This window comes from Ciceribacter sp. T2.26MG-112.2, from assembly GCF_900492205.1.
Classification (GTDB): domain Bacteria; phylum Pseudomonadota; class Alphaproteobacteria; order Rhizobiales; family Rhizobiaceae; genus Allorhizobium; species Allorhizobium naphthalenivorans_A.
In genome coordinates this window covers 1-41,275 of the sequence record NZ_UEYQ01000027.1, presented here as the reverse complement: position 1 = coordinate 41,275, position 41,275 = coordinate 1, and the positions used below count along the sequence as shown (strand labels likewise).

Annotated in this window: 46 protein-coding genes; 24 read left to right on the top strand and 22 right to left on the bottom strand. The window is 63.6% G+C overall.

What is annotated here, in order from left to right; genetic code table 11:
- Positions 1 to 341: 341 nt before the first annotated feature.
- Positions 342 to 686, bottom strand: coding sequence for an antibiotic biosynthesis monooxygenase family protein (locus DYZ14_RS21330; protein ID WP_154722564.1), 345 nt, complete (start codon positions 684 to 686; stop codon positions 342 to 344).
- Entirely contained in the window at positions 683 to 1,012 is a 330-nt protein-coding gene (locus DYZ14_RS21325; protein ID WP_154722563.1) for an NIPSNAP family protein, read from the bottom strand. Before DYZ14_RS21325 ends, DYZ14_RS21330 begins: the two co-directional genes overlap by 4 nt.
- Positions 1,013 to 1,095: 83 nt before the next feature.
- Between DYZ14_RS21325 and DYZ14_RS21320 the strand changes: the two genes are divergently transcribed.
- From DYZ14_RS21320 to DYZ14_RS21305, 4 genes are all read left to right on the top strand, one after another.
- Positions 1,096 to 1,779 carry an ArsR/SmtB family transcription factor gene (locus tag DYZ14_RS21320; RefSeq protein ID WP_154722562.1) on the top strand — a complete coding sequence of 228 codons (684 nt, stop codon included), beginning with the start codon at positions 1,096 to 1,098 and terminating at the stop codon, positions 1,777 to 1,779.
- Positions 1,780 to 1,947: 168 nt separating this feature from the next.
- A complete protein-coding gene (locus DYZ14_RS21315) occupies positions 1,948 to 2,295 on the top strand; it encodes a DMT family transporter (RefSeq protein WP_154722561.1) in 348 nt (115 codons plus the stop codon).
- Positions 2,292 to 2,873: a TetR/AcrR family transcriptional regulator gene (locus DYZ14_RS21310; RefSeq protein ID WP_154722560.1), complete on the top strand. Its 582-nt coding sequence runs from the start codon at positions 2,292 to 2,294 to the stop codon at positions 2,871 to 2,873. Before DYZ14_RS21315 ends, DYZ14_RS21310 begins: the two co-directional genes overlap by 4 nt.
- Before the next feature lie 79 nt (positions 2,874 to 2,952).
- Positions 2,953 to 3,642, top strand: a complete 690-nt coding sequence (locus tag DYZ14_RS21305) for an HAD family hydrolase (RefSeq protein ID WP_154722559.1) — start codon at positions 2,953 to 2,955, stop codon at positions 3,640 to 3,642.
- Between the two features lie 39 nt (positions 3,643 to 3,681).
- Here DYZ14_RS21305 and DYZ14_RS21300 read toward each other — a convergent pair whose 3' ends face one another.
- Positions 3,682 to 4,599, bottom strand: coding sequence for a diacylglycerol/lipid kinase family protein (locus DYZ14_RS21300; protein WP_154722558.1), 918 nt, complete (start codon positions 4,597 to 4,599; stop codon positions 3,682 to 3,684).
- A 105-nt stretch (positions 4,600 to 4,704) separates the two neighbouring features.
- Positions 4,705 to 5,262 (bottom strand): hypothetical protein, encoded by a 558-nt coding sequence (locus tag DYZ14_RS21295; RefSeq protein WP_154722557.1) that lies wholly within the window; start codon positions 5,260 to 5,262, stop codon positions 4,705 to 4,707.
- 65 nt (positions 5,263 to 5,327) lie between these two features.
- On the opposite strand from DYZ14_RS21295, the gene DYZ14_RS21290 reads away from it, so the two are divergent.
- From DYZ14_RS21290 to DYZ14_RS21270, 5 genes are all read left to right on the top strand, one after another.
- Positions 5,328 to 5,528 carry a hypothetical protein gene (locus DYZ14_RS21290; protein ID WP_154722556.1) on the top strand — a complete coding sequence of 67 codons (201 nt, stop codon included), beginning with the start codon at positions 5,328 to 5,330 and terminating at the stop codon, positions 5,526 to 5,528.
- A 51-nt stretch (positions 5,529 to 5,579) separates the two neighbouring features.
- Positions 5,580 to 6,977, top strand: coding sequence for a threonine synthase (thrC, locus tag DYZ14_RS21285; RefSeq protein WP_154722555.1), 1,398 nt, complete (start codon positions 5,580 to 5,582; stop codon positions 6,975 to 6,977).
- A 21-nt stretch (positions 6,978 to 6,998) separates the two neighbouring features.
- Positions 6,999 to 8,297 (top strand): M16 family metallopeptidase, encoded by a 1,299-nt coding sequence (locus tag DYZ14_RS21280; RefSeq protein WP_154722554.1) that lies wholly within the window; start codon positions 6,999 to 7,001, stop codon positions 8,295 to 8,297.
- 70 nt (positions 8,298 to 8,367) lie between these two features.
- Positions 8,368 to 8,982 (top strand): GNAT family N-acetyltransferase, encoded by a 615-nt coding sequence (locus tag DYZ14_RS21275; RefSeq protein ID WP_154722553.1) that lies wholly within the window; start codon positions 8,368 to 8,370, stop codon positions 8,980 to 8,982.
- A 62-nt stretch (positions 8,983 to 9,044) separates the two neighbouring features.
- Positions 9,045 to 11,891 carry an EAL domain-containing protein gene (locus tag DYZ14_RS21270; RefSeq protein ID WP_232365625.1) on the top strand — a complete coding sequence of 949 codons (2,847 nt, stop codon included), beginning with the start codon at positions 9,045 to 9,047 and terminating at the stop codon, positions 11,889 to 11,891.
- A gap of 51 nt (positions 11,892 to 11,942) precedes the next feature.
- Here the strand turns inward: DYZ14_RS21270 and DYZ14_RS21265 are convergent, their stop codons facing one another.
- Positions 11,943 to 12,548, bottom strand: coding sequence for a YqgE/AlgH family protein (locus DYZ14_RS21265; protein ID WP_154722551.1), 606 nt, complete (start codon positions 12,546 to 12,548; stop codon positions 11,943 to 11,945).
- Between the two features lie 174 nt (positions 12,549 to 12,722).
- Between DYZ14_RS21265 and DYZ14_RS21260 the strand changes: the two genes are divergently transcribed.
- Together DYZ14_RS21260 and DYZ14_RS21255 are read left to right on the top strand one after the other, a co-directional pair.
- Entirely contained in the window at positions 12,723 to 13,589 is an 867-nt protein-coding gene (locus tag DYZ14_RS21260; protein WP_154722568.1) for a protein-disulfide reductase DsbD domain-containing protein, read from the top strand.
- Positions 13,590 to 13,658: 69 nt separating this feature from the next.
- Positions 13,659 to 14,144 (top strand): peroxiredoxin, encoded by a 486-nt coding sequence (locus DYZ14_RS21255; RefSeq protein ID WP_115670947.1) that lies wholly within the window; start codon positions 13,659 to 13,661, stop codon positions 14,142 to 14,144.
- 291 nt (positions 14,145 to 14,435) lie between these two features.
- On the opposite strand, the gene DYZ14_RS21250 is transcribed toward DYZ14_RS21255, so the two are convergent.
- From DYZ14_RS21250 to coxB, 14 genes are all read right to left on the bottom strand, one after another.
- Positions 14,436 to 14,744, bottom strand: coding sequence for a Dabb family protein (locus DYZ14_RS21250; protein WP_154722550.1), 309 nt, complete (start codon positions 14,742 to 14,744; stop codon positions 14,436 to 14,438).
- A gap of 114 nt (positions 14,745 to 14,858) precedes the next feature.
- Positions 14,859 to 15,329 (bottom strand): ribonuclease HI, encoded by a 471-nt coding sequence (gene rnhA / locus DYZ14_RS21245; RefSeq protein ID WP_154722549.1) that lies wholly within the window; start codon positions 15,327 to 15,329, stop codon positions 14,859 to 14,861.
- Complete coding sequence (locus DYZ14_RS21240) at positions 15,326 to 16,291, bottom strand: homoserine kinase (protein ID WP_154722548.1); 966 nt, start codon at positions 16,289 to 16,291, stop codon at positions 15,326 to 15,328. The genes rnhA and DYZ14_RS21240 overlap by 4 nt, the downstream gene beginning before the upstream one ends.
- Positions 16,292 to 16,459: 168 nt before the next feature.
- Positions 16,460 to 16,894, bottom strand: coding sequence for a DsrE family protein (locus tag DYZ14_RS21235; protein WP_115670940.1), 435 nt, complete (start codon positions 16,892 to 16,894; stop codon positions 16,460 to 16,462).
- Between the two features lie 429 nt (positions 16,895 to 17,323).
- Positions 17,324 to 18,328, bottom strand: coding sequence for a 4-hydroxy-3-methylbut-2-enyl diphosphate reductase (gene ispH / locus DYZ14_RS21230; protein ID WP_154722567.1), 1,005 nt, complete (start codon positions 18,326 to 18,328; stop codon positions 17,324 to 17,326).
- A 2-nt stretch (positions 18,329 to 18,330) separates the two neighbouring features.
- Positions 18,331 to 18,696, bottom strand: a complete 366-nt coding sequence (locus DYZ14_RS21225) for a DUF1304 domain-containing protein (protein WP_154722547.1) — start codon at positions 18,694 to 18,696, stop codon at positions 18,331 to 18,333.
- Between the two features lie 90 nt (positions 18,697 to 18,786).
- Positions 18,787 to 19,455, bottom strand: a complete 669-nt coding sequence (locus DYZ14_RS21220; protein WP_154722566.1) for an SURF1 family protein — start codon at positions 19,453 to 19,455, stop codon at positions 18,787 to 18,789.
- A 52-nt stretch (positions 19,456 to 19,507) separates the two neighbouring features.
- Positions 19,508 to 19,897 (bottom strand): DUF983 domain-containing protein, encoded by a 390-nt coding sequence (locus DYZ14_RS21215; protein ID WP_154722546.1) that lies wholly within the window; start codon positions 19,895 to 19,897, stop codon positions 19,508 to 19,510.
- A 181-nt stretch (positions 19,898 to 20,078) separates the two neighbouring features.
- The gene (locus tag DYZ14_RS21210; protein WP_154722545.1) at positions 20,079 to 20,954 is read right to left on the bottom strand and encodes a cytochrome c oxidase subunit 3; all 876 of its coding nucleotides are present in this window, start codon (positions 20,952 to 20,954) and stop codon (positions 20,079 to 20,081) included.
- A 57-nt stretch (positions 20,955 to 21,011) separates the two neighbouring features.
- Positions 21,012 to 21,620, bottom strand: a complete 609-nt coding sequence (locus tag DYZ14_RS21205) for a cytochrome c oxidase assembly protein (RefSeq protein ID WP_154722544.1) — start codon at positions 21,618 to 21,620, stop codon at positions 21,012 to 21,014.
- Positions 21,621 to 21,636: 16 nt separating this feature from the next.
- On the bottom strand, positions 21,637 to 21,774 hold the full coding sequence (locus DYZ14_RS21200; RefSeq protein WP_154722543.1) for a hypothetical protein: 138 nt from the start codon (positions 21,772 to 21,774) through the stop codon (positions 21,637 to 21,639).
- Positions 21,774 to 22,730: a heme o synthase gene (locus DYZ14_RS21195; RefSeq protein WP_154722542.1), complete on the bottom strand. Its 957-nt coding sequence runs from the start codon at positions 22,728 to 22,730 to the stop codon at positions 21,774 to 21,776. The genes DYZ14_RS21200 and DYZ14_RS21195 overlap by 1 nt, the downstream gene beginning before the upstream one ends.
- 96 nt (positions 22,731 to 22,826) lie before the next feature.
- Complete coding sequence (gene ctaD, locus DYZ14_RS21190) at positions 22,827 to 24,509, bottom strand: cytochrome c oxidase subunit I (RefSeq protein ID WP_154722541.1); 1,683 nt, start codon at positions 24,507 to 24,509, stop codon at positions 22,827 to 22,829.
- 16 nt (positions 24,510 to 24,525) lie between these two features.
- Positions 24,526 to 25,410, bottom strand: a complete 885-nt coding sequence (gene coxB, locus DYZ14_RS21185; protein WP_154722565.1) for a cytochrome c oxidase subunit II — start codon at positions 25,408 to 25,410, stop codon at positions 24,526 to 24,528.
- Between the two features lie 317 nt (positions 25,411 to 25,727).
- Here coxB and DYZ14_RS21180 point away from each other — a divergent pair, with 317 nt between their 5' ends.
- From DYZ14_RS21180 to DYZ14_RS21165, 4 genes are all read left to right on the top strand, one after another.
- Positions 25,728 to 26,252 carry an invasion associated locus B family protein gene (locus DYZ14_RS21180; RefSeq protein WP_154722540.1) on the top strand — a complete coding sequence of 175 codons (525 nt, stop codon included), beginning with the start codon at positions 25,728 to 25,730 and terminating at the stop codon, positions 26,250 to 26,252.
- Between the two features lie 132 nt (positions 26,253 to 26,384).
- Entirely contained in the window at positions 26,385 to 27,800 is a 1,416-nt protein-coding gene (tldD, locus tag DYZ14_RS21175) for a metalloprotease TldD (RefSeq protein WP_154722539.1), read from the top strand.
- 81 nt (positions 27,801 to 27,881) lie between these two features.
- Entirely contained in the window at positions 27,882 to 28,070 is a 189-nt protein-coding gene (locus tag DYZ14_RS21170) for a hypothetical protein (protein ID WP_154722538.1), read from the top strand.
- Entirely contained in the window at positions 28,063 to 28,350 is a 288-nt protein-coding gene (locus tag DYZ14_RS21165; protein ID WP_154722537.1) for a type II toxin-antitoxin system RelE/ParE family toxin, read from the top strand. The genes DYZ14_RS21170 and DYZ14_RS21165 overlap by 8 nt, the downstream gene beginning before the upstream one ends.
- A 62-nt stretch (positions 28,351 to 28,412) precedes the next feature.
- On the opposite strand, the gene DYZ14_RS21160 is transcribed toward DYZ14_RS21165, so the two are convergent.
- Complete coding sequence (locus DYZ14_RS21160) at positions 28,413 to 29,729, bottom strand: D-alanyl-D-alanine carboxypeptidase (RefSeq protein WP_154722536.1); 1,317 nt, start codon at positions 29,727 to 29,729, stop codon at positions 28,413 to 28,415.
- Between the two features lie 302 nt (positions 29,730 to 30,031).
- Here DYZ14_RS21160 and DYZ14_RS21155 point away from each other — a divergent pair, with 302 nt between their 5' ends.
- On the top strand, positions 30,032 to 31,075 hold the full coding sequence (locus DYZ14_RS21155; RefSeq protein ID WP_154722535.1) for a polysaccharide deacetylase family protein: 1,044 nt from the start codon (positions 30,032 to 30,034) through the stop codon (positions 31,073 to 31,075).
- 54 nt (positions 31,076 to 31,129) lie between these two features.
- Here DYZ14_RS21155 and pdxH read toward each other — a convergent pair whose 3' ends face one another.
- Positions 31,130 to 31,750, bottom strand: coding sequence for a pyridoxamine 5'-phosphate oxidase (pdxH, locus tag DYZ14_RS21150; RefSeq protein WP_154722534.1), 621 nt, complete (start codon positions 31,748 to 31,750; stop codon positions 31,130 to 31,132).
- 66 nt (positions 31,751 to 31,816) lie between these two features.
- On the opposite strand from pdxH, the gene DYZ14_RS21145 reads away from it, so the two are divergent.
- From DYZ14_RS21145 to DYZ14_RS21130, 4 genes are all read left to right on the top strand, one after another.
- Entirely contained in the window at positions 31,817 to 32,266 is a 450-nt protein-coding gene (locus DYZ14_RS21145) for an RT0821/Lpp0805 family surface protein (protein WP_269749463.1), read from the top strand.
- A 215-nt stretch (positions 32,267 to 32,481) separates the two neighbouring features.
- Complete coding sequence (locus DYZ14_RS21140; RefSeq protein WP_154722532.1) at positions 32,482 to 33,723, top strand: DnaJ C-terminal domain-containing protein; 1,242 nt, start codon at positions 32,482 to 32,484, stop codon at positions 33,721 to 33,723.
- 123 nt (positions 33,724 to 33,846) lie between these two features.
- Positions 33,847 to 34,665, top strand: coding sequence for an enoyl-ACP reductase FabI (fabI, locus tag DYZ14_RS21135; RefSeq protein WP_154722531.1), 819 nt, complete (start codon positions 33,847 to 33,849; stop codon positions 34,663 to 34,665).
- Between the two features lie 24 nt (positions 34,666 to 34,689).
- The gene (locus DYZ14_RS21130) at positions 34,690 to 35,280 is read left to right on the top strand and encodes a histidine phosphatase family protein (RefSeq protein WP_154722530.1); all 591 of its coding nucleotides are present in this window, start codon (positions 34,690 to 34,692) and stop codon (positions 35,278 to 35,280) included.
- 20 nt (positions 35,281 to 35,300) lie between these two features.
- Here DYZ14_RS21130 and DYZ14_RS21125 read toward each other — a convergent pair whose 3' ends face one another.
- Positions 35,301 to 35,561 carry a DUF1344 domain-containing protein gene (locus tag DYZ14_RS21125; protein ID WP_115671203.1) on the bottom strand — a complete coding sequence of 87 codons (261 nt, stop codon included), beginning with the start codon at positions 35,559 to 35,561 and terminating at the stop codon, positions 35,301 to 35,303.
- A 34-nt stretch (positions 35,562 to 35,595) separates the two neighbouring features.
- Here DYZ14_RS21125 and DYZ14_RS21120 point away from each other — a divergent pair, with 34 nt between their 5' ends.
- The 4 genes from DYZ14_RS21120 (at position 35,596) to ribB (ending at position 40,673) form a co-directional block, all read left to right on the top strand.
- Complete coding sequence (locus DYZ14_RS21120) at positions 35,596 to 35,778, top strand: hypothetical protein (RefSeq protein ID WP_195950069.1); 183 nt, start codon at positions 35,596 to 35,598, stop codon at positions 35,776 to 35,778.
- A 97-nt stretch (positions 35,779 to 35,875) separates the two neighbouring features.
- Entirely contained in the window at positions 35,876 to 38,326 is a 2,451-nt protein-coding gene (locus DYZ14_RS21115) for a sensor domain-containing protein (protein WP_232365623.1), read from the top strand.
- Between the two features lie 138 nt (positions 38,327 to 38,464).
- Positions 38,465 to 39,559, top strand: coding sequence for a chorismate synthase (gene aroC, locus DYZ14_RS21110; protein ID WP_154722527.1), 1,095 nt, complete (start codon positions 38,465 to 38,467; stop codon positions 39,557 to 39,559).
- Between the two features lie 13 nt (positions 39,560 to 39,572).
- Positions 39,573 to 40,673 (top strand): 3,4-dihydroxy-2-butanone-4-phosphate synthase, encoded by a 1,101-nt coding sequence (ribB, locus tag DYZ14_RS21105; RefSeq protein ID WP_154722526.1) that lies wholly within the window; start codon positions 39,573 to 39,575, stop codon positions 40,671 to 40,673.
- Positions 40,674 to 41,275 lie beyond the last annotated feature (602 nt).

The window sequence follows — 41,275 nt, the reverse complement described above, 5'->3', positions numbered from 1 at the left end:
GCGGGGCAGGCTGGGGTCGGGTCGATCAGGACGAAATCGTTGCCATCCTACGACAAAGATCCCCTACTGGTCGTCACGGGAAGTCTCCCCTCCTTCTCCGATAGGTCTCCCTTTCCCCACAGAGTCGGAGGATTCCCCTCCCCAACCCCTCCCAGCGGGAAGAGTCCCCTCCCCACAAGGGGGAGGGGCTTAGCCGCCCACCGCCGGCTTCACAGCATGAGCAAGGCGATGCCCCGGGTCTTCTCCCCCCTTGTGGGGGAGATGGCCGGCAGGCCAAAGGGGGTAGCTTCAGACGGACACCCTCCCCTCTGCCGCAGATATTCGACTTGGAGACAAGAGCCTCACCCATGAACCGCCCGACTATCCTCCGGCGCCTCCTCCCGCTCTTGAAGCCCGTAGTCCCTCAGCACATGGGCAACCCGCAGGCGATAGTCGGCGAAGACGCCGCCGCGGCCGGCCATTTGCGCCTGGCGGTGCTCCTCCGTCTCGCGCCAGCGGCGCACCGCGGCTTCGTCGCGCCAGAAGGACAGGGAGAGTAACTTGCCGCGCACGGTAAGGCTCTCGAAGCGCTCGACGGAGATGAAACCGTCCATCGTTTCGAGCCTGGCCCGCAGGTCACCGGCGAGGTCGAGATAGCGGTGCCGCTCGCCGAGATAAGGCGTCACCTCGAAGATGACCGCGATCATGGCTGCACCATGAGCGCAGGGAGCCCGGAGACGCACTTGAGGAAGAGCCGGTCCTCCTTCAGGATGAAGCGGGCATTGCGGGCGAATTCGTAATTGGCCTTGCCGAGCGGGTCGGCGGCCAGCCGGGCGCGATAGGCTTCGTAGGCTGCGAGATCCCTGACGTGGTAGATGCCGTAAGCCGTGGTGGCGGAGCCCTCATGCGGGGCGAAATAGCCGACGAGATCGGCGCCGCAGCGCGGGATCGCCTCGCCCCAGTTGCGGGCATAGGTGGTGAAGGCATCCTTGGCGAATGGGTCGATCTCGTAGCGGATGACGCAGGTGATCATGGAGTTTCCTTTCATGCTGTAACCCAGTTGATACCCCCTCCTCGCATATTGCCCGACGGCAATGCTTCGATTACGATCGAAGCATGAGCGAAGGACCCGACATTGCCCGCCTCGCCGCCCTGATCGGCGATCCCGCCCGCGCCAACATGCTGCTGGCGCTGATGGACGGGCGTGCGCTGACCGCCACCGAGCTTGCCGGCGCCGCCGGCATCGGCCTGCCGACGGCCAGCTCGCATCTCGCCAAGCTCGAGGAAGGCGGGCTTCTGGCCCAGCGCAAGCAGGGCCGGCACCGCTATTTCACGCTGGCCGACCCCGCTGTCGGGCGCATGATCGAGGGTCTGATGGGCTTTGCCGCCGCGCGCGGCCATGTGCGCCACAAGGCGGGGCCGAAGGAGCCGGCGCTGCGCAAGGCGAGGATCTGCTACGACCATCTCGCCGGCGATTACGGCGTGCGCATGCTCGACAGCCTGCGAAGGCTAGGTGCCATTGCCGGCGAGGAGGAGCACCCGCAGCTGACGCCCGTCGGCGAGGCGCTGGTCTGCGACAACGGCATCGACCTTGCGGGCATCAAGGCGCAGCGCCGGCCGCTCTGCCGCGCCTGCCTCGACTGGAGCGAGCGGCGCATCCATCTCTCCGGCGCACTCGGCAAGGCGCTGCTCGCCCACTTCCTCGACCACGGCCATGCGCGGCGCGCCGCCGGCAGCCGGGCGATCGTCTTTTCGCCGGAGGGCGAGCGGCGGTTTGCGGCGATGTTCCCGCTGCCGTGACAGGACCAGCCTGATCGATCCGGACGACTGTCGCAGGAATCAGGGACACCGTCCCGGTGTAGCGCCGCGTCAGCAGTGTCGGGCGGCCTCGGCCGATACGCCCCTTGCGAAGATACCGACCATACGGTATCTTTCTGAACAATTGTCCGTTTTCGGAAAGAAACCCTGATGAACCCCGTACTTCTCGCCTACGGCTCGCTGGCCGGCGCCATCGTCTGTGAAGTGGCCGGCACCGCCTTTCTCCAGCAATCGGCGCAGTTCACCCGGCCCTGGCCGACGGCTGCCATGGTCGGGCTCTATATCGTCTCGTTCTACCTTCTGTCGCAGGCCTTGAAAGGCATGCCGCTCGGGATTGCCTATGCCATGTGGGGCGGGCTCGGTATCATCCTGACCGCGATCATCAGCGTCACCCTGTTCAAGCAGACGCTCGACATGCCGGCCCTCATCGGCATCGGCATGATCGTCGCCGGCGTCGTGGTGATGAACACGTTTTCCAGTGCGGTCGCGCACGGATGAGCGACAATGCCTACAGCCGCAAGAAGCAGCCCGAACAGGTGCGCCGCGCCCTGCTCGACTGCGCAGCGACGCTGGCTGTCGAGAACGGCCTTTCCGCCGTCACACTGCAGGCCGTCGCGGACGCCGCGGGCGTGACCAAGGGCGGGCTGCTGCATCATTTCGCCAGCAAGCAGATCCTCATCGAGGCGGTATTTGCCGATCTGCTGGCGGAACTCGGCCGTGAGATCGACGGCTACATGACAGCGGATGAGGAAGCCTATGGCCGCTTCACGCGCGCCTATGTGCGCGCCGCCTTCGCCGATCACGAACTCGGCCTGCGAAGCCCCTGGGCCGCCTTGTCTGTTTCGCTGATTGCCGAGCCGGCGCTCCGCCAGCTGTGGTCGGACTGGCTGGAAGCCCGGCTTTCGGACCATCGCGGAACGGACGGCGCTCCGATGCTCGAAATCGTCCGGCTCGCGGCCGACGGAGTGTGGCTCGCCGACCTCTTGCAGCCGGACACCGGCCCGCGACGCGACCTGACCGGCCTCAGATCCCATTTGCTGTCGCTCGCCTCGGGAATGGCCGTGCCCGCCGTGTGAGCATCGACTTGGCGATTGTTCTTTGCCGCCGCCTCGTGTAGGGGAAGCGCCTTCCCAGGACGACAAGACGGATCTTTCCATGAGCGGTTTCGACCTCACCATCTTCGATTGCGACGGCGTGCTCGTCGATTCCGAAATCATTGCGGCCAAGGTCGAATCCAAGCTGCTCGCCGAGGCCGGCTATCCCATCTCGGTCGAGGAAATGGGCGAACGCTTCGCCGGCATGACCTGGAAGAACATCCTGCTTGCCGTCGAGCGGGAGGTCGACATTCCGCTTTCGGCAAGCCTGCTCGACAAGTCGGAAAAGCTGGTCGACCAGCGCCTCGCCCGCGAGGTGAAGATCATCGAGGGCATTCAGTTCGCACTCGCCCGGATCAAGGGACCGCGGTGCATCTGCTCCAATTCTTCGGCCGAGCGGCTCGACATGATGCTGACCAAGGTCGGCCTCAAGGACTTCTTTGCGCCGCACATCTTTTCGGCCAAGGATCTCGGCGCCGACCGGGTCAAGCCGAAGCCGGACATCTTCCTGCATGGCGCGGCCAAGTTCGGCGTTTCGCCGGACAAGGTCGTGGTCATCGAGGATTCGGTGCACGGGGTGCATGCGGCGCGCGCCGCCGGCATGCGGGTGATCGGCTTTACCGGCGCCTCGCACACCTATCCGTCGCATGCCGACCGGCTGACGGACGCCGGCGCCGAGACGGTAATCTCGCGCATGGTGGACCTGCCGGCGGTGATTGCCGCCATGGAGGAATGGGCCGGCGTATTCTGAAACGAATGGCAGCCCCGCGACCCCGGCGAGGCCGGGCGTTCAGATCTTCAGGCTGAGCGCCGAAGGCATGACCTCGACGCGCAGCCGGTCGAAGGCCAGCGCCTCGCCATCCGCCTCGATCGACACAGGCCGATCGCCGAGCGGCTCGATGTCGATGACCCGGCCGCGATGGAAACTGATTAGCGGGTGGCCGACATGCGAGGCGGAGTAGAGGCGCGCCAGTATGCCGAGCACCCCCATCTTGCTTGCGCCGCGCAGGATGCCGATGTCGAGCAGGCCGTCGGCCAGATCGGCGAAGGGCACGACATGCATGCCGCCGCCGAACCAGGCGCCGTTGGCGACCGCCGCAACCGTCACCGGCCCCTTGAATATTTCTTCCCCGTCGACAGTCACCCGCACCGTTTCGGGCCGGTAGCGCAGGATCTCACGCACCGAGCACAGAAAGAAACGCAGAGAGCCGCTCGCCACGCGCCGGCCACGACCGTTGACGGCCTGAACGATGCGGCCTGAAACGCCGACGCTGGCGATGTTGGCGAAGTGCCGCGCCTCCTCTTGCCCGCCGAGGGAAGGACCGGTCAGGCGCGCGACGTCGATCCGGCGCACCGGCGCCTCCGCGATCCGGCGGACCAGGGCCTCCGGATCGCGCGGCAGAGCGAAGTTGCGGGCGAAATCGCATCCCGTACCGGTGGGGATGAAGGAAAATGCCGTACCCGGCCTCGCCGATCGCATCAGGCCGTCGACCACGTCGCCGATCGTGCCGTCGCCACCGACGGCGATGATGAGGTCGCACCCCGCCTCGACCAGTTCGATCGCCAATCGTGCGGCGTCACCGCTGCGCGCGGTTTCGCGAACCTCGCGCTCGCCGAAATGCGTGGCCAATGCAATACTGATGCCCCGCCATCGCGCGCGGCCGGAACGGCCGCCCGAGACGGGATTCCTGATGACGCCGATTTTCACCCTTGCCCCCCGGCATTCGGGTGTCAGCGACGACGGAGACAGGCGCGTTTCACGGCGCTGTTCGCCTGATGAAACGCGGCGTCCGCGATCGCTTCCCCTTGCTGATTACTTCTTCTTCGTCGGTCCTTCGTCAAAACCGATGTGAACCTTGGTGAGACCGCCGATCTCGCCGGGCACGGTCACGTCCTTGGTGAAGACGAACTGGGTCGCCTGGGCGACATCGGTCATGGTGACCGGGAATTGGGTCAGTTCGGAAAAGACGACTTTCTCGCCTTCCGTCACGGCTACCCGGATCGGCAGATTGAACTGTCCCGGCTTGCCCTCGGGGCCGGCCACCAGCCTGCCCTGAACCATGGCGGTGATAGTCAGCGTGGTTTCCGAGCGCGTGCACGAACGTGTCGTATCGGCCAGCGAGGCCTGGTAGACGACCTTGGCCGGATCGTCCTTGGCGCCCTTGGCGTAGACCCGATGGTAGGCCGTGCCGTCGCGAAGCGTGATCGGCGGGCAGAAGCCCTGAACGGCTGCCGCCGCGTTGACTGCCGGCGTCGCTGCCGGCTTGTCGGCGGCCGAACCGAGAACGCCTCCCGGATTGCCGGCATTGCAGCCGGAAAGAAGCATCAACAAGGACGCGGCCAAGATCCCGCGCGATACGTTCACAGACACGATACTCCAACCTTCCGCAATGCAGGCTTCGATAAGCCAGAAGCCATTCGAATTGAGGCCTTTTCATGCCCCTTGTCGATGGTCTATACCAGCGGCGCTGTAAAAAATCGATTGGGTCGCCGGTGTTTTGGTTTAATTTTCAACGGCTGCGGGCCATCCATGCACCGGGCGAGCCCCTCGGCGGCGACCCGCTGCTGATGGGTTTGAATATCCCGCCCCCCATCGCCGGCATGAAAAGACCCGTAACCACGCCCGGAATGGCGTAAGCCTCCGGGCCCCGGACAGGCCTTCCTTCTTCAAGACCAAGGACAAGCATCGTGGACTACATCTCGACCCGCGGAGAGGCAAAAAGCCTCGGTTTCTGTGACGCACTTCTCGCCGGGCTTGCCCGCGACGGCGGCCTCTACGTGCCGCGCAAGTGGCCGCACATGACGAAGAAGGAAATCCGGGCGCTGCGCGGCAAGAGCTACCAGGAGATCGCCTTCGAGGTGCTCTACCGGTTTACCGGCGGCGAGATCGAGGCCGACCTGTTCCGCGCCATGATCGACGAGGCCTATGCCACCTTCCGCCATCCGGCCGTCGCCCCGCTCATCCAGACCGGACCGAATTCCTTCATCCTGGAACTGTTCCACGGCACGACGCTCGCCTTCAAGGACGTCGCCATGCAGTTGCTCGCACGGCTGATGGACCATGCGCTCGCCCAGCGCGGCGAACGGGCGACCATCGTCGGCGCCACCTCGGGTGATACCGGTGGCGCGGCCATCGACGCCTTTGCCGGCCGCGCCCGCACCGACGTGTTCATCCTTTTCCCGCATGAGAAGGTTTCGCCCGTCCAGCAGCGGCAGATGACCACCTCGAAGGCCGAGAACGTCCACGCGCTCGCCATCAAGGGTAATTTCGACGATTGCCAGAACCTGGTGAAGGCGATGTTCAACGACATCGACTTCCGCGATCGCCTGCAGATCTCCGGCGTCAACTCGATCAACTGGGCGCGCATCATGGCGCAGGTGGTATATTATTTCACCGCCGCGATCTCGCTCGGCAGCCCGGACCGCAAGGTCTCCTTCACCGTGCCGACCGGCAATTTCGGCGATATTTTCGCCGGCTACGTCGCCAAGAAGATGGGGCTTCCGATCGACAGGCTGGTGATCGCCACCAACGAGAACGACATTCTCGCCCGCACGCTGAAGACCGGCCGCTACGAGATGCGCGGCGTCTCGACCACCACCTCGCCGTCGATGGACATCCAGATCTCGTCGAACTTCGAACGCCTGCTGTTCGAGGCCTATGACCGCGACGACAGCGCCATCCGCGCGGCGATGGAAAGCCTCAAGCAGTCCGGCGGCTTCGAGATCAAGCCGGGCGCGCTGAAGGCGATCCGCAAGGAGTTCCGCGCCGGCCGCGCCAGCGAGAAGCAGGTGGCCTCGACCATTCGCGATACGCTGGCCGAGACCGGCTACCTGCTCGATCCGCACACCGCCGTCGGGGTCTTCGTCGCGCAGAAGTTCGAGAAGCCGTCGAGCCCGATGGTGACGCTTGCCACCGCCCATCCGGCGAAATTCCCGGCCGCGGTAAAATCGGCATGCGGTATTGACCCCGCGCTTCCGGCGTGGCTTGCTGACCTGATGAACAGGGAGGAGCGCTTCGACATCCTGGACGCCGAGCTCAAAGCCGTCGAAACCTTCGTCGGCGCGCATGCCCGACGGGAAAAATAAGAAGTGCAGAAAGACAGATCGATGAGTGTTGAGTGTACCCGGCTGCCCTCCGGGCTGACGGTCGTAACCGAGACCATGCCGCATCTCGAAAGCGTGGCGCTCGGAACCTGGATCAAATCGGGGGCCCGCGACGAGATGGAGGGCGAGCACGGCATCGCCCATCTGCTCGAACACATGGCCTTCAAGGGAACCCACAAGCGCAGCGCTCGGCAGATCGCCGAGGAAATCGAGAATGTCGGGGGCGAGCTCAATGCCGCGACCTCGACCGAGACGACGTCCTATTATGCGCGCATCTTGAAGGACGACGTTCCGCTCGCGGTCGACATCCTCGCCGACATTCTGACAGATTCCGTCTTCGACGAGGACGAACTCGGCCGCGAGAAGCACGTCATCCTGCAGGAGATCGGCGCGGCCAACGATACGCCGGACGACGTGGTGTTCGACCGCTTTTCCGAACTCGCCTATGCCGGCCAGCCGCTCGGCCGGCCGATCCTCGGAACGCCGGAAACCGTCCAGTCCTTCTCAAGCGCGGAAATCCGGGCCTATCTCGACCGCAACTACACGACCGACCGGATGTTCGTCGTGGCGGCCGGGGCCGTCGATCACGACGCCTTCGTCCGCCAGGTGGAAGACCGCTTCTCCTCGCTCAAGACCAAGCCGGAGGTCAGCCCGATCGCCGAGGCGGCCCGCTATACCGGCGGGGAAGCCCGCGAGGAGCGCGACCTGATGGACGCGCAGGTGCTGATCGGCTTCGAGGGCCGCGCCTATCACGCGCGCGACTTCTATGCCTCGCAGATCCTCGCCAACATCCTTGGCGGCGGCATGTCCTCGCGGCTGTTCCAGGAAGTGCGCGAGATCCGTGGCCTGTGCTATTCGATCTATGCCTTCCACTGGGGCTTTTCCGACAGCGGCATCTTCGGCATCCATGCGGCAACCGGCGGAGAGAACCTGCCCGAACTGGTGCCGGTGATCATCGACGAACTGCGCAAGGCTTCGCAGAGGATCGACGTGCAGGAAATCGACCGGTCGCGCGCCCAGGTGCGCGCCCAGCTCCTGATGGGCCAGGAAAGCCCGGCGGCCCGGGCCGGCCAGATCGCCCGCCAGATGATGCTCTACGGCCGCCCCATCTCCAACCAGGAAATGATGGAACGGCTCGCCGGCATCACGCCGGAACGCCTGACCGATCTTGCCGGGAGGCTGTTCTTCGAGACGACGCCGACGCTGTCGGCGATCGGACCGCTCGAGCACCTGGCCCCGATGCACGAGATTTCGGGCGCGCTTTCGGCCGGATCGACCGCTTCGCTTAAGGCCGCCGGCTGACGACGCGCCGGGATTGCATCAGATTCCGCCAGCGGGCAGCGCCCGCCGGCCGAGGCTTTCGGGGGGTTCGATGACACGTTCGGTCTTTCGGTTTCTGTCGCGGCAGCCGGAAACACCGGACCTGAACAGCGCATCGCACCGGCTGCGGCTGCCGCGCTATGACGACTTCGAGCAGTGGCACGCGCTTCGCCGCGACAGCCGCGCCTTCCTGCAACCCTGGGAGCCGACCTGGCGAAGCGACGAGTTGACCGAGCGCGCCTTTCGCGCCCGCGTCGTGCGCAACGGCCAGGAGTTCCAATCCGGGCTCGCCGTTCCCTTCCTGCTGTTTTCCCAGACAGACCAGGTCCTGCTCGGCGGGCTCACCATCGGCCTCATCCGGCGCGGCGCATCACAAAGCTGCATGATCGGATACTGGATGGGCGAACGACATGCCGGCAAAGGTCATATGTTTGCCGCACTTCAACTGGCAATTCCCTATATCTTCAGGGTGCTCGAGTTGCACCGGATCGAAGCAGCCTGTATTCCAGACAACGAAAAAAGCATCCGGCTCCTCGAGAAGGCCGGCTTTCAGCGGGAAGGTCTCTTGCGGGAATATCTGAAAATCGACGGGAAATGGCGCGACCATGCGATGCTATCGCGATTGAGCGACCGTGCCGCGGGGAACGGGAACAAAGAGAACTCATGACGTTTGACCGGAACAGGCAAGCGGTGGCCGGCCCCTGGCTGGCGGCTGCGCTGGCCACGGCGATGCTTGCGTTCGTCGCGCTTTTCTCCTCGGTGGCGCTGGCCGCGGAACCCGTGAAGATCGCCCGCGACGACACCGCGCTCGACCTGACCGCCACGACCGAGATCTACACCAACCAGGGCAATGCCTTCCAGGTATCGACCGCCGCCGGTGCCGACGGCATTCGCCGCCGCATCGAGGTGCGCGCCTCCTCGCCGGCGCATCAGGGCGACTGGGCGGTGTTCGCGCTCGCCAACGTCTCGGAGGAACAGCTGGAGCGCGTCATCGTCGCCCCGCATTTCCGCCTCGCCGGTTCGCGCATGTTCTGGCCCGACCTCGGCTCGCAGCGCATCATCTCGATCACGCCGTCGGAAGGCTTTGCGCTTGACCGCGTGCCGAGCCCGGATGCCGACGTGTTCCGAATCACCCTCAATCCCGGCTCCGTCATCACCTTCGTCGCCGAGCTTTCGACCCCCAGCCTGCCGCAGATCTATCTGTGGGAGCCGGACGCCTACAAGGACACGGTGAACGCCTTCACGCTCTATCGTGGAATCGTGCTCGGCATTGCCGGCCTGCTGGCGGTGTTCCTGACGATCCTGTTCGTGGTCAAGGGCACGTCGATGCTGCCGGCGGCGGCGGCGCTGGCCTGGGCGGTGCTCGCCTATATCTGCGTCGACTTCGGCTTCCTGGAAAAGCTGATCAGCATCACCGCCGGCGACCAGCGCATGTGGCGGGCGGGCGCGGAAGTGGTGCTGGCTTCGAGCCTCGTCATCTTCCTCTTCACCTATCTCAATCTCAATCGCTGGCACGTGCATCTCGGCTACGCCACCTTCGCCTGGATCCTCGGCCTGGCGCTCCTGTTCGGCGTGGCGATCTACGATCCTTCGATCGCCGCCGGCATTGCCCGCCTGTCGTTTGCGCTGACCGCGACGGCCGGCATCGTTCTGATCTTCTATCTCGGATTCAATCGTTACGACCGCGCCATCCTTTTGATCCCGACCTGGGCGCTGATCCTCGTCTGGCTGTTCGGTGGCTGGTTGACGGTGACGGGGCAGCTCGACAACGACATCATCCAGCCGGCGCTCGGCGGCGGGCTGGTGCTGATCGTGCTTCTGATCGGCTTCACCGTCATGCAGCACGCCTTTGCCGGCGGGGCCTACCAGCAGGGCCTGTTTTCCGACCTCGAGCGCCAGTCTCTGGCGCTGACCGGTTCCGGCGATACGGTCTGGGACTGGGACGTGGCCCGTGACCGGGTGGTAACCTCCCCCGACATTTCGCTACGTCTCGGCCTGTCGCCGGGCACCATGCACGGCCCGGCGCGCAACTGGCTGCCGAGGCTCCATCCCGACGACCGCGACCGCTTCCGCGCCACGCTCGACGTGCTGCTCGAACACCGCAAGGGTCGCCTCAACCACGAATTCCGCATCCGCGCCGAAGACGGCCACTTCCATTGGCTGAAGATCCGCGCCCGTCCCGTGCTCGGCTCGAACGGCGAGGTCATCCGCTGCGTCGGCACGATCATCGATGTCACCGAGCAGAAGAACTCGATCGACCGGCTGTTGGCCGACGCCATGCACGACAACTTGACCGGCCTGCCCAATCGCGAGGTCTTCCTTGACCGGCTGCAATCGGTGCTGACGCTGGCGAACGGCACGGAGACGGTGCGTCCGACCGTGATGGCGATCGACATCGACCGCTACAAGCAGGTGAACGACAGCCTCGGCATCGCCGCCGGCGACAACATCCTGATCGCACTGACGCGCCGCCTGCGCCGCCTGATGAAGCCGCAGGACACGCTGGCTCGGCTTTCCGGCGACGAGTTCGGCCTGATCCTCGTGTCGGAACGCGATCCTGCCAAGATCGCCGACTTTGCCGATGCCGTGTCGAAGGCAATCATGGTGCCGCTCAATTTCGCCAATCGCGAGATCATCCTGACCGCCTCGATCGGCCTCGTCTCCTGGGTCGACCAGCAGGAGAACGCGGCCGGACTTTTGTCCGACGCCGAACTTGCCATGTACCGCGCCAAGCGGGCGGGCGGAAACCGGGTAGAACCCTTCCGCCCCGCCTTCCGCGGTGCAGGCACCGACCGGCTTCAACTCGAGACCGACCTGCGCCGTGCCATCGAGCGCAAGGAACTGTCGATGGTCTACCAGCCGATCGTACGGCTGGGCGACGGCGAAGTCGCCGGCTTCGAGGCGCTGATGCGCTGGGACCATCCCAAGCGCGGCAATGTATCCCCTTCGGAATTCATCCCGATCGCCGAGACATCGGACCTGATCGAACCGCTCGGCATGTTCGCGCTCGAACGGGCGACCAGCGACCTGATGGAGTGGGAGCGACAGACGGGCGAGATCCCGGTCTTCGTCTCGGTCAACCTGTCGAGTGCCCAGCTCCTGTCGAGCGAACTCTACAACGACGTCCGCGCCCTGCTGACCAAGACACAGTGCGACCCGCACCGGATCAAGCTGGAACTGACCGAGAGCGTGGTGATGGAGAACCCGGAACAGGCGCGCCTGGTTCTGGCCAAGCTGAAGGAGACCGGCATCTCGCTGGCGCTCGACGACTTCGGCACCGGCTATTCCTCGCTCGCCTACCTAACCCGCTTCCCCTTCGACACGATCAAACTCGACAAGGCGCTGGTCAACGACCGGTCCGACAAGCGCGCCGTGCTGCTGAAATCGGTGATCGCCATGGCTTGCGGGCTGGAAATGCAGGTAGTCGCGGAAGGCATCGAAAGCGATGCGGATGCCGAGGAACTGGGCAAGCTCGGCTGCGATTTCGGCCAGAGCTATCTGTTCGGCGCACCGCTCGGCGCGGACTCGGTGCAGCGGCTGCTGAAGGAGCGCTTTCCGCTGACCAAGCGGGCTTGAGATCAAGGATCACCGGCGGGCACGGATGCGCCCGCCTATAATGACCTCTACTCAGGCGTGGCCGGCTTCCATCGACAGCATGGCGGGGCTGACGCCCATCAGGGCAAGCGCCCGGTCATATTTGTTGTCGAGCGCGCGGTCGAAGATCAGGTCCTCGGTTGCCGGGCAATTAAGCCAGCCATTATTGGCCAGTTCGAACTCGAGCTGGCCCGGCCCCCAGCCGGCATAGCCGAGCAGCATGGTGGCGCGGCGCGGGCTGCGACCCTCGGAAATGGCGCGGACGATATCGACGGTCGCCGTCAGCGAAATGTCATCGCTCACCGGAATGCTGCTGTCGCTGGTGTAGTCGTCGCTGTGCAGCACGAAACCGCGCCCGGTCTCGACCGGCCCGCCGCTCTGGATGGGGAAGTCCCGGGCATGCTGCGGCAGCATGATCGCATCGGTCTTGTCGATCAGGCCGAGATGCAGCAGCACGTCGGCGAACGTCACCGGCTGCTTGCGGTTGATGATGAAACCCATGGCACCGGCCGGCGAGTGGGCGCAGATATAGACGACCGCGCGAGCGAAATTGCCATCGGCCATTCCCGGCATGGCGATCAGAAGCTGACCGTCGAGGAAGCCCCGTTCACGATGCTTCTTCAGTGTCGAGAAAGCCATACTCCACCTCCACTGGCCCTGACGGGCGCCGGTTCCAGACCGGACGGCCGGGCGCTGATCCCGTATGCCTAAGAAAGATGGGGCAGGATCAGCAATCAATCAACTAAAAATGATCCCGGTCTCGCAAGCGTGACTGGTGAAGCGACAAGGCTTGCTCTAAACGGCTCGTCCATGATGTTCATCGTGCCCACCAGACTTTCCCGGCTGTGCCTCGCGCTGACCGCGCTGACGCTCGCCATATCCGGCGCCCTGCCCGGCGCGATTGGCGCGGCGCGTGCGGAAACGAGCGACTGGGCGGTAAACGAGGGCGGACGCATGCGGCTGGTGGTGCTGCCGGCCGATGAACATGGCAGGCGGGCCGGCGCCCTGCAGATCGAACCGGCGCCCGGCTGGATCACCTATTGGCGCGAGCCGGGCGATGCCGGCATACCGCCCTCGATCACACTTGCGCCGGACACCGGCTATACGCTGACCGAAGTTTCCTATCCGGTGCCGAAGTTGATCGACAGCGGCGATCTGCGCGACATCGGCTATGACGGCCCGGTGACCCTGCCCTTGACGCTTTCCGGGCCAGCCGATGGCCGCCCCTCCTCCGGCGAGCTGAAGGCCTCGGTGTTCATCGGCCTGTGCCGCAATATCTGCATCCCCTTCCAGGCCGAATTCCAGCTGTCGCTGACGCTCAGCGAAACGGCCGATGCGGCGGAAACCGCACTGGTTGCCGCAGCGCGCGAGAGCCTGCCGGAACCGCCGTCCCCGGACTTTGCGGTCCGCTCGCATGCCTTGTCCGCCGACGGCAAGGAACTCTCGCTCACCGTGACCGTGCCCGAGGCGACACGGCAGGACGAGGCCGAGATCTTCGTCACCGGACCGAGCGGCCATGTGTTCTTCAAGGAACGCGAGCGTCGGCTTGAGGGCAATGCGCTGTCCATCGTCCTGCCGATCAGCGGGTTGCCTCGCAAGTACGACATCCACGGCAAGAGCTGGGGCGTGCTGGTCAAGGCCGGCGGGCGCGCCATGGAAACCACCCTTGCCTTTGACTAGCGTCAATCTATATTCCGCGACTGACGGCGAGCCGAGCCCGGCACGACCGAAACCAGCGAGGAGGATTTGATGACCATCGCAATCGGCGAACGCCTGCCCCAGGCCACATTCAAGGAAAAGACGGCGGACGGCGCCGTCGAGCTTTCGACCGACGACCTGTTCAAGGGCAAGCGCGTCGTGCTGTTTGCCGTGCCGGGGGCGTTTACCCCGACCTGCACGCTGAACCACCTTCCCGGCTATCTGGAAAACCGCGACGCGATCCTTGGCCGCGGCGTCGACGACATTGCGGTGATTTCGGTCAACGACTGGCACGTCATGGGCGCGTGGGCCGAGCAGAGCGGCGGCATGGGCAAGATCCACTTCCTCGCCGACTGGAACGCGGCCTTCACCAAGGCGATCGGCCTCGATGCCGACCTGTCGGCCGGCGGCCTCGGCGTGCGCTCCAAGCGCTATTCCATGCTGGTCGAGGACGGCGTGGTGAAGTCGCTCAACGTCGAGGAGAACCCCGGCCAGGCAACCGTCTCGGCGGCCGCAGCGATGATCGAGCAGCTCTGAGGTCCGAACAGGTTCTACTAGATAGGACATTGGGACGAGGTCATTCCAGCCGGTTCGCGGCCGTCAGCGACGGCCGACTGGCTTGCGGGCAAAGCATTCGCGTACGTCTTCTCCCCAGCGGGGAGAAGGTGGCGCGCAGCGCCGGATGAGGGGAGCGAAGCTTACCAGGCTTGGCGCACTTGGCCCCCTCATCGCCTCGTCCTGAGCCTGTCGAAGGGCGCTCGGGACTTCTCCCCGCTGGGGAGAAGAGGCAGGCAGCCCGAAGCGGAGTGATCCGCCGCCTTCACCGTTTCAGATTTCCATGTCGAACACGAGCACGCCGGAAAGCCCCCCGTCGGTCGCCTTGACGATGCGGTCGCCGACCACGACGTGGTCGGGATGCTTGAGGTAATAGTCACGCACCATGGCGTCCTCGAAGGTGATGATGAAACCGTCGAGATAGCCGCCGTTCAGGCCCTCGGGCGAGATATTCGGCCCGAACTTGACCTCCAGCATGCCCGGGACCACGGCCTTCAGGGCGGCAATGCCTTCATAGATCGCCTGCTTTTCGGCCTCCGACGTCGCCGCCTTGAAGCGCAGGAATACGCAGTGCTGGATCATGACGTCTCTCTCCCTGTGTGGTCTTTTGCCGGCGCAGGATAGGGCCAACGGTCGAGATGGCAAGACGGGAAAGCGACGCAGGGCTTCACGCGCGGCGAAGTCTACGGGAAGCCCTCACCTGCCCTGCAGCAGCGCCTTGCCCAGATTGGGCTTCTTGAAGGGTTCCATGCCCTTGCGGGCGAGTTCGTCGGCGCGCTCGTTTTCCGGGTGGCCGGCATGGCCCTTGACCCAGTGCCACTTGACCTTGTGGCTCTGGTTGGCGGCGTCGAGTTGTTGCCAGAGTTCGCCATTCTTGACGGGCTTCTTGTCGGCCGTCCTCCAACCGTTCTTCTTCCAGCCGAAGATCCACTTCGAGATGCCGTCCATCACATATTTGCTGTCGGTGTAGAGGTCGATCTCGCACGGGGTCTTCAGCGCATTCAGTGCCGTGATCGCCGCCATCAGTTCCATGCGGTTGTTCGTCGTATCGGCCTCGCCGCCGAACAGTTCCTTTTCCGTCTCGCCATAGCGCAGGACGGCGCCCCAGCCGCCCGGACCGGGATTTCCCGAACAGGCGCCATCGGTGTAGATATCGACATGCTTCATGGTTTGAGCCCGTATTCGGCGCTGGTCGCCACCTTCTGGTGGAAGCGCAATTTCTTCAGATATTCGAGCGGGTCCTTCTTCACCACCAGGGCGCCTGCCGGCGTCGTCAGCCAGTCGTAGAGGCGGGTCAGGAAGAAGCGCAGCGCCGAACCGCGCGACAGGATGGGCAGGGCTTCGATCTCGGCCTTGGAAAGCGGACGCACCGACTGGTAGCCCTCGATCATCGCCATGCCCTTGGTGATGTTATAGGCGCCGTCCTTCTCGAAACACCAGGCATTGAGGCAGATCGACAGATCGTAGACGAGGAAGTCGTTGCAGGCGAAATAGAAGTCGATCAGGCCGGACAGCTCGTCGCCGAGAAAGAAGACGTTGTCGGGAAAAAGGTCGGCATGGATGACGCCCGCGGGCAGGTCCGCCGGCCAGTGTGCCGCCAGGAAGGCCAGTTCGTCGCCGATCTCGGCTTCGAGCCCGGTCTCGACCTCGTCGGCGCGGTCCCTGGACTTCGCCCACAGCGTCTTCCAGCCGTCGAGCGACAAAGCGTTCGGGCGCTTGAGGTCGAAGCCTTCGCCGGCCACATGCATGGCGGCCAGCGCGCGGCCCACTTCGCGGCAGTGCTTCGCCTCGGGCTTGCGCAGCCACATGCCCTCCAGGAAGGAAATCAACGCCGCCGGGCGGCCGGAAAGCTCCCCCAGAAGGGCGCCATCCTTGCGCGGCAGCGGCAGCGGGCAGGACAGGCCGCGATCGGCGAGATGGTGCATGAGGCCGAGGAAGAACGGCAGGTCGTTCTTCTCGACGCGCTTTTCGTAAAGCGTCAGGATCAGGGGCGCCTTCGACGTATGCAGCAGGAAATTGGAGTTCTCGACCCCTTCGGCAATGCCCTTGTAGGACAGGAGTTCACCGGCGTCATACTGCTGGAGAAAGGCCTTGAGGTCGACCTCGTTAATGTCGGTATAGACTGCCACGTCAAAAAATCCCGCGCTGCGTTCACTGTTCCGCCGATGATAGCGCAAGCCATACAGCGGGGGAAAACGGAGTGCCAGTGCCGAGGGGAAAAAGCGATGTGGGAATCGAAGAAACCGGCGCCTGAGCACCAGTGCCAGCCGCGCAACGGCGCGACCGGCTATTTTAATCTAGGGTCTCAGATAGGCGTAGCCGTCAGCCTGGAGTTCCATCAGCCTAACCACACCCGAAGGGACTATCTCCGCCTCGGACAAAAGCTCGATCTCGTGTCCGGCGCTTTTCTTCATCGCCGCCAGCGTGTTGCCACAGGCAGAGAACTGAATTTCAGGATTCTCCAGCGACATCACGGCGATACGATCCTTGACCGGGCTGTTGGCGGTGTACATTTCGACACCCGGCCCATAGGCGACAATCTCGATCGAAATCTCCTCCCCCTTTGCGGCAAAGGCATTCTTGGCATTCAACGCATTGTTGAGTACGAGCCCCATGACAGCGGGATCGCTCTGGTCGACGTGGATTGCCAGTTTGTTTCGTTCCGTGGCGCCACCCACGTTTGCCGATAAGAGCAAGGCCCCCACTGCTGCGGCCAAAATGCGATATTTCATATTCCTCTCCTCCCGAGGTTAGACGATAGTCGCACATAGAAACATGCGCTTATATGAATGTGAAGACAAGACGGAATATCGGGACATTGCGGCTGTGAAACGCGCGAGAGTGTGATCCTTGCCCGGCCTCCCCCTGCCGCCCCGACGGCGCTTCGCCAGGGCTCAGGGCGTTCGTCACTGCAATGGAATGCTGGATTGTTTTTCCGGCTTCGCCGTCGGTTTAAATGCGCCGCACCGTACCCCGGCCCGTCGCTTTGGGCTCCGGGCGTTCGTTGCTAAAAACGATTCGCTGGATCGTTTTTCCGGCTACGCCGAACGGGAATATGCAGAAACGTATCCCGGCCCGTCGCCTTAGGCTCCGGGCGTTCGTCACTGCAATCGATTCACTGGATCGATTGCTCGGGCGTGCTTTGCACGCCCGACCGTTCCTCACCCATTCACCCAGGCCATGTCGGCGTGGGTGAGTTCGATGTCGCGCAGTTCGCGGTTGACGAGGAAGTGCTCGTTCTCGATCGAGAACTCGGCAAGCTCGATGGTCGCGTCGTAGCGGGCCTTGAAGGCCTCGATGATTTCGTTGACGATCACTTCCGGGGCGGAGGCGCCGGCGGAGAGGCCGAGCGTGCCGATCGGGCCGATGTCGTCCCAGTCGATCTCCTCGGCACGTTGCACAAGCAGCGAGCGTTTGGCGCCGGCCTTCAGCGCCACTTCGACGAGGCGCTTGGAGTTGGACGAATTGGGTGCGCCGACGATGATGAAGAGGTCGCAGCCGGGAGCCGCCTGCTTGACCGCCTCCTGGCGGTTGGTGGTCGCGTAGCAGATGCTGTCGGCCGATGGCGCGGTCAGGTTGGGGAAGCGTTCCTGCAGCCGCTGGATGACTCCTGCAGTGTCGTCGACCGAGAGCGTGGTTTGCGTGACGTAGCCGAGATTGTCGGCATCGACCGGCTCGTAGCGATCGGCATCCTCGATCGTCTCGATCAGCGATACGGAACCTTCCGGCAACTGACCCATGGTGCCGATCACCTCCGGATGGCCGGCATGGCCGATCAAGACGACATGGCGGCCGAGGCGCTGGTGGCGCATGGCCTGCTTGTGGACCTTGGAGACCAGCGGGCAGGTCGCGTCGAGATAGAAGAGATTGCGGGCCCTGGCATCCTCCGGCACGGATTTCGGCACGCCATGGGCGGAAAAGACCACCGGCTTTTCGCGGTGCTCGGCGGGAATCTCGTCCAGTTCCTCGACGAAGACCGCGCCTTTCGCCTCCAGCCCTTCGACCACATAGCGATTGTGGACGATCTCGTGGCGGACATAGACCGGCGCACCAAAACCTTTCAGCGCCAGGACGACGATCTGGATGGCGCGGTCGACGCCGGCGCAGAAGCCGCGCGGGCCGCAGAGGCGGATCGTCAGGGGCGGTCGGGACACAGTCTCATTCATCATCAGCCAGCCAGCAATATCATAATCAGGGCGAGCACGGCGGGAAGCGCCTGGATGTAGAGGATCTTCCGCGAGGCCGTCACGCTTCCATATAGGCCGGCGACGAAGACGCAGCCAAGGAAAAACAGCTTCAGCTGGAAGGCGAAATCGGGGTTCGGCTGGGCTAGCGCCCAGAACAGGCCGAGCGCCAGGAAGCCGTTATAGAGGCCCTGATTGGCGGCGAGCACCTTGGTCGCTTCGGCTTGCTGCGGCTTCATGCCGAAGGCCTTCAGGCCGGCGGGCCTGGTCCACAGGAACATCTCCAGTACCAGGATATAGACATGCTCCAGCGCCACAAGGGCGACCGGCAGATCGGCAAAGAGTTTCATCAGTGTCTCCATGGTGCGCGCCGGGTGCTCTACACAGCACCGGACACAGGAAAGGCGATGCCGCCGAGATCCCTCCCCCGTTCGCCGGGGTCAGGTCTTACGTCGAAAAACGCCGTAAAGAACAACGCCGGCCAGCGCGAGCGCCAAGCCGTACCAGGTGATCGCATATTGCAGGTGGCTGTTCGGCAAGGCGATCTCGGTCACGCCGCCCTCCGGCATGCCGCCGGGCACGGGCGTCGCGTCGGCATCGAGGAAGAAGGGCAGGACCTTTTCGGCCGGCAGACCGGTGCTCGCGGCCATGCGGTCGAGATCCTTCCAGTAGAAGATGTTCTGGCCTTCGTCATTGTCCGGCACAATGGAGGACGGCTTTTCGCTCAAGCGGGCGCGGGCCAGGCCCTCCACCGTCTGTGGACCCTCCAGCAATCCTTCGGGGCGCTTCGCCGGTTCCTTCAGTTCGTAGGGCACGAAGCCGCGATTGACGAACAAGTAGCGGCCATCGCCAAGTTCGAGCGGCGTATAGACGTAAAAGCCGGCGCGTCCGCGGAAGGTCGCGAGGAAATGGCGTTCCTTGTCGTTGAGGTAGGTGCCCCTAGCCTCCGCGGCCCGGTAGTCGACATCACCGCCCTTCGCCAGGATCGCCTGAATGCCGGCGAGTTCCAGTGGCGCTGCGTTGCGGCGCTCCTCGATGTCGGCGATCAGTGCTTCCTTCCAGTAAAGGCGCTTCACCTGCCAGGTGCCGAGCGACAGCAGGATCGCCATCGCGACGGCGACCGCCGCGACGGTCAGGACCAGGCGGACATGGCCGCGCCGCTTAGCCTCTGCCACGGTCGATCGTCCCCTGGGAGGCCTTGTTCCTGTATTGCAGGGCGATCAACAGCGCCTTGATGGTGCGCAGGAGCCAGAGCGAGACGATGATCGCCAACGGGCCGAACAGGACGAAATGCAGCCAGACCGGCGGCTGGTAGGTGAGTTCGGTCCAGACCGCCAGCCCGACGACGAGGAAGTCGGCCAGCAGGATGACGAAGATCGCCGGGCCGTCGCCCGAATCGGCGAAGGAATAATCCAGCCCGCAATTGCTGCAGCCTGGCTTGATGGTGGAAAAACCTTCGAACAGGCGCCCCTGGCCGCAGCGCGGGCAGGACGCAGAGAACCCCGCCTTGACCGGATCGACCGGAGCGAAATGGGCTTTGTCCTCGTTCATGATCATCCTTCCGTCTTGACGCCGGCTTCTCTCGCCATAGCCGTGATCCATTGCCCTTGGCTTATACGCCGCGAGCGGCAAACCGCAAATGCCGGGCTTGGTTCCGATCGTCGCCGATCATTGTGCCATAAAAAAAGGCGGCACCCTCGAGATGCCGCCCTTTTCGTTTCTGTCGCCACGATCAGTGGGCGAGCGGTGCGCCCCAACCACCCCAGACATAGATGGTGAAGAACAGGAACAGCCAGACCACGTCGACGAAGTGCCAGTACCAGGCAGCCGCCTCCAGGCCGAAATGCTGCTTCGGCGTGAAGTCGCCCTTCATCGCGCGCAGCAGGCAGACGATCAGGAAGATCGTGCCGATCAGCACGTGGAAACCATGGAAGCCGGTCGCCATGTAGAAGGTGGCGCCGTAGATGCTTTCCTTGAAGCCGAAGGGCGCATGGGCGTATTCATAGGCCTGAACGCCCGAGAAGATGATGCCGAGCACGACGGTGAGGGCGAGGCCATTGACCAGTCCCTTGCGGTCGTCATGCAGGAGCGCATGGTGGGCCCAGGTCAGCGTCGTCCCCGACAGAAGCAGGATGATGGTGTTGTAGAGCGGCAGGTGCCACGGATCGAGGACCTCGACGCCCTGCGGCGGCCACTGGCCACCGGTGAATTCGACGCGGCTTGCCTGGATCGCCTCATTGGCGAACAGGCTGGCATCGAAGAAAGCCCAGAACCAGGCGAGGAAGAACATCACTTCGGAAGCAATGAACATGATCATGCCATAGCGCAGGTGCAGCGACACCACGCGGGTATGGGCGCCTTCATGGGCTTCCTTGATGGTGTCGGCCCACCAGCCGATCATCGTGTAGAGGACGATCGCCAGGCCGATAAAGAAGACCCAAGGATTGGCCAGTTCGAGACCGAACATCTCGAAGGAGCCGCCGTTGAGGTAGCGCATGTAGCCAACACCGCCGAAGGTGAGGAGAAACGCGCCGATCGAGGCCAGAAGCGGCCACGGGCTTGGATCGATGATGTGGTAGTCGTGATTCTTCTGATGCGCTTCGGCCATGTCAGCAATCCCCGAATGTCAAATTTCCTTAGAGCCCGGCGCACCGGACCCCTCCTCTCACAGTTTCGGCTGTCCCTTGTCACCCTGCTGCGGCAGCGAGGCCACAGGCTTCTCCTCCTCATGCGGATAGAAGGTGTAGGACAGCGTAATCGTCCCGATGTCCTTCGTCTCGGCGGCCTCGGTAATGGCCGGATCGATGAAGAAGACCACCGGCATTTCCAGGCTTTCGCCGGGTTTCAGTTCGGTCTCGGTAAAGCAGAAGCACTCGACCTTGTTGAAATAGGCCGCCGCTTCCATCGGCGTGACGTTGAAGATGGCCTGGCCAGAGGTCGCGACCGAAGAACGGTTGGTCGCGGTGTAACTGATCTGGACCGTCTCGCCGATCTTCGGCGTGATGGAGCGGTCGACCGGCTTGAAATCCCAGTTCAGGCCGGACGAGACATTGGCGTCGAAGGTGACCTTGATCGACTTGTCGAGCACCACGTCGGAAACCTGGTCGACGCGCTGCGTCGTCCCGTTGTAGCCGGTCACCTGGCAGAACAGCCGATAGAGCGGAACCGACGCGAAGGAGACGCCCAGCATGCAGCCGACGAACACGACGCAGGCAACCAGGATCCTCGCATTGCCGCGCGGTGCCGCCTTCATTTCGTTGCCCGTCGTCGCCATGATCGCCTCCCCGCCGTCAATTGCCCACGGCGCCGAACTTGATCAGCGTCACGACATAGAAAATGGCGACCAATGCGGCCAGCACCACGCCGAGCGCGATATTGCGACCGCGGCGCGATTTCTTCTGCGCATCGTTGAGCTTGATGGTTTCCATCAGGCAGCACCTCCGAATAGCGTCGCAAGCGTGGCGACGTAGTGATCGACCAAAAGGGCCGAGAAGATCGCGAAGAGATACACGATCGAATAGCCGAACAGCTTCTTGGCCGGCACCATCTTCTCGTCGCCGTCCGGCATCCGCCAGACGGCGACGGAACAGATGACGAGATAGACGCCGAGCGCGCCGGCAAAGGCGCCGTAGTAGAGCGAGGCAAGGCCGGTGAAGGCCGGAATGACGGCGGTGATCGCGGTCAGCACCGCATAGAGCGTGATCTGGTGCTTGGTGACGCGCTCGCCCGAGACATTCGGCAGCATGGGCACGCCGACGGAGCCGTAGTCGCGCATCTTGAACAGCGCCAGCGCCCAGAAATGGGCCGGCGTCCACAGGAAGATGATCAGGAACAGCACGATGCTGTCGAGCGATACGCCGCCGGTGACGCAGGCCCAGCCGACCATGGGCGGGAATGCGCCGGCAGCGCCGCCGATGACGATGTTCTGCGGGGTCGAGCGCTTCAGCCACATCGTGTAGACGACGGCATAGAAGAAGATGGTGAAGGCGAGCAGGCCGGCCGAGAACCAGTTGACGGTGAGGCCGAGGATCGACACCGAGAACACCGACAGGACCAGGCCGAAGGCGAGCGCCTCGGTGGGCGCGATGCGGCCGGCGGGAATGGGGCGCGTGGCGGTGCGGCTCATGACGGCGTCGATATCGGCATCATACCACATGTTGAGCGCACCGGAGGCGCCGGCGCCGACCGCTATGCAGAGGATGGCGATGAAGCCGAGAACGGGATTGATGTCGCCGGGGGCCAGCATCAGGCCGGCAAAGGCGGTGAAGACGACGAGCGACATGACGCGCGGCTTCAGGAGCGCGAAGAAATCGCGCGCGCCGGCTTCCGAAAGGCGAATTTCGCCTTCGAGCCCCGCGATGTCGCGATCATCGATAACCGTCATTGTCTCCGTCCCATGCTCGTTCTTGTTGTTGTCGGGTGCCGCGCGCGCCCGTGGAAAGGCGCGGCACCCGCAATGCGTTGAGGCCAGGCCCGCCGCTTACTTGATGCGCGGCAGCTGTTCCCACTGGTGGAACGGCGGCGGCGACGACAGCTGCCATTCGAGCGTGGTTGCGCCCTCACCCCAGGGATTGTTGCCGGCGATGCGCTTCTTGGCGAAGGCTTCGAACACGCCGACCAGGAAGATCAGCACGGCGAAGGCCGAGATGTAGGAGCCGATCGAAGACACATAGTTCCAGCCGGCAAAGGCGTCCGGATAGTCGATGTAGCGACGCGGCATGCCGGCCAAGCCGAGGAAGTGCTGCGGGAAGAACACCATGTTGACGCCGATGAACATCACCCAGAAGTGCAGCTTGCCGAGGAATTCCGAGTACATGTAGCCGGTCATCTTCGGGAACCAGTAGTACCAGGCAGCAAAGATGGCGAAGACGGCGCCGAGCGACAGGACGTAGTGGAAGTGAGCCACCACGTAATAGGTGTCGTGCAACGAGCGGTCGAGACCGGCATTGGCCAGCTGGACGCCGGTGACACCACCGACGGTGAACAGGAAGATGAAGCCGATCGCCCAGACCATTGGCGTGCGGAAGGTCAGCGAACCGCCCCACATCGTCGCGATCCACGAGAAGATCTTGATGCCGGTCGGCACCGCGATGACCATGGTGGCGAACAGGAAGTAGCGCTGCGCGGCGAGCGACAGGCCGACCGTGTACATGTGGTGCGCCCAGACGATGAAGCCGACGGCGCCGATCGCGACCATGGCATAGGCCATGCCCAGGTAGCCGAAGACCGGCTTCTTGGAGAAGGTCGAGACGATGTGGCTGATGATGCCGAAGCCGGGCAGGATCAGGATGTAGACTTCCGGGTGACCGAAGAACCAGAACAGGTGCTGGAACAGGATCGGGTCGCCGCCACCTTCCGGTGCGAAGAAGGTCGTACCGAAGTTGCGGTCGGTCAGAAGCATGGTGATGCCGCCTGCCAGAACCGGCAGCGAGAGCAGCAACAGGAAGGCGGTGACCAGAACGGCCCAGGCGAACAGCGGCATCTTGTGCAGCGTCATGCCCGGAGCGCGCATGTTGAGGATGGTGGTGATGAAGTTGATCGCACCGAGGATCGACGACGCACCCGAGATGTGGATCGCGAAGATCGCGAGATCCACCGCCGGGCCGGGCTGGCCGGAGGTCGCGAGCGGCGGATAGAGCGTCCAGCCGCCACCGACACCATAGGCGCCGGACGGGCCTTCGACGAACATCGACAGCACCAGCAGCAGGAAGGCCGGAATGACCAGCCAGAAGGAAATGTTGTTGAGGCGCGGGAAGGCCATGTCCGGAGCACCGATCATGATCGGGATCATCCAGTTGGCAAAGCCGCCGATCAGCGCCGGCATGACCATGAAGAAGATCATGATGAGCGCATGCGCGGTGGTGAACACGTTGAACATGTGCTTGCCGCCGTCGATGGCAGCATCGCCCTCGAAGCCGTAGACGATCGAGGCCAGGCCGTGGAAGATCTGGATGCCAGGCTCCTGCAGCTCCATGCGCATGGCAACGGAGAGCGCGCCGCCGATGAGGCCGGCGAAGATCGCGAAGATCAGGTAGAGGGTGCCGATGTCCTTGTGGTTGGTCGAGAAGAACCAACGGGTAAAGAAGCCGAGCTTATGGTCATGATTGTCGTGATGCGCGCCTTGACCGTGGGCGTGATCGTCGTGGGCAACAGGTCCAGCCATTGTCCGATCCTCTTCCTTAGTTCGATACGTTTTCGGCGAGCTGCACGGACGCGTCCGCACCGTCGACGGCGGCCATCAGGGCCCGGTTGGCGCCTTCCAGGTCGGAGGCCGCGGCCTGCAGCCAGGCTGCATAGCGCTCCTCGGAGACGACGCGGATGGCGATCGGCATGTAGGCATGATCCTTGCCGCAGAGTTCCGAACACTGGCCATAGAACATACCCTCGCGGTCGGCCCTGAACCAGGTTTCGTTCAGACGACCCGGCACGGCATCGATCTTGACGCCGAAGGCGGGCATGGCGAAGGCATGGATGACGTCGGTCGGGGCCGCCGTCACGAGCAGGCGGACAGACTTGCCGACCGGCACGACCATTTCGTTGTCGACAGCGAGGAGGCGCGGATAAGCGGCCTTGTCTTCCTTGCCGGCGGCAGCGCGCTCATCTTCCTTCAGCATGTAGCTGTCAAAGGACAGTTCGGTCTCGCCGGAATATTCGTAGTTCCACTGCCACTGGGTGGCGGTGGCCTTGATCGTCACATCCGGATTTTCCGGCTGCGTCAGCTGTGCCGAGAGCAGGTTGAAGGACGGGATGGCGAAGAACAGCAGGATGAGCACCGGAGCCACCGTCCAGACGATCTCGATCGCCGTATTGTGGCTGGTCTTCGACGGCACAGGATTGGCGGCGGCGCGGAATCGCACAGCCACGACAACGAGCAACAGCAGGACGAAGACCGTGATCGGGACGATGAACCACAGGGTGTAGTTCTCGAACCAGCGGATCTGCTCCATGATCGGCGTCGCCGCCGGCTGCAAGTCCATCTGCCACTCGGTCGGCTGGGCCGCGAGGCTGCCGGAAGCGAAAAGCAGACAGGCCGTGGCGGCCAATGCTGCAAAAGCTCTCTTCATCACGATGTCTCTCCCCAAGCGTTTGATCCACATCAAATCAGAACGCAAAATTCATGCTATCATGTGCGTTTAAAATCACAGATTGGCCGCATTCGCAATACGCCGATCCAAATGCCCCCGCGGCATTTTTGCGCTTCATCAATTCCGCTCTGAAACCGTCCACCACCAATGAAGGCCGCCCCTCCCCGACGAGCCGCCCGGCTGCCGGAATGGCCGCAATTAAGCCTCACTCCCTTGGAAAACACGGGGTCGGGGCTTTCATTTTGCCCGCCCGGACGCCATGAATGTCAGGGATGATTCGATTTCCAGAGGTACCCATGGGTCTTCCTAGACTTTACCGGACGGGCCTGGTTGCAAGCGCCGTCGCCATTGCGGCGCTCGTCGCCCCGGCCGGCGCCCAGCAGCAGCAGCCCGGCACCATCCGCTCCAACCATGGCGCATGGTCGGTAATCTGCGATACGCCGGCGGGCGCCTCCGCCGAGCAATGCGCGCTGATGCAGAATGTCATCGCCGAGGACCGCCCCGAAGTGGGCTTGTCGGTGGTGGTGCTGAAAACTGCCGATCGCAAGGCCAAGATCCTGCGAATCCTCGCCCCGCTCGGCGTTCTGCTTAAGGACGGCATGGAGCTTTATGTCGATGGCAACAATATCGGCCGGGCCTATTTCACCCGCTGCTTCTCCGAGGGCTGCTATGTCGAGGTCGAGATCGACGAGGAACTGATGAAGATCTTGCGCGCCGGCAAGAGCGCCGTTTTTGCCTTGCGCGAGTCAGCCGACCAGGACCGGGTCGGTATCCCGATCGAGCTTGCCGGCTTCGCCGAAGGCTATGACAAGCTGCCCTGAGAACACCGGCAGGCCGATTGCCCGCAACCTTCTCCATAAAGTGATGTGCGACCGGGGCCCTGGCTCCGGTCGAACCTTGTCGGCGCATCGCAATGCGCCTACATCGGAGCTATGTATCGCAAGGAGATTTCGATGACTGAAGACCTTCTCGGCCTGTTCGACTGCGACGAAATGACGCTGCGTCAGCATGTGTCGAAAGCGCTGGCAAACGCCGACGACGGGGAGCTGTTCGTCGAACATGCCCAGGCAGAATCACTGACCTTCGACAACGGGCGCCTGAAAGGCGGCAGTTTCAACACAGACCATGGTTTTGGCCTGCGCGCGGTGGCGGGCGAAGCGGTCGGCTATGCCCATGCGGGAGAGCTTTCGCTCGCCGCCCTTTCGCGTGCGGCTGATGCGGTGGGCGCTGTGACCCATGGCTATTCCGGTTCCTATGCGAGCGCCCCGCAGCGCACCAATGCCAAGCTCTATGGCGAAGGCAATCCGATCGGCGCGCCTTCCTTCGAGGAGAAGGTCAAGCTGCTCGCCGAGATCGACGCCTATCTGCGCGGCAAGGGCGATACCGTGCGCCAGGTCACCGCCTCGATCGCCGCGAGCTGGCAGGTGGTGGAAATCCTGCGGGCCGACGGCCACCGGGTGCGCGACATCCGACCGATGACGCGGATCAACATTTCCGTCGTCGCCGGCAAAGGCGATCGCCAGGAGAGCGGCTCCTATGGCACGGGCGGTCGCATGGCCTTTTCCGACTTCCTCACGCAAGAGAGCTGGCAGCACGGCGCCGACGAGGCGCTGCGTCAGGCATTGGTCAATCTCGAGGCGATCGACGCGCCGGCCGGCACCATGGACGTGGTGCTCGGCAATGGCTGGCCGGGCGTCATGCTGCACGAGGCAGTCGGCCACGGGCTGGAAGGCGACTTCAACCGCAAGAAGACCTCGGCCTTTGCCGGCCTGATGGGCGAGATGGTCGCCGCCCCCGGGGTGACCGTGGTCGACGACGGCACGATCGATGCGCGGCGCGGCTCGATCACCGTCGACGACGAGGGCACGCCCTCAGGCTATAATGTGCTGATCGAGAACGGTCGTCTGGTCGGCTACATGCAGGACCGGCAGAACGCCCGTCTGATGGGCATGAAGGCGACCGGCAACGGGCGCCGCCAGGGCTATTCACACCAGCCGATGCCGCGCATGACCAACACCTACATGCTGTCGGGCGACAAGAGCCCGGAAGAGATCATCGCGTCGGTCAAACGCGGCATCTATGCCGTCTCCTTCGGCGGCGGCCAGGTCGACATCACCTCGGGCAAGTTCGTCTTTGGCTGCACCGAGGCCTACATGATCGAGGACGGCAAGATCGGCGCGCCGGTCAAGGGCGCCATGCTGATCGGCAACGGTCCGGATGCGATGAAGCGCATTTCCATGGTCGGCAACGACATGGCGCTCGACAAGGGCATCGGCAATTGCGGCAAGGCCGGCCAATGGGTTCCGGTCGGCGTCGGCCAGCCGCATCTGAGGATGGACCAGGTGACGGTCGGCGGGACAAGGGCCTGAGGGGCGCGGTCCGGGTCGCACTCTGATTTGAGGCCTTCGCGTCGGATTGCAACTTTTCCGGGATCTGGCATACTAGATATTATGAACCACGTACCGCCGCACATTCCCTTTGACGAACTGGCGTTTCCGGTCGAAGAGACCGCCAGCGCAGAGGTCGAGGCATGGCAGCGCAAGAAGATCGAGGCCGGCCTCAAGGACGCCGACGAAGGGCGATTTGCTTCTCACGAGACGGTAAAAGCGGTCATCCGCAAATTCGTTTCGAATGGATGAGGTTCGCTGGACGCAAACTGCGGCTCAGGATCTCGACGACATAGGCTCGTATATCGCCGAGGACAGCCCACGCTCGGCCGAGACAATCGTGCGAAGACTGGTGGAAGCTGCAGCTTTCCTGGCCTATCATCCGGAAATCGGACGGCGGGGTCGGGTCGCCAAGACGCGCGAACTCGTTGTCGCAGGCACGCCGTACATCATCGTCTACCGCGTGCAGGCGACCATCGAAATCCTTACGATCCTCCACACAGCACGGAAATGGCCGGACCGTCTCGATTGAGCCGCAGGCACCCAACCGTGCCACGCGGATAGCGGGCCCTCAGGCACTAATCAAGTAACCCGTCAGCCCCGGGCCGGCATCAACACGCAATCATAGCGGTTCTTGACCAGCTGGTCGCAGGCCGAGCGGGCCTCCGTCTTGCTGGCAAAGCCGGTGAAGCGGGCGCGGTAGAAGGTCGAGCCGTCGCGGGTGACGGCTTCGGTATAGGTGTCGCGATCGGCGAGCGCCCCGCCGATCTTGGCCTTGGCGTCGGCAAGCAGATCCATTGCCAGTTCGGCACTGGAGGCGGCAGCGATCTGGATCTGCCAGCCGCGGGCCTTGGCGGTTGCAGCCGCGGGCTGTGCGAGCGGAATTTCCGCCTGAGGGTTCAGCGGCGCCACATCGCTGGCGACGGCAGCGGCAGCCACCTCGACCGGCTGGGCATAGGCCGTGCCAAGCGTCGACGCAGCGACCGGGCTCGCGCTCGCCAGGCCGATCACGGCAGCAACCGCATCCTGGCGCGGGGCGGGAACCGGCACATTGTCGCCGAGGCGGGCCAGATCCATGCCGACGCGGGTCGAGTTGCTGGCCAGCAGTTGCGTTCCGCCCGATGCCCTGGCGATATTGCCGGCGATCAGCTTTTCCATGATCTTGTCGCGGCTCGCGGCTGAACGGCCGCCCATGACCACGCCGATCACCCGGCGGTTGCCGTCCCGGACGGCGCTGACGAGATTGAAGCCGGACGCATTGGTATAGCCGGTCTTGATGCCGTCCATGCCCTTGTAGCGGTACATCAGGTTGTTATGGCCGTTGATGGTGCGGCCGCGGAAGGCGAAGCTCTTGGTGTTGAACAGCTTGTATTCTTCGGGAAAGTCGCGCAGCAGCGCGATACCGAGGGTCGACATGTCACGCGCCGTGGTGATCTGGCGGGCATCGGGAAGGCCCGAGGCGTTGACGAAGGTCGTCTTGGCCATGCCGAGCGCGCGCGCCTTGCGCGTCATCTCGGCGGCAAAGGCGCTTTCGCTGCCGCCGAGCTTTTCCGCCAAGGCGGCCGCGGCGTCATTGGCCGACTGCACGATCAGGCCGAGAACCGCTTCCTTGACGGTGATGGCATCGCCCGCCTTGACCCGAAGCTTGGTCGGGGGACGAGATGCGGCATATTTCGAGAAGGGCACCCGGCTGTCCCAGGATAGTTCGCCGCGGCGAATTGCCTCGAAGGTCATGTACAGCGTCATCATTTTCGTCAGCGAGGCCGGATGATTGAGACTGTCGGGATTTTCCGAGGCGAGAACCTCGCCGGTGCGGGCATCGAGGAGAAGTTGGGCGCTTCCGGCGGATGCAGTGGTCGAAAACGAGGCGACCGTCAGCAAAAACGAAAGCGCGATCAACAACTTCTGCATAATTCCTCCAAAAGGCGGCGGGCTTGAACGAAGGCCCCGGACGGTCGGCGCGAATGGCGATGGCGCTTGCTAGTACAAGAATGGGGCGACAATCGTGCAAGCCTGAAGGCGATCCACAAGAGTTAACCGAAAGTTTTACGATATAAGTAAACGAAAGGTTGATAGCGGGTGACCATATCGCGGGGCTTGCGTGGGAAAGCCGCCACGACGGATAAAGCAAGGTTTAACCGGCATGTGCAAGTCTGGGTGGCGAAAATCGTGTCGGGCACCAGAAGCCGACGGGGCGGGAGAATGGAAAGACGATGAAGGCCACCCTCAAGGGCCTCGTGCGCACCGCTGCGATCACCGGCGGGCTCGAGGTATCCCACCTTATCAGTCGCCTGGGCGCCTTCAGCGCGGCGCGAGGCCTCGGCGCCGTCTTCACCCTGCATCATGTGCGGCCCTACTCGCCGCGGCCGTTCGCAGCCAATGGTCATCTGGAGGTCACGCCGGACTTTCTCGACGCGGCGATCCGACGGCTAAAGGCCGAGGGCTATCGCTTCCTGGCGCTCGACGACTTGCTTGCCATGCCGAGAAACGAGGCAGACGGAAGGCCCTTTGCCGTCTTCACCCTCGACGACGGTTATCGCGACAATGCCGAACATGCCCTGCCCGTGTTCGAGCGCCACGGCGTGCCGTTCACGGTGTTCGTCACCAAGGGCTTTTCGGAGCGCAGCCACACGATGTGGTGGGAAACCGCCGAGGCATTGCTGAACGCAACCGAAAAATTCACCATCGAGACCGACAGCGGACCGATTACCCACAAGGTCGAGACCCTCGCCGCCAAGCGGGCAGTCTTTGGCGAGCTCTCGCAGGCCATCTGCGGGCCCCAGGAAAGCCTGGCGATTACCCGGCTCGATTCAGCCGCGCGAAGCGTCGGGATCGACCCGGCCGCGATCGTGGCGAATCTGGTGATGACGGCCGAAGAGCTTCAGGCTCTGGCGCGCCACCCGCTGGCCCATCTCGGCGCCCACACGATCAGTCACCGGGCACTGGATTTTCTCGGGGATGCGGAACTGCTGAGCGAACTTTCCGGCAGTGCCGACTACGTCGAGGCGCTCGTCGGCCAGCGGCCGAGGAGCCTGGCCTATCCCTATGGCGATCAGCGCAGCGCCACCCGACGTGTCGCCACGCTTGCCGCCAGGGCCGGCTTTACGCTGGCCGTGACCACCCGGGCTTCGACCATCGACAAAGACACGCTGGCCGAGCCCCTGCTCCTGCCGCGCATATCGCTCAACGGCCTGTACCAGAAGCCGCGCTACGTCGCCGCGCTCGCCTCCGGCATCCCCTTCCGCCTGACCGGCTGATCGGCTGACCGTCCGCGCCGCAGGTGGACCGGGGGACGGTCGCAGGTTCACCGCTCAGGGATACATCCGCACCTTGTGCCACGGCGCATCCGGCGTTTCGCGACGGAATTCGATGCGGTCGTGCAGGCGAAACTTGCGGTCGTGCCAGAACTCGATCGAGGTGGGCTTGATGCGGAAGCCTGACCAGTGAGGCGGACGAGGGACATTGCCGAGCGCGTAGCGAGCGGTGTATTCTGCGACCGCCTTTTCCAGCGCAAAGCGGCCTTCGAGCGGGCGCGACTGCTTGGAGGCCCAGGCACCGATGCGGCTGCCGAGCGGGCGGGACTGGTAATAGGCGTCAGCCTCTTCGTCCGACACGACTTCGACCTCGCCGCGCAAACGCACCTGGCGGCGCAGCGATTTCCAGTGAAAGCACATGGCCGCCTTTTTCTGGCCGAGAATTTCCTGTCCCTTCTGGCTCTCGAAATTCGTGTAGAAGACAAATCCCCGGTTGTCGAAATCCTTGAGCAGAACCATCCGCACGTTCGGCAAGCCGTTTTCGTCGACGGTGGCCACCGCGACGGCGTTCGGATCGTTGAGCTCCGAGGCCTCGGCATCCTTCAGCCAGGAGCCGAAAAGTGCGAAGGGTTCGCTTTCCTCGGTGAAGTCACCGCTTGTTAACCCAGTTTCTGACATATTGATTCAATGGCTCCCGAACTTCATCATCATTGCCCAGGGGCGAAGCACCGGACAGGACGTCTGTTGAGAGACATAGCAAAGTCGAACGAGCGCAAAAAGAGCGCGCCTCTGGGTAAGCGCGGAATACTCGTCGTTCTCGCCGCGACGCTGCCGCTTTACGGTTGCTTTGGCGGCGGCATGGACCTGTTCGGCGCCGATGTCGACCGTTCGATTTCCACCAGCACCATCTCGACGAAGAAGACCGAGGAAGGTCGCTCCGACGAACTGACGGTACAGAACGCCGTGTCTTCCGCCGATCTCTCGCGGACCGGCAGCCCGCTTCCCTGGGCCAATGCATCGACCGGCAGCGCCGGCGTGGTCACTGCGATCAATGAAAAGAAGACCGATGGCGTGGTCTGCCGCGACTTCTCGACCACCCGCCACTCCTATGAAGGCATCGCCTATTTCTCCGGCAAGACCTGCACGGCGGGCTCCGGTCAGTGGCAATTGATGAGCTTCGACCGCAAGCCGTGATCCGGCTCCTTCGGCCCGGGCTTGGCGTACCGGACAGGCACAGTCCGGCCCCCGGCCCGCAGTGCGGGCGTAACCACTGATTAGCAACTTCTTGCCATACTCCCCGGCATATAAAACCGCACCGCCGGAACAAAGGCGTGTCGGTACCTGTTTTCTTGCCGGCGCATCGGCTTTTGGGGCTGTGATGCGCGGTCCATTGTCAATTGGTGGCCTAGATGCGCGATTTCTATTCAGTGCTCGGCGTAAAGCGCGATGCGGGAGCCGAGGAGATCAAGTCCGCCTGGCGGATGAAGGCGAAAAGCGTGCATCCCGACCAGAATCGCGACGACCCCGACGCCAATCGCCGCTTCACCGAGGTCGGCCGCGCCTATGAGGTGCTGAAGGATCCGGAAAAGCGCACCCGTTACGACCAGCAACGCGACAAGGTCGAGGCGCTTGCGCGCGAGCAGACGATCATGCAGCAGCGGCAAAATGCCCGCGAGGCGGCCGAGAAGGCCAAGGTCGCCAAGGCCAATGCCGAGCGCATCCTCGCCGAACTTGCCCGCGCCGAAGCGGAAAAGGCCAAGGCCGACAAACTGGCCCAGGCCCAAGCCCAATCTCAGGCACAGGCACCACAGGCCGCGCAAGCGAGGTCGGAAAAGTCCCAGCCCAACGCGACACAGGCTCAAGCCCAGCCTCAACCCCAATTTCAGGCCCAGCCTCAAGCCCAGGCCCAGGGCAAGCCCCATGTCGCCGGGGAGAGCCCCGAAGACCTGGTCTCGCGCATCTTCGGCGACACGCCCGAGGCGGCGGCAGCGGCGGAGACGCTGAAACGAGAGGTGGAGGCGGAAGCCGAGCGCGCCGACGGTGGCGAACCGTCCGGCACCGTCAAGCCAGCATCGATCCTGGCACCGATCGAGTTGTTGAGCTCGCTCGTCCGGCGGATCCGCGGCGTCCAGCCGCCGCCGGAAAAGGCGCCCGACCTGGTGGTCGAGGCAACCGTCACGATCGACGACCTCCTGGCTCAGAAGCCCGTCCCGATCACGCTGTCCGATGGCCGCGAACTGCGCGTTCCGCTCGAAGGCGGCGTCACCCAGGGCCATATGGTGCGGCTGAAGGGCCAAGGCCTGAAGCTGCCGGGCATGGGCCGCGGCGACGTGGCGGTCACCCTGCGGGTGGCGAAGGACGAGAAATTCACGGTCGACGGCTATGACCTGAAGACCGCCCTGCCGATCACGCTGGAGAATGCGGTGCTCGGCTGCGACGCCAAGGTCGACACGCCGAACGGCCCTCTCGACATTTCGGTTCCGGCCTGGTCGAGTTCGGACCAGGTGATCCGGATCGACGACCTCGGCCTGCCGAACGACGAGGGCGGACGCGGCGCGCTGGTCGTCGAACTGCGCGTCATGCTGTGGGAAAAGCCCGACGACAAGGTCACGGATTTGATGCGCGTCATGCGCGAAGGCCTGTTTTTGTGAAGTATTTGTAACGACCACACCCTTTGTTACGCTGCCTTACAGTTGATGATCCGGTCCAATCTTGAACCGTGATGCGGGCTATGCCATAGGCAGGTTCAACTGAAAGTCTCAAGGAAGCAGAACATGGTTCAAGGTTCCGGCCTCATGGCAGGCAAGCGCGGCATCATCATGGGCGTCGCAAACAATCGCTCGATCGCATGGGGTATCGCCAAGGCCTGTCATGAACAGGGAGCCGAAATTGCCTTCACCTGGCAGGGCGAAGCGCTGAAGAAGCGCGTCGAACCGCTGGCCCAGGAACTCGATGCCTTCATGGCGGGCGACTGCGACGTCACCAATCTGGACAGCATCGACGCGGTCTTCAAGAATCTCGAGGACAAGTGGGGCAAGATCGACTTCGTCGTGCACGCCATCGCCTTTTCCGACAAGGACGAACTGACCGGCCGCTATATCGAGACGACGCGCGACAACTTTGCCCGGACGATGGACATTTCGGTCTACTCGTTCACCGCTGTCGCGGCACGCGCCGAGAAGATCATGAACGACGGCGGCTCGATCATCACGCTCACCTATTACGGCGCCGAGAAGGTCATGCCGCACTATAACGTCATGGGCGTCGCCAAGGCCGCGCTCGAGGCTTCGGTGCGTTACCTCGCCGTCGACATGGGCGGCCGCGGCATTCGCGTCAACGCCATCTCGGCCGGCCCGATCAAGACGCTGGCCGCTTCCGGCATCGGCGACTTCCGCTACATCCTGAAGTGGAACGAGTACAACTCGCCGCTGAAGCGCAACGTGACGACGGACGAAGTCGGACGCTCGGGCATGTATCTCCTGTCCGACCTGTCGACCGGCGTGACCGGCGAGGTCCACCATGTCGATTCCGGCTATCACACCGTCGGCATGAAGGCCGTGGATGCGCCGGATATCAGCGTCGCCAAGGAATAGTTCTCTCGCTCGAGGTCGCATGCCGTGCTCATCTATCTGATCCGTCACGGCCAGACCGACTGGAACGCCGAGGGCCGGCTGCAAGGGCAGAAGGACATCGGCCTCAACGAGAACGGGCGACGCCAGGCGACCGAAAACGGTGTCCGCCTGGCGGAGGAACTCGGCGACGGCGCTGCCGCCTTCGACTATGTCGCCTCGCCTCTCGGCCGGACCCGCGAGACCATGGAGCGCGTGCGCGCCGCCATGGGTCTCGATCCTCTGGCCTACCGCACCGACACCCGGCTGGTCGAGCTGTCCTTCGGCGATTGGGAGGGATCGACAATCCCGGAACTGCAGCGTGTCATGCCTGAGCGGGTCGAGGCCAGAGCGCGGCATAAATGGGACTTCATCCCGCCGGGCGAGCAGGCCGAGAGCTACGAGATCCTGTCATGGCGGGTCGGGGCCTGGTTGAAGTCGGTGGATCGGCCGACCGTCTGCGTCAGCCATGGCGGCATCGTCCGCAGCGTGTTTCGCATTGTCGGCGGCTGGAGCGGCAACAAGGCCTGCGACATGAACGTGCCGCAGGACCGTGTGCTCAAGATCGACCGCGACGGCGGGCTGATCGGCTGGCTCTGACGAGCCCTTGAACCCTTACCCTACTGGACGATTTCCAGATCATCGACGACGCGTTTGCCGTCGACCTCGGTGTAGAACACGATGACTTTCACGCCGCTTTCGAGCCCGTCGAAATTGAACTCCTCCGGCAGCGAATAGGTTTTCCCGTCATCGAGCATCAGGCTCAGGCCGTCGACATTGACCGCCTTGATGGTCGCCTCGACATCGTCGCTGCCCGCCAGCACGCTGAGCGGCGAGAGAAAGCTCGCTGTCGCCAGAAGCACTGCAATCATCATACGCATGCGGGTTACCTTTGCCATTCTCGACGGATTGAGCTTGAGTGTCAAAATAGGCCTCCAGAATGTGGCAAAAATTGCCCGCAATAGTGACTTTTTCGGTGCGATTGATGAACGGAAAAACGCCGCCGTTCAAGCAGGCGAAACGGATATCGCAGGCTTTACACCACTTTTAGTGCGAGTTTCGCCAGCCGCGCGCAATGAACCGCCGATCCACCTTTGACGCGAATGTATTGGCACGCCGACACTACTGCTGGATTCAATTCTATATTAACCGCCGCCCTTTAGGCTTGCCTCACAAACCTGGGGAATATCCTGACTTGAGAGTTTTCAATCGAAACCGGCACCGCGACGGAGGCCAGACGCCGGGCGCGGGCGTGTTCCTCATCGGCCTTGTCATCGTCGGCCTGACGATCGTCATCGCCGGGTTGGTCCTCGACCTGCGCAGCAGCGTCGCCGCCGGCCTCGCCATGATCATTCCGCTGCTTTTCAGCCTCTATCTGCTGCGCGAACGCAATCGCAACATCGTCAAGCTGGAGGGCCGCGAGGAGAAGCTGCTCGACCTTTCACGTCGCTTCAACCTCGCCATGGAGACGGCCAATATCGGGATATGGGAAGTCTCCGAAGCCGAGGACATCTTGTCCTGGGATGCGCGCGCCGCCGCGCTGCACGGCTTTGAGGCCAGCGAAGGCCGCGATCGCCTTGCCCACTGGTACAAGGTCATCCATTCCGACGATGTTCAGGCTATCGAGGCGGCCTTCTTCGACAGGCTGCATGGCGGCTCGACCGCCAGCTGGGACATCACCTACCGTATTACGCTGCCGGACGGCACGACGAGGCACCTGCGATCTGTCGGCGCCCATTCGAGCGGCAACCCCGACACCCGGCGATTGACCGGCATCGTCTGGGATGTCACCAATGACACGCTGTTTACCCAGGCGCTGCGTGCGGCGAAGGCGACAAGCGATATCAAGAATGCCGAGCTGGAACTGGCGCTCGACGAGCTTTCCAGCCGCGAGCACGAGCTTTCCGAACTCTCCCACAAGCTCGACCTGGCGCTCGCCTCCTATAATTGCGGCATATGGGAAGGCGATCCGGTGACGACCACCGCCTATTGGGACGAGCGGATGCACCAGTTGTACAATGTGCCGTTCAGCGATCAGCCGGTGACCCGCCAGCAATGGCTCTCGGCCCTTCATCCCGACGACCGGCAGGAGATCCTGCTCGCGACCAACCGGGCAACGAGCTTCGGCACCACCGTCAACACCATCCAGCGCGTGCTGCTGCCCAACAACGAATTGCGCTATGTCCGCTCCGTCGGTCAGGTGCATGTCGGCCGGGACGGCAAGAAGAAGATCATCGGCATCGCCTTCGACGTGACCGCGGATGCACTTTTGGCCGAACAGCTGCGCTCCGCCAAGGCGGAGGCCGACAGCCGCAATCTCGAGCTGGAACTGGCCAAGAACCGGATCGAGTTCAATGCGCTCCACGATCCGCTGACATCGCTCGCCAATCGCCGCAAGCTCGACATCGAACTCGACGAGCTCAGCCAGGCGGGCCAGGGTCATCGCGTCAAGTTCACCATTCTCCATCTCGACCTCGACCGCTTCAAGGAGATCAACGACACGCTCGGCCATGCCGCGGGCGACGCCATGCTGGTCCACACCGCCAGGGTGCTTTCCCGCACCGTACCGCGCGGCGATCTCGTGGCGCGCATCGGCGGCGACGAATTCGTCATCCTGGCGCGCCGGGCGACGTCGGGCCAGGAGATCGCGCAACTGTGCGAGCGGATCATCGAGGAGATGAGCAAGCCGATCGATTTCGAGGGCTTTTCCTGTCGCTGCGGCATTTCGATCGGCATCGCGCAAGCCGCCGGCATCGCGCCCGACGCCCGCCGCGTTCTGGTCAATGCCGACATCGCGCTCTACCAGGCCAAGGAAAAGGGGCGAAACTGCTTCGAATTCTTCACCCCCGACCTGCAGGCCAATATCGTTTCCAAGAAGCGCATGGCCGACGAGATCCTGACCGGCCTCGAGCGCGACGAATTCACCGTCTGGTACCAGCCGCAACTGGAAGCCGCGACGATGCAGCTCTCCGGCGCCGAGGCCTTGGTGCGGTGGAACCATCCCGACAAGGGCGTGCTGGCCTCCGGCCATTTCCTCAAGGTCGCCGAGGAACTGAACATCATGGCCAGGATCGACCAGCTGGTGCTGGAAAAGGCGCTCTGCGACCAGATGCGCTGGACGGCGCTCGGCGTGAAGGTGCCGCGCATCTCGGTCAACGTCTCGTCGAAGCGCCTGCACGATTCCACCCTGGTCGAGCAATTGCACGGCCTTGCCATTTCGCCCGGCACTGTCTGCTTTGAACTGGTGGAATCGATCTTCCTCGACGAGAGCGACGACATCGTCACCGAGAACATCGAGAAGATCAAAGCGCTCGGCATCGACATCGAGATCGACGATTTCGGCACCGGCCATACCTCGATCGTCAGCCTCTTGCGGCTGAAGCCCAAGCGGCTGAAGATCGACCGCCAGCTGGTCATGCCGATCGTCAACGCGCCGCAGGAACGCGCCCTGGTGCGCTCGATCATCGAGATCGCCCGCTCGCTCGGCGTAGAGACCGTGGCCGAAGGCGTCGAGAGCCTCGACCATGCCGGCCTGCTGCGCCAGCTCGGCTGCGACTTCCTGCAGGGCTATGCCTTCGCCAAGCCCCTGCCCTTCGACGAGTTCAGCCGCTTCACCAAGGGTTTCCCGCAGCGCAAGGCGTCGTGAAACGACGACAGATCCCGAACGCAGCGTTTCCAAGAAAGGCTTGTCGCGCTCGGGCCTTTTCCACTATGAGTGAGCCCCAACAAAAGCCGCGGCGGCATGGTGAGATCCCAGTGCCGCCCGAACACCGGTGCATATGCCATGTCGCACAATACCTTCGGTCACCTGTTCCGCGTCACCACCTGGGGCGAAAGCCACGGGCCGGCGCTTGGCGCGGTGGTCGACGGCTGCCCGCCCGGCATCCGTTTCACCCTCGACGACTTGCAGTCCTTCCTCGACAAGCGCAAGCCCGGCCAGTCGCGCTTCGTGACGCAGCGGCGTGAGGAGGACCTGGTCAAGGTGCTCTCCGGCGTCATGCCGCAGGACGACGGCTCGATGATTTCGACCGGCACGCCGATCTCGCTCTTGATCGAGAACACCGACCAGCGCTCCAAGGACTATGGCGACATTTCCAAGCGCTACCGGCCGGGCCATGCCGACTACACCTATGACGTCAAATACGGCATTCGCGACTATCGCGGCGGCGGCCGCTCCTCGGCGCGCGAAACGGCGGCCCGGGTTGCCGCAGGCGCGCTTGCCCGCCTTGTCGTGCCCGGCGTCACCATTCGCGGCGCGCTGGTGCAGATCGGCAAACACAAGATCAACCGGACCAACTGGGACTGGGCCCAGGTGAGCGAAAACCCGTTTTTCGCCCCCGATCCGGAAATCGTGCCCGTCTGGGAGGCCTATCTCGACGAGATCCGCAAGGCCGGCTCCTCGGTCGGCGCGGTGATCGAGGTGGTCGCGGAGGGCGTGCCCGCCGGCATCGGCGCACCGGTCTACGCCAAGCTTGACCAGGACATTGCCAGCCTGCTGATGTCGATCAATGCGGTCAAGGGCGTCGAGATCGGCAACGGCTTCGGCGCGGCCGAGATCACCGGCGAGGAGAATGCCGACGAGATGCGCATCGGGCCGGACGGCGAGCCGATGTTCCTCTCCAACCACGCCGGCGGCATTCTCGGCGGGATTTCAACCGGCGAACCGATCGTGGCGCGCTTCGCCATCAAGCCGACCTCGTCGATCCTCACCGAACGGCGCTCGATCGACGCCGACATGAACGAGGTCGACGTGCGCACCAAGGGCCGCCACGACCCCTGCGTCGGGATCCGGGCGGTTCCTGTCGGCGAGGCGATGCTCGCCTGCGCCATTGCCGATCATTATTTGCGAGACCGCGGCCAGACCGGCCGACTGAAGTGACGAGGACTTTCCCATGAGCTATGACCAGAGCCGCGTCGTCGACGCCATCCGCGCCTTCGAGGCCGGCGAGATCGTCGTCGTCACCGATGACGACGACCGCGAGAACGAGGGCGACCTGATCGTCGCCGCCGTGCATTGCACCGCCGAGAAGATGGCCTTCATCGTGCGCCATACCTCGGGCATCGTCTGCGCCCCCATGCCGAAGGAGGAGGCCAAGCGCCTCAACCTCAACGCCATGGTCGCGGAAAACGACAGCGCCCACACCACCGCCTTCACCGTCACCGTCGATTTCAAGCACGGCACGACGACCGGGATTTCCGCCGAGGACCGCACGCTGACGGTCCGCAATCTCGCCAACCCGAATGTCGGCCCGGCCGATTTCGTCCGTCCCGGCCACATCTTCCCGCTGGTCGCCCGCGAGGGCGGCGTTCTCATGCGCTCCGGCCATACCGAAGCCGCCGTCGATCTCTGCAAGCTCGCCGGCCTGCCGCCGGTCGGCGTGATCGGCGAACTGGTCAACGACAACGGCACGGTCAAGCACGGGCCGGAGGTCTTTGCCTTCGCCGAGGAGCATGGCCTCAAGCGCGTCTCGGTCGCCGACCTCATCGCCTATCGCCAGCGCAAGGAAACCTTGATCCAGCTCGCCTCGAGCTTCAGCATCGAGACCCCCTACGGTCCGGCCAAGGCGCATGCCTATTCCCTGCCCTGGGACCCGATGCAGCATCTCGCCGTCGTCTTCGGCGACATCCGCGACGGCGTCGACATTCCGGTGCGCCTGCATCTGGAACATGTCGGCAAGGACGTGTTCGGCAAGGACCGCCAGATCGACGAGATCATGAAGAAGATCGCCGCCAAGGGCCGCGGCGTCATCGTCTACCTGCGCGAAGGCTCGGTCGGCGTCGGCGTCTCGACCACGGCGCGCGCCGGCATTCACGAACGCGAGGCGCACGAACAGGCCCAGGCCCGCGACAGCGAATGGTTGGAAATCGGCCTTGGCGCGCAGATCCTCAAAGACCTCGGCGTCAGCTCGATCCGGCTCTTCGCCTCGCGCGAACGGCATTATGTCGGGCTGGAGGGTTTTGGTATCCGGATCAGCGCGACGGAGATTGTTTGAGGGGCGAGGCCGGAGCGCTCGCAGCTACAGGTAGCGAGCAGCACCTTCGCTCAGCGTTTCCGCAGAACCCCGTACGCACGTGGTTAGGTCTCCAACGAGCTTGCGGCGGACCGCTTGAATGCTTCAGCCAGCCCCTGTGTGATTGCCGCCATGGTCGCCTCGGTTACAGCGGGGTATTCTTCTATCTCACAGGCTGCCATCGGGTTTTCACAAGCCGGCTTCGGATCTTCCATTGCCAACCGATGCGCGGCACCGTGAAGATCATCGGCAAAAATGCATGATCTTTGATGGTCACTGCGGCCCCGGAATTTCATCAAGGCTGCATCACTCAACTCAGTCCGACTGCCATCGCGAAATCTTCAGATACGCCCTAGAGAATAAACGGTTGACTGCCAGCTCCACTCGTGGGGTACTCTGCAAACAGAATCTATATTCTGAATATGCGGAAAGGCTTATCCCGTTCGCACAGGTGTTAACCACATCTAGCTCTCACGCATGACGTGTCTCCCCTGCTCGGCTATACGGGCAGGATGAGCGAAAGCCTGTTTCCAACCCGTTGGGCCGAGGATCGGCCGCCATCGCTGGAGAAGTTCACCTCGGAC

What these genes read in the sequence shown, in the direction of transcription:
- DYZ14_RS21330 (WP_154722564.1), bottom strand. Translation starts at nt 686, where the DNA reads ATGATCGCGGTCATCTTCGAGGTGACGCCTTATCTCGGCGAGCGGCAC.
- DYZ14_RS21325 (WP_154722563.1), bottom strand. Translation starts at nt 1,012, where the DNA reads ATGATCACCTGCGTCATCCGCTACGAGATCGACCCATTCGCCAAGGAT.
- DYZ14_RS21320 (WP_154722562.1), top strand. Translation starts at nt 1,096, where the DNA reads ATGAGCGAAGGACCCGACATTGCCCGCCTCGCCGCCCTGATCGGCGAT.
- DYZ14_RS21315 (WP_154722561.1), top strand. Translation starts at nt 1,948, where the DNA reads ATGAACCCCGTACTTCTCGCCTACGGCTCGCTGGCCGGCGCCATCGTC.
- DYZ14_RS21310 (WP_154722560.1), top strand. Translation starts at nt 2,292, where the DNA reads ATGAGCGACAATGCCTACAGCCGCAAGAAGCAGCCCGAACAGGTGCGC.
- DYZ14_RS21305 (WP_154722559.1), top strand. Translation starts at nt 2,953, where the DNA reads ATGAGCGGTTTCGACCTCACCATCTTCGATTGCGACGGCGTGCTCGTC.
- DYZ14_RS21290 (WP_154722556.1), top strand. Translation starts at nt 5,328, where the DNA reads ATGCCCCTTGTCGATGGTCTATACCAGCGGCGCTGTAAAAAATCGATT.
- DYZ14_RS21280 (WP_154722554.1), top strand. Translation starts at nt 6,999, where the DNA reads ATGAGTGTTGAGTGTACCCGGCTGCCCTCCGGGCTGACGGTCGTAACC.
- DYZ14_RS21275 (WP_154722553.1), top strand. Translation starts at nt 8,368, where the DNA reads ATGACACGTTCGGTCTTTCGGTTTCTGTCGCGGCAGCCGGAAACACCG.
- DYZ14_RS21270 (WP_232365625.1), top strand. Translation starts at nt 9,045, where the DNA reads ATGCTTGCGTTCGTCGCGCTTTTCTCCTCGGTGGCGCTGGCCGCGGAA.
- DYZ14_RS21265 (WP_154722551.1), bottom strand. Translation starts at nt 12,548, where the DNA reads ATGGCTTTCTCGACACTGAAGAAGCATCGTGAACGGGGCTTCCTCGAC.
- DYZ14_RS21260 (WP_154722568.1), top strand. Translation starts at nt 12,723, where the DNA reads ATGTTCATCGTGCCCACCAGACTTTCCCGGCTGTGCCTCGCGCTGACC.
- DYZ14_RS21255 (WP_115670947.1), top strand. Translation starts at nt 13,659, where the DNA reads ATGACCATCGCAATCGGCGAACGCCTGCCCCAGGCCACATTCAAGGAA.
- DYZ14_RS21250 (WP_154722550.1), bottom strand. Translation starts at nt 14,744, where the DNA reads ATGATCCAGCACTGCGTATTCCTGCGCTTCAAGGCGGCGACGTCGGAG.
- rnhA (WP_154722549.1), bottom strand. Translation starts at nt 15,329, where the DNA reads ATGAAGCATGTCGATATCTACACCGATGGCGCCTGTTCGGGAAATCCC.
- DYZ14_RS21235 (WP_115670940.1), bottom strand. Translation starts at nt 16,894, where the DNA reads ATGAAATATCGCATTTTGGCCGCAGCAGTGGGGGCCTTGCTCTTATCG.
- ispH (WP_154722567.1), bottom strand. Translation starts at nt 18,328, where the DNA reads ATGAATGAGACTGTGTCCCGACCGCCCCTGACGATCCGCCTCTGCGGC.
- DYZ14_RS21225 (WP_154722547.1), bottom strand. Translation starts at nt 18,696, where the DNA reads ATGAAACTCTTTGCCGATCTGCCGGTCGCCCTTGTGGCGCTGGAGCAT.
- DYZ14_RS21220 (WP_154722566.1), bottom strand. Translation starts at nt 19,455, where the DNA reads ATGGCGATCCTGCTGTCGCTCGGCACCTGGCAGGTGAAGCGCCTTTAC.
- DYZ14_RS21215 (WP_154722546.1), bottom strand. Translation starts at nt 19,897, where the DNA reads ATGAACGAGGACAAAGCCCATTTCGCTCCGGTCGATCCGGTCAAGGCG.
- DYZ14_RS21210 (WP_154722545.1), bottom strand. Translation starts at nt 20,954, where the DNA reads ATGGCCGAAGCGCATCAGAAGAATCACGACTACCACATCATCGATCCA.
- DYZ14_RS21205 (WP_154722544.1), bottom strand. Translation starts at nt 21,620, where the DNA reads ATGGCGACGACGGGCAACGAAATGAAGGCGGCACCGCGCGGCAATGCG.
- DYZ14_RS21200 (WP_154722543.1), bottom strand. Translation starts at nt 21,774, where the DNA reads ATGGAAACCATCAAGCTCAACGATGCGCAGAAGAAATCGCGCCGCGGT.
- DYZ14_RS21195 (WP_154722542.1), bottom strand. Translation starts at nt 22,730, where the DNA reads ATGACGGTTATCGATGATCGCGACATCGCGGGGCTCGAAGGCGAAATT.
- ctaD (WP_154722541.1), bottom strand. Translation starts at nt 24,509, where the DNA reads ATGGCTGGACCTGTTGCCCACGACGATCACGCCCACGGTCAAGGCGCG.
- coxB (WP_154722565.1), bottom strand. Translation starts at nt 25,410, where the DNA reads ATGAAGAGAGCTTTTGCAGCATTGGCCGCCACGGCCTGTCTGCTTTTC.
- DYZ14_RS21180 (WP_154722540.1), top strand. Translation starts at nt 25,728, where the DNA reads ATGGGTCTTCCTAGACTTTACCGGACGGGCCTGGTTGCAAGCGCCGTC.
- tldD (WP_154722539.1), top strand. Translation starts at nt 26,385, where the DNA reads ATGACTGAAGACCTTCTCGGCCTGTTCGACTGCGACGAAATGACGCTG.
- DYZ14_RS21170 (WP_154722538.1), top strand. Translation starts at nt 27,882, where the DNA reads ATGAACCACGTACCGCCGCACATTCCCTTTGACGAACTGGCGTTTCCG.
- DYZ14_RS21165 (WP_154722537.1), top strand. Translation starts at nt 28,063, where the DNA reads ATGGATGAGGTTCGCTGGACGCAAACTGCGGCTCAGGATCTCGACGAC.
- DYZ14_RS21160 (WP_154722536.1), bottom strand. Translation starts at nt 29,729, where the DNA reads ATGCAGAAGTTGTTGATCGCGCTTTCGTTTTTGCTGACGGTCGCCTCG.
- DYZ14_RS21155 (WP_154722535.1), top strand. Translation starts at nt 30,032, where the DNA reads ATGAAGGCCACCCTCAAGGGCCTCGTGCGCACCGCTGCGATCACCGGC.
- pdxH (WP_154722534.1), bottom strand. Translation starts at nt 31,750, where the DNA reads ATGTCAGAAACTGGGTTAACAAGCGGTGACTTCACCGAGGAAAGCGAA.
- DYZ14_RS21140 (WP_154722532.1), top strand. Translation starts at nt 32,482, where the DNA reads ATGCGCGATTTCTATTCAGTGCTCGGCGTAAAGCGCGATGCGGGAGCC.
- fabI (WP_154722531.1), top strand. Translation starts at nt 33,847, where the DNA reads ATGGTTCAAGGTTCCGGCCTCATGGCAGGCAAGCGCGGCATCATCATG.
- DYZ14_RS21125 (WP_115671203.1), bottom strand. Translation starts at nt 35,561, where the DNA reads ATGCGTATGATGATTGCAGTGCTTCTGGCGACAGCGAGCTTTCTCTCG.
- aroC (WP_154722527.1), top strand. Translation starts at nt 38,465, where the DNA reads ATGTCGCACAATACCTTCGGTCACCTGTTCCGCGTCACCACCTGGGGC.
- ribB (WP_154722526.1), top strand. Translation starts at nt 39,573, where the DNA reads ATGAGCTATGACCAGAGCCGCGTCGTCGACGCCATCCGCGCCTTCGAG.